Origin of the sequence: Brachybacterium sp. AOP24-D1-21 (assembly GCF_052378665.1) — a bacterium.
Taxonomy (GTDB): domain Bacteria; phylum Actinomycetota; class Actinomycetes; order Actinomycetales; family Dermabacteraceae; genus Brachybacterium.
The window spans coordinates 2,487,500-2,544,125 of the sequence record NZ_JBQSXX010000001.1 but is presented as its reverse complement, the minus strand read 5'-3'; the positions used below and the strand labels follow the sequence as shown (position 1 = coordinate 2,544,125).

Here is a 56,626-nt window from a genome sequence, read left to right as displayed (position 1 = left end):
GTGCCGGAGACGCCGCCTTCGACCGAGTTCTCGATCGGCGCCATCAGCGCATCGATGTCACCGGCGAGCAGATCGGTGGTCGCGGTGGCGACGGCCGAGAAGGGCACCAGCTCCGGCTCGGCTGCGGCGAACTCTTCGGGCGTCTCCGCGAGTGCCTGCAGGAGTGCCTGATGGGTGAAGGTCGTCTCTGGACCAAGGAATCCGTACCGCATGGTGAAATCGTACTCGGCGCACCACGGCGGGCTCGGGCGCGTTCAGGCCCGGGGATGTTCAGGCCCGGGGTCGCGGTCCGTCGCTGAACCAGTAGCGGCGTTTACCGTCGCGGATGTCCTCGAGCTGACCGCCTGCCTTCTCGATGGTCCGACGGGAGCCGTGGTTGTCGTCGTCACAGGTGACCAGCACCGGGTCCATGCCCAGCTCCTGCGCATGGACCAGTGCGAGTTCGAGGGCGGCAGAGGCGATCCCCTGCCGCCTGGCCGCGGGGCGCACCGAGTAGCCGATGTGGCCGCCCTGTTCGAGCAGGTACGGGGTGAGGCGGTGCCGGATGGCGATGAACCCGAGCATCTCGTCCGTCTCGGGGTCGAGGATCCAGCGGCTGGTGCAATGCACCCAGCCGTCGGGAAGCTCGGTGGCCGGGTCCTCCTCCTCGATGCGGGCGGTGACGAATTCGGTGACGTCGCCCGGGGCGATGGGAGGACGCTGGGGATCACGGATGCCTGACCCGTCCATCGAGGTGCCGGCGAAGTCGGTGACGCAGTCGATGTAGGCGGAGTAACGGGTGGTGTCCGGTCGGACGAGGCTGATCGCGCGGGGCATCGGGACATGGTGCCACGGTGGGTGCGACCAATCAGGAGGGTGGGTCGTCAGAAGGGTGGATCGGTGTCCCAGCGTGCGCGCCGTGCGGCGTCCTCATCGTCGTACTCGCCTTCAATGACGGGGTCGACGGGCCCCCATTCCTGGTGGATCCGTGCGTTCTCGCCATTGCGGTCCATCTCTTCCATCATGCAGAGCCACTGGAAGTGCTCCCACGACTCCATCATGGCGGTCGCGAGGCGGGGCGTAGCCAGGTCAGGGCGTGGTGAAACCCTCGTGGTGACCAGGGGTGGCGAACCGACCGTCCAAGTGGTGTCGCCGTCGGGTTCTCGGACGGGATCGACACGTCTCGCAGTCTTGAGGTCGTGATGCCCCCAGTGCAGTCGGTGGAGGTTGTCGATGCTGGTGGGGCCTCCCCGTTCGGGGTGTGCGTGGTCGAACTCTTCGATGTGGTCGTTCTCCGCATCGTCGGTGGTGCTCTTCGTGCATCCGGGCACAGCGCAGCGGGGTGTGGTCAGTCGAAGGTGCTCGACCATCTCGGGGGTGGGGCGGTAGCGCTGGGCAGGGAGCGGGAGGAAGCCTCCGGCGATCGGCTCTGTGAAGACCTTGTGCCATACCGGCTCGGACTCGGCGAGCTTCCGGGCCATCGCGGCGGGCAGCGGGGTCATGCCGCCATAGGTGGCGGGGGTGTCATCCAGGCCCATCAGGGTGAGGACGGGGATGACGATGTTGATGCGGTGCCGGGGCGCGGGCACCTCGACGCCGGCGGTATCGAGCAGGGTGCGGTGGATGATCGCGTAGCGCAGGGCCGCAAGGGTCATGGCGCCGCCGTCGCGGGCGACGTCCCCATCGAGGTCGAAGGGGATTGGGGCGCCCTGCTCGAGCGCATGGCGCTGCGCGGCCTGGACTGCCTTCGCCGAGGCGTCGATCCGGCGGGAGAGGGCGAGGATTTCGGGGATCGGGCCGGTCACGCGGAGGCAGGCGATGCCGTCATCACGCCCGCTGGACTCGACGGTGACATCGCGGGAGTGCTCTGGGCAGTGCCGTGGCTCCTCACGTTCGAACCAGGAGACCAGTTGGCGCAGCTCATCCTGGAACCGATCAGCGGGAATGGAGGCGAGGTCCCAGGCGGAGATATGTTCATCAGCTTGAGAGCGCTGAAAGGGGGTGAGATCCCTGACGGCCTTCAGCATTCTCTGATGCCAATCTTTCGGCATGTCACCTCCGGCGAGGCGTTCGAATGTTCGCGGCATCTCGTGAAGCGCGATACGCGCGTCGCGAATCCGAAAGGCCGCGAGCGCAGTGGTGGTGCGCAGGGCGATGGCGATCGCGAGACTCCGCTCCTCACGGTCATCCGTGAGGTCCGGGTTCTCGTAGTCGATCCAGAACGGAGCGAGCTCGAGAAGGTGCCGCGCGTGACGCCGCGACTCCTCGCGCTCCTCCTCCATCATCCGGGTAATGGCGGCCGCGTCAGCGCTACCGGGCTTGAGACGCCCCCGCACGGCCAGGGAATCCTCCGTGAGCGTCGAACGTGCGCGTACGCGGACCACAGGGGGCCCATCGTCGCCGGATCGACCGGCACGGGACTGGGGCTGGGGCGCGGACTGGGACTGGGACTGGAACTGGAACTCGGGCTGGACTGCCGGCTGGGGCGCGGACTGAGACCCGGCAGGACGCAGGGAGGGGTGCGGCACTTCCATCGTCACGATCTCCACCTCCTCGTCGAGTCATCGCCGGGGCATACCGCCATGGCGAACATTCATACTGGGCACCGATGCCCACAGTAACGTCGCATGACGCATTCGAGACCTCGGACATCAGCATTCTCTAAGACTGCTTCTCTCTGGCCCCTTATTTTACCCCCGAAGAGTTGACGTAGACAAGGGTCGGCACTACTTGGGGATAAACTTGTGGAAAACTCGGAGTGGGGAGGAACGGACGTCCTTATCCACATTTCTAGCCACCGATAATCCCCATTTCCGGGAGGGCCTTGACAACGAACTCGTCGCGACGGCGAGCACGGGACGCCTGCGCATATCGGACGCGACTGCATACCTCCGGATCCGGAGGGGCTTCGTCCGGTTCCCGCCCTGGCCCCTACGCGTGCCCCGACCCCGGTGTCTGCACTTCCGCCTACGCCTGCCCCGCCCCCGCATCCAGATCGAGAATCCAGCGCCGGACATGCCGGGTGCCGTCGGCCGGGTGTCGCAGGAGGTCCTCCTCCGGGTGCGCACCGAGCCGGTGGGCCACCGCGCGCGAGGCAGGGTTGCCGTCGGCGATCAGCAGCACCGCCTGTCGCAGGCGGGAGTCGCGGCGCGCCCGGCTGATCAGGGCCGAGGCGATCTGCGTTCCGACACCGCGGCCCCGCTCGGATTCGAGCACCCAGTAGGTGACGGCCACCTGGCCGCGGGAGAGCTCGGGAGCGAGCCGGTTCAGCCCACCTCCGCCGAGCAGCCGGCCCGAGGCCGCGCCGACCGCTGCGAGCTCCTGGACCGGTCCGTCCTCCCGCCAGCGCGCGCAGCGTTCCAGGAAGGACTCGAGGGAGCTCTCCGTCCAGCGCTCCCCCACGATCTCTGCGGCGAGCGCCGCGTCCTGCCCGGCGAGGATCTCGGGCCCGTGGCGAGGCTCGAGCCTCTCGAGGCGGATCACGCCCCCAGGCGCTTTCCCATCACGACCTTGCCGGGAGCCAGTTCCCCGAGCACGCTCCATCCCCGGGCACGGTAGAGGCGATGACCGCTCCCCTGCGGGTCGGCGTCGGTCTGCAGCAGCGACCGCGCGTGCGGGAGGCCCTCCATCAGAGCATCGTGGAGACGACCGCCCAAGCCGTGTCCCTGATGCGTCGGCCGGACTGCGAGCTCGACGAACTCGAAGTGGCCGCCCACCCACTCCGTTCCGTCGGCCGCCAGTCCGTCGGTCGCCAGTCCACCAGCCCCCAGACCGTCGGCCGCCAGTGCATCCGCCACCCGGTCGGCCCACCATTGCCCGCGCTCGCCCGTGTACCCCCAGCCGAAGCCGTGGAGCTCCTCCCCCATGGAGGCAGTGACCAAGCGGAAGCCGTCGCGCGAGCGGTGCTGCTCCCAGAAGCGGCTGCGCCAGTCCTCCGCATCGTCGACCGGTCCGAAAGCCGTCGTCCACACCTCGAGCACGCGATCCCGGAATGCCGCGGCGGCGTCGGCACGGTGGGTTGCGATGCGCACCTCGACCGGGTCGAGGCCACGCCTCACGCCGCGCCCCCGCCGCTCCCGCCGCTCCCGCCGTTCTCGCCGCTCTCGCCCGCGAGTGCCGCACGTACCGAGGCGAGGATCTCCACATCGCGGGCGCCACGGGCCCGGGCGGCGGCGATCGGTCCGGCGAACAGCGAGACCAGGCCTGCGTCGACCGGACCGCCGGGCTCGCGCTGGGCCGTGGTCGCAAGTTTGCGGGCTTCCATCGCCGCACCGGGGGCGATCGTCGTTCCCGCCCCGCGACGGGTGAGGAGGATCTGCGACTCCTCGAGCAGCTTGTAGGCGCGGGCCACCGTGCCGGGGGCGAGGCCGAGATCGGCGGCGTAGGTGCGGATCGCCGGCAGGCGGTCACCCGGCGTCAGCTCGCCGGTGCGGACCTGCTCGAGGATCTCGCGGCGAACCTGCTCGTACGGAGGCTGTGGAGAAGGCATGGCGACCACGATAGAGCGTGAGAGATAGGTGGAGGGTCTGCAACGGCCGGCCGCGCGGCGCAGGCCTTCCCCGTAGCATCGGGACGTGCCCCAGGAACTGCCCGCCCCCGTGCGTCGAACGCCGCTCGCCGTGCTGCTCGCACTGCTGCTCGGCGCCTTGGTCCTCGCCGGCGCGCCTACTGCTTCCGCCGACGATCCCGACGATCCCGTGCGGCTGGTGATCGCCACCGCGGGGCTCGGCTGGGAGGACATCGATCCGCAGGCCACACCGAATCTTCAGTGCCTCGCCGAGCGCTCCGGCGCGGGTGCCATGAACACCACCTCGACCTCGGTCGTCTCCACGAAGCGGCAGGGCATGGAGACGCTGCACTCCGGATACCGGGGCCTGGCGGAGGAGGCGCCGCGCACCAGCGGCATCCCGACGCCGGCGCAGGATCAGTGGGAGCAGCTCGGAGTCCCAGTCAGCACCTTCGACCTCTCGGGTCCATCGACGATGGAGATCACCGTCGGGGAGGAACGCGGCGACAGAAAGCCGGAGCGCGAGTCCGGGTACACCCAGATCGCCGATGCTCTCGCCGCGGGCGACCTGGTCCAGGTCACGGTCCCCTCGCTGCCCCAGGCCGACGGCCCGGCCCGTGCCCAGGCCCTGGTCTCCCTCGATGCTGTCGTCGGGGCGACGCTCGACGAGCTCGGCGGCTGCCAGAGCGCGGACCTCCCCCGCACCCTGCTGGTCTCCGTCGCGGCCACCGATCCCGAGCATCCGGCGTCGGCCGAGCACCCCGGGCCGGTCGCCTCGCGCACGGCGGGCCTGCAGGTCGCCCTCGACACCGCCTTCTCCGGCCAGGCCCTCACCAGCGGGGCCACCAAGCAGACCGGCGTGGTGGTGCTCACCGATGTGCTCGCCACGATCCTCACCTCCTATGACGCCACCGCCGACGGGCTGATCCCCGGTCAGCCGTTCCGCGGCACCGCGCACGACGACCCGCAGCAGCTGGCCCTGGATCGCTCCGAGGCCGCGGCGCAGGTCGATGCGGCGACCGTGCCCGCGCTCGGCTCCTGGTTCGCGCTCGGCGTGATCGGGATCGTGATCCTGCTGGTCCCGCCGCTGGCACGTCGGCCGCGTCTCGCCGCCGTCGGCCGGGCGCTCGCGGCGATCGCGCCGCTCGCACTGCCGGTGGGGATGTTCGCCTCCCTGGTGCCGTGGTGGCGCGCGGAGCATCCGACGCTGGCCCTGACGGGCGTGGTGTGGGCGGGCTGCGCGCTGCTGTCGGCGCTGGTGCTGGCCGGTCCCTGGCGCCACCATCGCCTGGGCCCCGTCGGGATCTCCGCGGCGCTGGTCGCCCTGCTGATCCTCGGCGAATCGGCCACCGGGTCGCGGTTCCAGCTGGGCTCACCGCTGGGGGCGCAGCCGATCTCCGGCGGGCGCTTCTACGGGCTGTCGAACCATCTGTTCGGGATGGTGCTCGCGGCGGCGCTGATGGCGCTGCTGTGCCTGTTCGCGGTGGTGCGCACCCCGCGTGCACGGGTGGTGTGGACGGTGGCCGTCGGCGCTCTGGTCGCGATCGTCTGCGTGGCCCCGTCGATGGGCGCGGACTTCGGGTCGATGCTGGCCACGATTCCCGCCTTCGGGCTGCTGGCGCTGCTGGTCTCCGGGATCCGGCCGCGGCTGTGGCATCTGCTCGCCCTCGGGGCGGGCGGCGCGGTCGCGGTGCTGGGGGTCTCGTTCCTGGACTGGCTGCGACCCGCCGAGGACCGCACCCACCTGGGACGCTTCATCGACGAGCTCCTCAGCGGCGAGGTGATCTCGGTGGTGGTCCGAAAGCTCGCCCAGAACGTCGCGATGACCACCGGATACCCGTCGCTGGCGGTCGTGATGGTGCTCGCGGTGGTGGCGTCGATCGCGCTGCTGATCCCGGGCCGACTGCGCTGGCGGCGGCTCGTGGCGCTGGATGCCGAGCACCCCGCCTCGTACTGGGTGCGGGTCGCGCTCGTGGTGGGCACCTGGGTCGGCTACGCGGTCAACGACACCGGGCCGGTGCTGGTCGCAGCCATGTTCGGCATCTGGCTGTGCTACCTGCCCGCGGTGCTGCCGGCGCCTCAGGACCTGGGTCAGGAACGGGACTGAGACCAGAACCAGAACGCTGGCTAAAGGTTCTCCGCGTCCACCGCGGCGTGCACCACGAGCGAGGTGTACTCGTCGGGGCTGAGCGGTGTGGGCAGGGACTCCGGGATCGTGGGCTCTCCGACCTCGAGGTGCGAGGCGATGATCACCGCATGCTCCGGGGTGAAGCGGCCCTCGACGGGCGCACCCCGGAGCCGGGTCGCGAGCGTCTCGAGGTCGGTCTCCGCGAGGTAGACGACGTCATCGGGGGCGAAGTCGCCGTCCACCGGCAGGTCACGCAGCAGGGCGTCGAGCTCCGCGGCGTCCACGTCGCCGAGGGCTCGGGTCTCGTCGTCGGAGAACTCCCCGGTGACGGGCAGGTCCGCGAGGGTCAGCCGACGGGCCTCGGCATGCTCTGCACGCTCGGACTCGGTGGCAGGCTCCGGGACGACGGTCCAGGTCTTCTCCTCGTCATGGTCCGTCGGTGCCGACGGGAGTGGCGGCAGCGGTGCGACCTCCAGCGGCTCCGGATCCTCCGGCGACTCGGCCTGCCCTTCCTCCTCGAGGTCGGGGGCCAGGTGGCGCTTGCGGGCGAGCGCCCGCACCACATCGCGCAGCTGCGCGGCACGATGCAGCTGGCCGCGAAGATCCTTGCCGGTGGCGCGGTGATGGAGCTCGGCCGGGATCTCCTTGACCCAGAACCCGCTGCTGAGCGCATCGATCGTCAGCGAGGTCTCCACGCCCCAGCCGGAAGCGAGCGGGAGGCAGGCCTCCCAGGTCTCCCGGGTGATGCAGCGAGTGCCGGACAGCGGCTGGTTCGGCTCCCAACCGGTGGCGCGGTGGATGCCGCGGCGCGCGGTCCGCACCACGATGCCCATCCCGGCGGCGCCCTCCTGCGGGGGCAGCAGGGCGATGGCCATGTCCACGCCCTCGTCGAGCACCGCATCGACCAGCGGCTGCGCGGCCTCGGCGGAGCCGCCCATATCCGCGTCGAGGAACAGCAGGGCGCGCGGCACGGTCTCGGCGGCGTCGATCACCGGCAGCGGGCCGGTGTGGCCGGGCGAACGCGGTTCGGCGTGCAGCTCCTCGGAGAAGCTCGCACCCCCGTCGGCCCGTTCGGCGTCCTCGCGGATCGCGACCATCTGGGCACCGGTCGCCATCGCCGCGGCCTTGCCGCGGTTGGTCTTGTGCCGCACCACCAGGGCATCCGCCCCCATGGCGACGGCGGACGTGGCGTCGGTGGAGCCGTCGTCGACGACCACCACCAGGTCCACGCCCGTGATCCTGCGGGCGGACTCGATGGTCGCCTCGATCCGCTCCGCCTCGTTCTTGGCGGGGATCACGACGGCCACCCGCTCGGGGCGGTGGGCCGTCAGCGGCCCCGCGGTGCTCATCGCAGCGTCACCTGACGGGCGACGATGCCGCCCCGTGCCCGACGCTCGAGGGTGGTGAGCGGCTCGGTCGAGGCGAGCGCCTCCTCGAATCGGGTGCGGAACGCCTCTGCCTCGGCCTCGGCGGCCTCGACGCCGGATCCCTTCGCGAGATCCCACACCGGGATCGACAGGCCCTCGGCGCGGAAGGAGCCGACGTACTTGGCGCCCTCGCAGATCGCGGATTCACGACGGGCGTGGAGGCGGGTGACCGCGTCGATCACCTTCTCCTCATCGGCGTCGAGCACCCAGCGCACGTGCTCCTTCGCGCCGGCGTCGACCCAGTAGGCGTGGGGCAGGCCGGCGACCGCGCGGGTCTGCATGATCGAGTCGTTCGCCTGGGAGATGGCCTGGTCGATCTCACCGGTGCGCTCGGCGCTGGGATCGAGCCAGAACTCGAAGGTGTCCTGGACCTTGATCTCGAAGGCGCCGGTGAGGTCGAGGATGTCCTGCAGGCGCGGGGCGTCCTCGTCGAGGGTGACGGTGGTGATCGGGTTGCCGGGCTCGAGCGCGGCGGCGAGCTTGATCGCCTGGCCGATTCCGCGCGAGAGATCGTTGCCGGGATAGCCGGCCTGAATGCCGACGGTGACGGAGCCGTCGGTGCGGCGCACCGCGGGCCAGGCCATCGGCAAGATGGTCGCGAGCTCGACGTCGAGGGAGCCGTACTCCGCGGTGGTCTTCGCAGCCATGGTCGCGGCCGGGATCAGCTGGCGCATGGCCACCAGGTCCTGTTCGTTCGGCAGGCCCTCGAAGGGGCGGCGGACCAGGTCGTTGCTCGAGGTGGAACTCATGGGACGAGTCTACCGATCCACGGGCGCTTCCTCGCGCAGGGCGGCCTCGAGCACCGCCAGGTCGCCTGGGCGCAGGTCCCGTCCGTGGTCCGGGCGCGGATGCCGGGGGCGGCGGGTGAGGTGGACGGGCACGGTCTCCAGTCCCAGGCGCAGGGCGACGGCGATGCGGTGATTGCCGTCGATCGTCGCGAACTCCTCGTGGAAGGCCAGATCGATCGGGGTGCGCATGCCGTCCCGTGCGATCTGCGCTTCGAGACGGTCCAGGTGCGTCGGGGTTTCGAAGGTCGGGGACCCGACGAGCTCGCGGTCCACCGCCCGGTAGCGCGCGACCAGCTCGGTGGGCAGCTCGACACTCTCCTGCTCCATCGGGGCGGCGCGGCGCTCCATGAACAGCTCGGTGTCGTCGTCAGGGTTTCGGCCGCCGGTCCCGAAGCCGCAGCTCTCATAGAGACGGCGGGCGGGCAGGTTCGTCTCGACGACCGCCAGGAGCAGGCGGGTCTGCGGGTGATGGGCGGCGAGATGCTCGACCGCGGCGGCGACCAGGGCACGGCCGACGCCGCGACCGCGGTGCTCCGGGGCGACCCACACGGAGATCAGCTCGGCGCGGGCCCCCGGGACGTCCCCGTACACGGGATCGTCACCGAACAGGAGCCGACCCATCGCGGCGGGTTGTCCGTCGACCTCCACCACGAAGGGGACCCTCGGCCAGCTGACCCCCTCGCGCCAGTGGGCCTCGGTGTCGCGATGGCGGATCTCGGCGAGCGTGCTCCCGAAGGCCCAGGGAGCATCCTCCAGGGCTCGCAGCCGCAGGTCGCGCCAGAGCCGCCACTCGCCCGGAGCGAGCTGACGTGCCGCGATCACGGGTGCGTGCCCACTTCCATCAGCTCCTGGGCGCACTCCTCGAGATCCCGCGGCACCACGCCGTCGAGCATGTGGAGGGCGAAGTCCTGGCTGAGCCGTTCGAAGAAGTAGGTGCCGCGCACGGAGTTGCCGTGCAGGTCCAGCTGCGGGGCGTAGCTGGCGACGCCGAAGCGGGAGGGCAGAGCAGCGATGATCCCGCCGCCCACCCCGGACTTCGCGGGCAGGCCCACGTCCCCGACCCAGTCCCCCGCGTTGTCGTACATCCCGCAGGTGAGCATCACCGAGAGCACCTGGCGGGCGGCGACCCGGGAGAACACGTTCTGCCCGGTCAGCGGGTTGGTGCCGCCGGAGGCGAGGGTCGCGGCCATCACCGCGAGGTCGGTGACGGTGGTGAGCACCGCACAGCCCTCGATGTAGCCGCCCACCACCTCGGCGGCGTCCTCGCTCATCGATCCGGCCGCGCGCAGCATGTACGCGAGGGCGAGGTTGCGGTCGGCGGTGGTCAGCTCCTCATCCCGGGTCTCCCGGTGCAGCTCGAGGGGGTGGCCGGCGGCGGCGTCCAGCACCTCACGCAGGCGTTGCGTGCGCTCCTCCTGAGTGGGGCCGAGCATTGCATGAGTGCGGATCGCACCGATGTTGACCAGTGGATTCTTGGGCTTCTTGGAGTACGGATCGAGGCTGAGGGCGTTGAACTCCTCCCCCGTCGGCTCCTCGTCGACCACGGAATCCACATACTCCATGCCGTGCAGGTCGATCGCCGCACCGTACGCGAACGCCTTGGAGATCGACTGCATGGGGAAGGCGTGCTCGGTGCCGGCGGAGGTGATCTCCCCGTCGATCGAGCAGACGGCCACGCCGAGGTGGTCATCGCGCGCGCCGGAGAGATACGAGAGCTCGGGGATGTCCCCGACCTCCTCGGCGCTGCCCGAGATGCCCCGATCGGGCAGGATCGCCCCGAGCTCCTCGGAGGTCTCGGGCACCGTCGCCGTGGAGAGGGCGACGGTGAGGCGATTCAGATATGTGGTCAATGCGCTCGTCACGGCACCGACCGTACAGGGCTCCACCTCGCCACATGAGAGACTGCCTCGCCCGCCCCGACCTCGCGAGATACCGTGAGGCATGACCGTTACGCCGCTGCTCGACACCGATGTCATCGCCCGCCACACCCTCGCGCACGACGCCTCCCCTTTCCTGCTGCTGCTGGAGGCGTGACGCGATGAACATTGTGGAATGGCGACATCCGGTGCGTGTGCCCGAGCCGTATCGCAGCCTGTTCGTGATCGCGATCGGGGTGATCCTGGTCCGCACCTTGCTCCCCTATTCGGCGACGTTCACCCTGGTCGTCAGCTTCGTGGGCGGCGCGGTAGGAATCGCGTTCGCCCTGGTGGTGCTCTCCCGCGGCTTCGATCCCGTGGTCCCGCGCTCCTGGTCCGAGAGCGGCTTCATCGTGGCGCTCCTGCTCGCTCTGATGCTGGTGATGTCGGTGTCCGAGGGATTCTCGTGGACCGGACGCTTGATCGGAGTGATCGTCGGCATCGGCATCGCGGTCTGCGCCTTTCATGTGGCGGAGGTACTGCATCAGCGGAGCAGCTCCAAGAGCAGCCCGCGAGGCTGACGAACGCCGTCCGCTGTCATGACCCGCCGGTAGTCTTCCCAGCGGTCCTCCTCCCCCGGTGACGTCCTGCGTCCCACCAGCGGCTCCCCGCCCACTTCCCAGGTGGGACCGCACAGGACGACTCCCGAGGAGGACGATGCCCATGATGGGCGGACATCACGCGATCAGCGGCACCGCCGCCTGGATGGCCCTGGCCGGCTCCACCTCGATGATGGGGCACGTGGCGGGACTGGACCTGTGGGACCTGACCCCTGAGCAGGTGATCGCCGGGGCGGTGGTCTCCACCGGCGCGGCCCTGCTGCCGGATATCGACCATCCCAGTGCCACGATCTCCCGCTCCGGCGGCGGCCTCACCAAGGCGCTCACCCGGATGGTCGGCTCCTTGGCCGGGCACCGCGGGGCGACCCACACCCTCCTCGCCGTCGCCGCCTTCACCACGCTGGCGGCGCTCGTGAACGGGCTCGACTGGCAGGTCCAGGTACCCGTGCTGGGCGAGGTGCAGGCTGGCGCCGCGCTCCTGGTCGCCGTGATGTGCGCCTTCGGCACCCGGGCGCTGAAGGCGGTCAAGGGAAGACTGCTGCCGTGGGTCGTGGGCGCCGGTTCCGGGCTGCTGGTCGGGGTCATCGCGCCGGACACGTCGATCTGGCTGCCGGCCGCCGTGGCGGTGGGGGCGCTGGCCCATCTCGTCGGCGACCTGCTCACCACCGACGGGATCCCCTTCCCCACCTGGCCGCTAACGGTGAAACCGCCGAAGCGACTGGCCTCGCCCTTCTGGCAGCGCAGCGGCGACATCGCCCTGCCGCTGCTGGGCAACGCCGGCAGCGCGCGCGAATGGCTGCTGTGCACGGTGCTGACCGGCTACGCCGCGGTCACGACGATCGCCACCATCGCCGGGGCACCCGAGGTGTTGAGCCTCTGAAACGCGGGTGAACAGAGCCCAGAATCCTGAAAGATCTTGCAGGTTCTACTCTCACCCTTGAGCAGGTGACCTGCACCCCCTACGGTGGAGACGGCAAACACCGCTCGGTCGCGGGTTTCGCCTTGCAGTTCTTGCAGGATCGTCGTCTCCCGTCGGCTCCTGCGCGCCCTCCCCCGTCGGCCCCGGCCGGCGCCCTTGCTCGGACAGAGGAGTCCCCGCATGTCGGTCCCGCGGTCTGCCCATCCCACCCGCATTGCCACCCGCTCCCGCCTGCTCGCGGCGGTCACCTCGCTGCTGATGGCGACGGCCACGATCCTCGGCACCGCGCCGCTGGTGTTCGCCCTCGGCCCCGATCAGCCGGTGCTCGCCGGCTCCCTGCAGGACGAGCTGGGCTGCGAGGCGGACTGGGACCCGACGTGCGAGGCGAGCGCGCTCGCCCCCACCGCTGTGGCCGGGCAGTGGGAGTCGACCTTCGAGGTCCCCGCCGGGCAGTACGAGGTCAAGGCGGCGATCGGCGGCAGCTGGGATACGGCCTACGGGCTGGACGGCGGAGAGGACAACATCCCGCTGGCCGTCGCCGCGCCCACCCGCGTGACCTTCCGCTTCGACGAAGAGACGTCCCGGCTCTCCGTCGCGCTCGCGGAGCAGGGCGGGGAGTACACCGAGCAGGATGCCGAGCTCGCGCACGCCCCCTACCGCCACCCCGGCGGCGGCGAGACCTTCTACTTCGTGCTCACCGACCGCTTCGAGAACGGCGACCCCGCCAACGACACCGGTGGCATCGACGGCGAGCGCCTGGATCACGGCTTCGACCCTACCGACAAGGGCTTCTACCAGGGCGGCGACATCGCCGGGCTCCACTCGCAGCTGGACTACATCGAGGGCCTGGGGATGAGCGCGATCTGGCTGACCCCGTCCTTCACCAACAACCCGGTCCAGGGCGAGGGCGAGGATGCGAGCGCCGGCTATCACGGCTACTGGGTCACCGACTTCACCACCATCGACCCGCACCTGGGCACGAACGAGGAGCTCAAAGCGCTGATCGACGATGCCCACGCGCGCGGCATCAAGGTCTACTTCGACATCATCACCAACCACACCGCCGACCTCATCGACTACGAGGAGGGCGAGTACGGCTACGTCGACCAGGCGACCAGCCCGTACCTCGACGCGGCCGGAAATCCGGTGGACGTCACCGCGCTGGCGCAGTCCGCGGAGTTCCCGGCCATGGATCCGGCGAGCTCGTTCCCCTACACCCCGGTGCGTTCGGCGGAGAACCAGGTGATGGTCCCCGAGGCGCTGAATGACGTGACGATGTACCACAACCGCGGCAACTCGACGTGGGAGGGCGAGTCGGTGACCTTCGGTGATTTCGACGGCCTGGATGACCTGATGACCGAGGATCCGCGGGTGCTGGCCACGATGGAGGACATCTACACCACCTGGATGGACTTCGGGATCGACGGCTTCCGCATCGACACCGCCAAGCACGTCGACTTCCAGTTCTGGCAGGCCTTCACCTCGACCCTCGTCGATCACCAGGGCGCGGCCCCGGCCGGGGAGCAGTTCTTCACCTTCGGCGAGGTGTACGACGCCGACGCCACCAAGCTCTCCCCCTATGTGCGCGAGACCGAGATGGACTCGGTGCTCGACTTCGCCTACCAGTCCACCGCGACGAACTGGGCGAAGGGGTTCACCGCGCAGGGCATGGCCGGCCTGTTCGCCGCGGATGACCACTACACGACGGCAGACTCCTCCGCCGCGGACCTGCCCACCTTCGTGGGCAACCACGACATGGGCCGCATCGGCTACCTGCTGGCCGGCTCCGACCGGCTCGGCGAGCGGACCGCCTTCGCACACGAGACGATGCTGCTGACCCGTGGCCAGCCGGTGATCTACTACGGCGACGAGCAGGGCTTCGCGGGCGACGGCAACGACAAGGACGCCCGCCAGTCGATGTTCGCCAGCCAGGTCCCCTCCTATCTCGACGACACCCTGATCGACGGCAGCCCCTACGGCGACGGCGAGCACTTCTCGACCGACGCCCAGCTGTACCCGCTGATCAGCGAGCTCGCCACGCTGCGCAACTCCACCCCGGCGCTCGCCACCGGCGCACAGATCGAGCTGCACGCGGAGGAGGGCGCCGGCATCTACGCCTTCTCCCGCGTGGACCGCGAGGAGCAGCTCGAGCACCTGGTCGCGCTGAACAACTCCCCCGAGGCGCGCACCGTCACCCTCACCACCCTCACCCCGGGCGCGAGCTTTACCTCGCTGTACGGCGACCACGCCCCGGTGACCGCCGCGGCGGACGGCACCGTCGAGATCACGGTGCCCGCACTCGGCGCCGTGGTGCTGGTCGCCGATGCGCCCGTCGTCGCCGCCGGTGACGCGCAGGCGATCACGCTCGATCTCGCCGACGGCGCGAAGGTCGAGGGTCAGGCACCGATCAGCGCCGACGTCACCGCCGACCGCTGGGCCGAGACCTCCTTCAGCTGGCGCCTCGCCGGCGAAGCGACCTGGACCGCGCTCGGCACCGCGGAGGACGACACCCCGCGTGTGTTCCACGACGTGAGCTCGCTGCCCGTGGGCACCCTGCTCGAGTACCGCGCGGTCTCCACCGACGCGGCCGGGGACCGGGTCGCGGACTCGACCACGGCCGTCGTCGGCGCGGACCTCTCCGCCGCCGGTTCCGAGGAGGGCCCGGGCGCGATCGACGAGCTGTCCGTGACGCTGCCCGGCTCGCATAATGCCGCGATGGGCTGCCCGGGCGACTGGCAGCCGGACTGCACCGCCGCCCAGCTCGCCCTGGATGCCGATTCCGGGAAGTACACCGGCACCTTCGACATCCCGGCCGGCGACTTCGCCTTCAAGGTCGCTGTCGGCGGGAGCTGGGACGAGAACTACGGCGCGGGCGGCGTGCCCGGCGGCGAGGACATCACCTATACCCATGAGGGTGGGCCGCTGACCTTCTGGTACGACCCGGCCACGCACGTCGTGCAGAACAGCGCCCAGGGTCCGTTCATCACCCTGCCCGGCTCCTTCAACGCCGCGCTCGGCTGCCCCGAGGACTGGATGCCCGGATGCATGCGCACCTGGATGCAGGATGTCGACGGCGACGGCGTGCACACGTTCACCACCGACGAGGTCCCCGGCGGGTCCTACGAGGTGAAGGCCGCTCACGGAGGATCCTGGGATGAGAGCTACGGCGTGGGCGGTGAGCCGGGCGGCGGCAATTACACCTTCTCCACCCAGGACGGAGAGATCGTGACCTTCACCTACGATCTGGCCACCCATCAGCTGACCATCGAGGCCGCCGATCCGCTGACCGCCGGCTCCGGCAAGCAGCTCGGCCACTTCGTGGACGCCGGCACCATCGCCTGGCCCACGAACCTGGTCACCGCCGGCGAGGACACCCGCTGGGAGCTGTTCACGGCGCCGACCGGCGGGCTCACCGTCGCAGACGGCGAGGTCACCGGGGGCGAGAGCCTCGGCGAGCTGACCCTGCGGGACGGCGGTCTGGAAGAGGCCGAGCTCGCCGGGCGCGGGCACCTGAAGGACTTCCTCGCGCTCGAGCTGCCGGCGCTGGACCGGGCAGTGCTCGAGGAGGCGCTGCGCGGTGAGCTGGCACTGGCCCAGTACGGCCCGGACGGGATCGAAGTCCTCACCGGGCTGCAGATCCCCGGAGTGCTCGATGATCTCTACGCGGGAGATGCCGCCGAGCAGGAACTCGGCGTGAGCTGGAGCGATGGAGTGCCCACCCTGTCGCTGTGGGCACCGACCGCCCAGAACGTGACGCTGCAGCTGCACGGCCCGGCGGAGGCGGCGGGTGATCCGTCGGCCGCTGATCCGTCGGCCGCTCGTGCCGTCGCCGCAACCGAGATCGCGATGGAGCGCGGAGCCGGCGGCGTGTGGGCCGCGACCGGCGAGGCCGACTGGACCGATCAGGCCTACACCTTCGCCGTGGACGTCTTCGTCCCCTCCCTCGGCGAGGTGGTCACCAACACCGTCACCGACCCGTACTCCGTGGGCCTGACCCTGAACTCGCAGCACTCGGTGCTGCTGGATCTCGCAGATCCACGCTGGGCGCCGGAGGTCTGGACCGACACCTCCGCCCCGGCGGTCGCGCAGTTCGCCGATCAGACCATCTACGAGCTGCACCTGCGGGACTTCTCCGCCGGTGACGAGGCTCTGCCCGAGGAGGTCCGGGGCAGCTATGCCGCCTTCGGGCACCCGGATTCGGCAGGGTCGGCACGGCTCGGTGAGCTCGCCGAGGCGGGCGTGACCACCGTGCATCTGCTGCCCACCTTCGATATCGCCACCATCGAGGAGGACCGCGCCGCGCAGGTCCAGCCGGATCTTCCGGCCGACGCCGGACCCTCCTCGACCGAGCAGCAGGCGGCGGTGACCGCTGTCGCGGACCAGGACCCCTACAACTGGGGCTACGACCCGCTGCACTACATGAGCCCCGAGGGCTCCTATGCGACCACAGGTCACCAGATCGGTGGTGAGCGCACCGCAGAGTTCCGCTCCATGGTGGGCGAGCTGCACGGGATGGGCCTGCAGGTGGTGCTCGATCAGGTCTACAACCACACCGCCGCGCACGGTCAGGCCGACACCTCGGTGCTGGACCGGATCGTTCCCGGCTACTACCAGCGGTTGAATCTCGACGGCGGGGTGGAGAACTCCACCTGCTGCTCGAACATCGCCACCGAGCACGACATGGCGCAGAAGCTCATGGTCGACTCCACCGTGCTCTGGGCCCGCGAGTACCACGTGGACGGATTCCGCTTCGACCTGATGGGCCATCACAGCGCCGACAACATGCTCGCCGTGCGCGAAGCGTTGGACGAGCTGACGCTCGAGGCCGACGGGGTGGACGGGAAGAGCATCTACCTCTATGGCGAGGGCTGGGACTTCGGCGAGATCGCCGGCAACGCCCGCTTCACGCAGGCCACCCAGGGACAGCTGGGCGGCACCTCGATCGGCACCTTCAACGACCGGCTGCGGGATGCCGTTCACGGAGGCAGCCCCTTCGATACCGACAAGCGCACCGTGCAGGGCTTCGGCAACGGCCTGTCCACGATGCCGAACGGGTTCGCGGAGGTGGGCGAGGAGGAGCAGCTGACCGACCTGCGCCACCGCACCGACCTGATCCGGATCGGGATGGCCGGCAACCTCGCCGACTACGAGCTGCTGAGCTCGACCGGGGAGGTGGTGCGCGGTGATCAGCTGGACTACAACGGCGCTCCCGCCGGGTACGCCACCCGTCCCGAGGAGGCGGTCAACTATGTCGACGCGCATGACAACGAGGCGCTGTACGACATGAACGTGTGGAAGCTGCCGCAGGATGCCACCCTGGAGACCAGGCTGCGGATGAACACGCTGTCCCTGGCCACGGTGACCCTGGGCCAGTCCCCCTCGTTCTGGGCGGGCGGCACAGATCTGCTGCGCTCGAAGTCGCTGGACCGCGACAGCTATAACTCCGGCGACCACTTCAACACGATCGACTGGACGAAGCAGACCAACGGGTTCGGCAACGGCCTGCCGCCGGAGGAGAAGAACGGCGAGGCCTGGGATCTGATGGTGCCGATGCTCGAGGATCCGGCGAAGACCCCGACCCCGGAGGACATCGGACTCTCGAGCGAGGTCACCCTGGATCTGCTGCGGATGCGCTCCTCCTCGACCCTGTTCACCCTCGGCGACGCGGAGCTGATCCGGCAGAAGGTCAGCTTCCCCAACGCCGGCGCCGACGCCACCGCCGGTCTGCTGGTGATGCGGGTCGACGACACCGTGGGCGTGGACGCGGATCCGGCGCTCGACGGGCTGGTCACCGTGTTCAACGCGACCGGTGAGCCGATCACCGAGGCGATCGACGGCATGGCCGGACTCGAGTACCAGCTGCACGAGGTGCAGGCCGACGGCGCCGACGAGGTGGTCAAGCAGGCCACCTGGGATGCGGACACCGGCACCGTCACCGTGCCCGCGCAGACCGTCGCGGTGTTCGTGGCCCCGCATGCCGGAAGCGGTGGGGAGGATCCCGGTGACGGCGGCGGAGACAAGCCTGGCGACGGGGAGCAGCCCGGTGGCGGCGACGAGGGCGGGGAGCAGCCTGGCGGGGGCGATGATGGCCAGGCCCCTGGTGACGGCGAGGCGCCCGACGGCGGAGGCGAAGCTCCCGGTGACGGCGACTCCGTCGATGACGACGCTTCCGACTCCGGCACCGGCACCAGCACCGGCACCGGCTCGCAGGATGATCCGGCGGCCGACGGTTCCCGCGGGCCGCTCGCCCGAACCGGCCTCGAGGTCCTGCCCTGGGCGCTCGCGGCGGCGCTCGCACTCGGTATCGGCATCTCACTGACTGCGCGGGCCCGCAGCCGGGGGTGACGGACCCCGTCCCGATCAGGGGATCGCGCGCTCCACGCCCTTTCCGGGCCGCGGAGCGCGCACGCCCAGCGCCCGCCGCTCGCCGCTCGCCGCTCGCCGTCCGAATCTACCGCCACAGGAGTCCTCACGATCCGGGACGAGAACTCCGCGTGTCACGGTGAGGTCGCGGGCGCTGCGCAGTGGACAGATCTGGCTCTTCGCAGGTGAGGGGGTAGCTGCGGGGCGTGAGGTGGGCGCGTCGGTGCCGGGATAGACGTCGAGGTCTCCCGAAGATGGAAGTTCTGACGCTCACCGTCTGGAAGACCTCGACATGCCCAACGCTACCTTCGACAGTCCCGACCTGACGACCTTCGCCCGCCTCGGGGAGCTCGGTCTGGTCGTGGTCGGCCAGAGACTCACACCCGAACGGGCGATGCTGGAGTGCCGGCTCGTCGATGAGGACCCGTGGTGCCGGGCCTGCGGAGCACTCTCGACTTCGCGGGGCTCCATCTCCCGGTCCCTGGCGCATGAGCCGTTCGGCCACTGCCCTACGACTTTGCTGGTGCGGATCCGCCGCTACCGGTGCGACCACTGCGGAACCCACTGGCGCGAAGACACCACCACTGCAGCAGCTGAGCGGGCGAAACTCTCCCGGGGCGGGATCCGCTGGGCGCTGGAGACTCTGGTCATCGATCACCTCTCGATCGCGCGGGTCGCCGCTGGGCTGGGCGTCGCCTGGCACACCGCCAACGACGCCGTCCTGGCCGAGAGGAAACGACTGCTGATCGATGACTCGGCCCGCTTCGACGGGGTCCGCGTGATCGGCGTCGACGAGCACGTCTGGCGCCACACCCGCCGCGGCGACAGGTACGTCACGGTGATCATCGACCTCACCCCCACCAGGGACAAGACCGGGCCGGCTCGGTTGCTGGACATGCTCGAGGGCCGCTCCAAGGCGGCGTTCAAGGCCTGGCTCGAAGCTCGCCCCGAGGCGTGGAAGGACCGCATCGAGGTGGTGGCAATGGATGGGTTCACGGGGTTCAAGAGCGCCACGAGCGAGGTCCTGCCCGGCGCGGTCGCGGTCATGGATCCCTTCCACGTCGTCCGCCTCGCCGGGGGCTCATTGGATGACTGCCGCCGCCGCGTCCAGCAGCAGCTCCACCAGCGTCGGGGCCGCAAAGGCGACCCCCTCTACAAGTCCCGCCGCACCCTCCACACCGGGATCAGCCTTCTGACCAACCGTCAATCCGAGCGCCTCAGCGCCCTGTTCGCGAGCGAGAAGCATGCGGCGGTCGAGGCGACCTGGGAGGTCTACCAGGCGATGATCGCCGACTATCGAGAACCCGCCAGGACCAGAGCCAGAGCGATGATGGAGAAGGTCATCGCGGCCCTCCGGGCGGCGGCCCCGGACGCCCTCGTGGAGTTGGGAAAGCTCGGCCGGACGCTGACCAAGCGCGCGGACGACATCCTGGCGTTCTTCGATCGCCCCGGCACCAGCAACGGCCCCACCGAGGCGATCAACGGCCGACTCGAACACCTCTGCGGTTCAGCCCTCGGCTTCCGGAATCTCACGAACTACATCGCTCGCAGTCTCCTCGAATCAGGAGGCTTCAGAAACCAGCTACACCCTCGCATGCGATGAGTCGGGACTGATGCGCGATCAGGTGTCAGCTGAGGTTAGGCCGCCAGGCTGACGGTCGGGTTCATGATGGCCTCGTACTCGATGGGGGTCAACCGGCCCAGACGGGCCTGTCGACGGCGACGGTGGTACGTCCTCTCGATCCAGGTGACGATTGCGATCCGCAGCTCTTCCCGGGTTCGCCATCGACGTCGGTTCAGGACGTTCTTCTGCAGCAGAGCGAAGAAGGACTCCATCGCTGCGTTGTCCCCGGCCGCACCGACTTTCCCCATCGATCCCACGAGGTGGTGACGGTTCAGAGCGTGCACGAATTTTCGCGACCTGAACTGAGATCCGCGGTCGCTGTTAAACCGAGTTCGGCTTAACAGCGATTATGCCGAGGTTTGTGTTAAGCCGAGGAGCTCGGTGTCTGGCGTGGTTGGAGCGGGGGTCGCTGCTGGTTCCTCGGCTTACCGATGCGGCGCTATCGGAGGTTGTAGAGGGCATTGAGCGTGTCCTCGGTGAGTCTTTCAGCAGCCGGAGTGCTGGTCATCGGAGTGGCGGCGTCAATGGCATCGCGCATCATGTCCAGGGTCGCGAAGGCGTAGAACGCCGAGGTGGTGGAGGCGTTCTCGTGGCCGAGCAGCCGCATGATGATCGGCAGTGGAATGCCTTGTGTGTAGAGGTCCATGGCCTTGGTCTTGCGAAGCATGTGGCAGTGGATGCGCTCCGGCACCGAGGGACAGTCCGCGGTCGCGATCGCGGCGGCCTTTTTCAGAACCGCGGCGACCGTGTCGGAGGAGATACTGGTCGGTTCTCCGCGGTGCAGGCTGTAGAACACCGGCCTGGTTGCGGGCGGCGTGGCCGGGCCGGGGTGGAACTCAGCGAGGTAGACGCGCAGGTGCTCGATCGTTCTCTCGGTGAGCGGCACGATGCGGGTCTTGTGGCGTTTTCCGGTCAGTGTGACGCGTCCGGGCGCGGTCAGGGATAGGTCCTGCAGGGTCAGGTTGGTGATCTCGCCGACGCGGGCAGCGGTGTCATAAAGGAGGATGAGCAGCATCCGGTTCCGGCGCGATTTCGCCGTCTGGCCGGTGAAGGCGGCGAGCACGGCTCGCAGCTCGTCGTCGGTGAGGTATTCGATGGGTGCTCGGGGCGCGGTCGGGGCTTTGAGCGTCTTCGCCTGCTGGTGAAGCGCGACGAGGGTGAGGTCCTCACTCGCGGCGTAGGCCAGGAACGCTTTGATGGCGCTGAGCCGGAGCGTGATGGTCCTCGCCGCATACTGTCGGTCCGCCCGCATCCAGGCCAGCCACGCTTTCAGGTGGGGCCGGTCGAAGTGGTCGAACGTCATATCTGCGCGGTCGAGGTGCTCGTGGTCGGCAAGGAAGGTCAGTAAGCACTCCAGGCTGATCCGGTAAGCCTCGATCGTCTTCGGCGACAGCCCGCGAACGGTGGGCATGTAGGCGTGGAAGAAGTCTCGGGCCAGGACCCAGAAGTCCGGGGCTCCGGTTTTCGGGTCGCGTCTCATTCGAATCCAACCTCCGGCAGCAGCGACTGGCTCTCGCGAGCGATGGTGGCGTAGGCGTCCAGGAAGTCAGGAGAGGTGTGGACGTAGTAGTAGGTCGACTCGAAGGTCGCGTGGCCCATGTAGCGGGAGAGGTAGGGCAGCATCGCGGTCACGTCAGTGCCCTCGCCCATCCAGCGTTCGAGGTTGGCGTAGGCGAAGTGGTGCCGGAAGTCGTAAGGTCGCGGCTGTCTGCCGGCCGTGGGGCGAGGCAGGCCGGCCTGGTCCCAGATGCGACGGAAGATCACACCGACCGCTGCCGCAGTCACCGGGGTCCCGGCGGCCGAAACGAAGAACGTCTGATGCGCCCCGAAGCGGGCTTGGGATCTCTGGTCGCAGACGGCCAGGATTTCGACGATCTGATCGGTCAGGGGCAGACGGCGGCTGCGCCGGGCTTTGGCCCCCACGATGTCGAGGTGCCCGTCGTCGAGGTCTGTGATGTCTCAGGACTTCGGTGACAGTTCTGTATCAGGACATCGGTGACAGTTGATGTCTCAGGACATCGGTGACGGTTCGGGGTTCTTCGGTGGCCGGCCTCGGCGTTTGCCGCTCCGTTGACCCGTGTGCTTGGAGGCGTATCGGATGCCGAGCGGGGGCCAAGCGTGCTCGGCCAGGATCTCGCCGTGAAGGTCGACGAACGTGACGCTGGCCTGTTCGACGAGGACGTGCACTTCCTGCTGGGCATGAGGGTAGGAGACCTGGAACGCGACGCCGTGGAGGGTGATCGTGCCGTTGTTGTTCACCACCCGTGTTCGTTCACCGGTCTGGATGACCCGCTCCCGGGGGAGCTTCCGGGAACGCTTCTTGCTGTCCCCGACGGACTCGATGATCAGGCTGGGCTCCACGACAGGCCGGGGAGACGGTGCCGGCTCAGTCGCGTCCCAGGCTTGGCGTGGTGTGATCCGTCCGGGAAGTCCCTGGTGAGGGCGTTGCTCGTTATAGATGACGTCGAACTCGTCGACCTGTGCTTGGAGCTCTTCGATGCTTCCCGCGATGGGCTGCTTGTCCAGCCAGCGGAACAAGGTCTGGTGGAATCGTTCGTTCTTGCCCTGCGTGGTCGGCTTGTAGGGCTTCCCGGTGATCGCCTCGACTCCCAGCGCGGTCACGTGGATGACGAGCTGGCCCTTCATCCCACGGCGCGTGGGGTTCAGCGCGGCTCCGTTGTCGGTGAGCAGACGCTGTGGAGTTCCGCAACGCGCGGTGCCCTTGTTGAACACCGCGATCGCTGCTTCAGCGGTCTCGCTGCCCGCCACGTGAGAGGCGACCGCGAGGCGCGAATGATCGTCCTGGAGCTGGAAGATCACGCAGGTCCGGCCGTTGGTGAGGACGTACTGGGTCGCATCCAGCTGCCAGCACGCGTTCGGTGCCGGATAGACGAACCGCCGCCAGGACGCGCGAGGCCGCTTCCTCGGCTCCAGTCGAGCCACGCCTCGTTCGCGGAAGATCCGTGCCAGGGCCGCGATCGATGGCGCTTCAAGTCCCATCGCTTTCATCCGGTCGTGGACGCTGATCGGACCGTGATCCAGCCCAGACGCTTCGAGTGCGGCGCGGACCTGAACAGCCTGGTCCTTGACCTCTTCATCGAGCTGGCCCGGGGAGGTATGTGGTCGTTTGGTGCGGGGCTCGAGCACGGCCGCGGGCCCATCGACGCGGGCGCGAGCACGGAGGACGTAGAACGTCTTGCGCGAGATGCCGTGCTCGACGCAGAACGTGCTCACCGACCCACGCGGCGCGTCATCAGGCCACCGCGAGATGGCCAGGCGGACAGTGGGATCGACGGGCTCGTTTCTGCTCACCGCCCATTTTTACCGGCGAAGTGTCACCACCAAGAGCCACGGAAGTGTCACCGATGTCCTGATACAGAACTGTCACCGATGTCCTGCGACATAACACCCGTCGTCGAGGTCGACCTGCGCGGCCAACAGAGCGCGAGCTTCGCCGGTTCGTAGCCCGCAGGAGTGCATCAGCGTGAAGAACGCGATCGCCTGCCACCGCCACGGTGACTGCGCGTCAAGCTGGGCCGCGGCGGTGAAGAAACGCTCGATCTCGTCCCGGTTGAGCAGGTAGGGGGTGACCCGGATGAACGGGGCCTTCCATTGGTCAGAGAGCACGTAGGCGCTCGTGTGCCCCTGGGTCTGGAGCCATCGTCCGACGTCGCGGATGTAGGACATCCACGACCGGTACCGGCCAGAGCGCGCCAGCTGGGCGGTCACCCATCCTTCGACGGTGTCCCGATCGAAGACGCGCAGGTCGTGGCGGGTGCAGTAAGCGTCGAACTGTTTCAGATACCAGATCCGGGAGACGCCGTAGAAGCCCATGCTCTCCTTGAATGCGAGATAAGCCGTCAGATCGGTGGCGAACACGCTGGTGAAACCGTGGGCGTTCATGACCGGGCTCCCGCCGGCACCGGCAACACGCACTGCAGGAGACGCTGGTCATCGACGCTCATATACACGTTGGTCGACTCCTGGCTGGCGTGTCCGAGCACCGCCGAGATCGTCGGCAGCGGCACGGCAGGAGGGTGTTTCATTAGCTGTGTAAGGGTCCGGTCTCGAACCGAGGTGTGACCTGCTGTCCCGCCTCTGAGAAGGACCGATGACATGACCGATACTGCAGATGCCCAGAACCCTCTTGCCGGGGTGCTCAGCGCCGACCAGGTCGATGCCCTCGTCAACGCCGCTGAAGACCTCGGAGAAGGCCGCCACGGGGTCGAGGAGCTCCTCTCGCGGATGACCCAGGCGGTGCTGGAGAGGGCGCTGGAGACCGAGATGAGCGATCACCTGGGCTACGAGGCCGGCGACCCTGCTGGCGCCGGCACGGGCAACTCCCGCAACGGCAAGACCACTAAGTCCGTCCAGACCCTCCAGGGACCGGTCCAGATCACTGTGCCGCGGGACCGCAACGGCTCGTTCGAACCGGTGATCGTGCCCAAGAGGTCCCGCCGGCTCGGGAGGGTCGAGGACATGATCCTGTCGCTGTATGCCCGCGGGATGACCACCCGCGATATCGGCTCCCACCTCGAGGAGATCTACGGCTCCAGGGTCTCCGCCGCCACGATCTCCCGGGTCACCGACGTCGTCGCCGACGAGGTCGCCCAGTGGCAGTCCCGGCCCCTGGAGACGGTCTATCCAATCGTCTATATCGACGCGATCTGGCTGAAGATCCGCGATGGCGGTGTCGTGGCGAACAAGGCCTGCCACGTCGCCGTGGGCGTGGATCTCGAGGGCCGCAAGCAGGTGCTGGGTCTATGGCTGGGCGTCAGCGAGGGCGCGAAGTTCTGGGCGAATGTCCTGACCGAGATCCGTAACCGCGGCACCAAGGACATCTTGATCCTGTGCTGCGACGGGCTGAGTGGGCTGCCGGCCGCTGTGAACAGCATCTACCCCGAGACCGTGGTCCAGACCTGTGTGGTCCACCTGCTGCGCTCGGCGATGAAATACGCCTCCTACACCGACCGCAAGACGATGGCCAAGGACATGCGCCCGATCTACACCGCCGCGACCGTGGAGGCCGCACAGCTGGCGCTGGAGGCCTTCGCCGAGATATGGCAGACCAAGGCGCCGGGAGCCGTGCTGGCCTGGCGGAACGCGTGGGAAGACTTCATCCCATTCCTCGCGTTCACTCCCGAGATCCGCAAGGTCATCTACACCACGAACCAGATCGAATCGATCAACTACCAGCTACGGAAGATCACCAAGACCCGCGGCTCGTTCCCCTCGGACGAGGCAGCGATCAAGCTGGTCTACCTGGGCATCCGGAACATCGAAACCCGCCGCGGCGGAGAGCTCGGCACCGGCACCCAGGGATGGCACCAAGCGCTGAACGCTTTCGCCGTCCAGTTCCCCAACCGACTCCCCCTCTGACCACCCGGCAGAAGGACTGATCGACCGGCCCCTTACACAGAAAACTTGACACCTCCCACGGCAGCACGCAGCATGCGAGAGGCCGCGTTGTGCCGCAGGCGCCGCGTCCCGGCCTTCACTCCGATCACGCCGGCAGTCCGGAACGTTCTGGCCGTCACCTTGTATATCGAGGCGTGATCGACGAACGGGATGAACGGTGCCACCGAGCGGAGAAAAACGTGGTCGTCCTCGCCGGCGGGACGCTCCTCGAGCACGTAGCTTGCCAGCGCTACCGCCAGAAGACCGGGCAGCGGCAGCGTCACCGGGTTCTTCGTCTTCTGCTGGACGATCCCGATCGTCTGGGAGCGCCAGTCGATGTCTGCCAACCGCAGTGCGATGATGTCGCAGGCCCGTAGCCCGGTCAGCAACGCCAGCAATGTGATCGCAGCATCCCGAGCGGAGACCATGCCGGTTGCACACGCCTCGACGACCCGCTGTTCATCGGCGTCCTCGAGGACAGGCAGGATCGTCTGCGAACGTTTCACCCCGGCCAGGTTGACGGCATCGACCAGTTCGCGGCGGCCGGTGAACTTCAGGAACGGGCGGAAGTTCGACACCACCCAGAACAAGGACGACTTCGCCCACCTGGTCAGCAACGATTCGAGGAACGCGAGGATGCTGGCCGCATCAGTCTCCTCGAGGCTGTCGATCCCGCGATCCTCGAGGAACACGAGATAGCTGCGGGCCACCCGGCCGTAGGCAGCGCGCGTGGCCGGTGCCAGCCCACGGTCGGCCATGTCCGCTTCCCAAGCAGCATCCAGTGCTACGAACTCGTCCGAAGCAGGCCACGGCCCACCGCCGCCACGCCGACGGACCGCGAGATCGACCCGACCGGTGCGCAGGTAGGAGTCGAACACGGTAACGATCCGGCCGTAATCGAAGCGGCGCTGTGCGCTGAACCCACCGGTGCGCGGGCTCGTAGTCATCGCTGCGAACTCGGCACCCAACGCGGGCGAGTAGACGCCGCCACGGTCGGCAGCGAACCTGGTCAGCGCGCTGATCGACTTCTGATAGTTCCTGATGGTTGATTCCATGTAGTCGGCCGTGCGCAGCGCTGCAACAGTGACCGCGCCGATCTGTATGACCGTCGTATCCATGACCGCGTCCCTTCCCTAGACGGATGGATACGACGGACACTAGACACTGACTGCAGGAACGTTAAGCCGAGGAACCAACAGCGATCTCCGCTCCAACCACGCCAGACACCGAGCTCCTCGGCTTAACACAAACCTCGGCATAATCCGAATGCACGATGCAACTGGCAGCGTCAGGACGCCTGGATATTGCGTTGTCCAGGGCGTTTACCGCGAGGCGAGCCTTCATCCGGTCGCTGATGGAGTAGCCCACGATCCGGCCGGAGAACACGTCCTTGATCGCGCAGAGGTAGAGCTTGCCCTCGTCGGTCCAGTGCTCGGTGATATCCGTCAGCCAGAGCTCGTTGACGTCGTCAGCGGAGAAGTCCCGCTTCACGAGGTCATCGTGGACCGGCGGGCCGGAGCGCTTGCCGTTCTTCCCACGCTTCTTCCCGAACACGGACCACCACTGGTTGTCTCGGCAGATCCGCCACGCGGTCCGCTCACACATGCGCTGGCCAGCTGCCTCCGCTTCGCCGGCGAGGAAGCGATACCCGAACTCGGGATCATCCCGGTGGGCATCGAACAGCGCGTTGGCACGGTAGGCCTCGACCAGCTCTGACTCGGTGACCTGCTGTTTCCGCCAGCGGTAGTAGGGCTGGCGGGAGAGCCTCAGGACCCGCAAGGACACCGCGACAGGGACACCATCGCCGGCGAGCTCGCTCACGAGCGGGTAAAGGATTTTCCCGGCAGGTTCGCCTGCGAGAGGTAGGCGGCCGCGCGGCGGAGGACCTCGTTCTCCTGCTCAAGCAGCCGGTTACGGCGACGCAGATCCCGCAGCTCGGTGGACTCCTCACGGGTCTTGCCAGGCCGGGAACCGTCCTCGACATCGGCTTGACGCATCCAGTTCGTCAGGCAGGACTCGGAGATCCCGAAGTCCTTCGCGATTATCGAGAGCTTCTGGCCAGGTTCGCGGTTCCTGGCGACGCGGACGACGTCGTCACGGAACTCCTGGGGGTAGGGAGCGGGCATGGTGCACATCCTTCCCTGTGACGCTCCTCAGCGCCACAGATCATGTGACACCTGATCGTGCGGCAGTCCCCTTCCTCGAGGGGACCGGCACGATGGTGCTCGACCATCTCGGTGGCATCGCCTATGCCTGCCGCTCCCGGCGCGTGGACCCAGGCCTGTTCTCAGAGGTCTGCGCCGACCTCGGCGTCGAGCCGGTGCTGTTCCATGCGGCCGATGCCGACGGAGTGCCGGTCTACCCCACGAACGTGCTGATGAGCGTGGGGACCGACGTCGCCATGGTGGGCGCCGAGATGATCCGGAACACGGCCGAACGGGCACGGGTGCTGGGATCGTTGAGGGAGAGCGGCCGCGAGGTCGTGGAGCTCTCCGAGGAGCAGGTCCGAGGCTTCCTCGGCAACTGCCTCGAGGTGACCGGGCGCGAAGGCCAGTGCCTCGTGATGTCCTCGCACGCCGCCGCTCACCTCTCCCCCCGCGCAGCGACGCCGCATCGAGCGTTCCTGCCGAATACTCACCGCACCCGTGCCCACGGTCGAGGCGGCCGGCGGCTCCGTGCGCTGCATGCTCGCCGGTATCCATCTGCCTCAGCGGCAGGCCGACTCCTCGACCGGGATCCCGAACACGCGCACCACGGTGGTCCCCGCCGCGGTGTAGACGTGCACCCCGGCGCCGTCCGCGCGATCGCTGAAGAACCCGTAGGCCGGGGCACCGTTGCGCCGCATCGCGTCGCCGACCTCGTCGAACCCATGCTCTGTCAGCACGGGGTTGATCGCCTCACGACGGGCGTCCCAGGCCGCGGCGTCGTCCTCGGGAAGCGTGATCTCGGTGGTCGCGTCCCCTGGTGACCAACGGCAGATCCCGTCATCGTCGAGACGGACCCGCTCCGAGTCCTCGGCCCAGCTGGCGTCCGCGCCCTGCAGCATCGACTCCTGCAGCGGCGGGAGCATCTCCCGGTACTGCGCGCGGGCCTCGTCCACCGGAACGGGCTCAGGTACCGCGGGCGTGCATCCGGTCAGAGCGATCATCGCCGCCACCCCGACGAGGAGTGAGCGCCGCGAACGGGCACGACGTCCCTCCGGTACTTCATCCACATTCACCCATCCCTCCCCTCAGGCTTCACCACTCGATCTAGCATGATCCGAGTCACAGTCTCGACCATGGAGCGTACTTGATGCTGGGTGCTGACACCGTTGCCCTCTCCGCCTTGGGGACGACCGCCGGACGACGCGCGGGCGACTTGCGCGAGGCCCTGAGCGCAGTCCTCCACGCCGATGACCCGAGCATCTGGGTCGGTGACCACCGGATCGCCTTCGATCGGGAGATGCATGCTCTCCGAGCACGGCTCGACGGCATCGCACAGCGCGTGGACGAGATGGCCGACGAGCTCTCAGAACATGCGCACGAGCAGGACCTCGCCTCGACGCCGGATGGCCCCGCAATGCCGTCATCGATGAGTTCGCTGCGATCCCTGCTCGGACAGGCAGACTCCCCGGGGTATGCCGAAGACCTCCTGCGCCGCCTTTTCGGGGCGTCCGGCGGCTCGACCGAGGATTCATTGGGCGGCTTCGAGGACCCTCGGAACGTCGGCTCGCGCACCATCGGAGTGGACCTCGAGTCGATCGAGGCGTTCGACCCGAGGACCACTGTCCAGGGCGACAGCTTCGGTGACTGCTGGTTCCTCGCGACGCTCGCGTCCGTGGCCGCGCAGAACCCGGAGCTCATCGCAGAGAACATCGAGCTGGTCCATGGCCCCACCCCGGATGAGGACTACTGGATCGTGACGCTGTACGAGAACGGCGAACCGGTCGAGCATGTCGTGACGCAGAACGAACTGGTCAAGGACGGAGTCCGCGGACGCATCGACCACGACAGCGGCTCCTTCTCCGAACGCATCTCCTGGATGAGCATCTACGAGCGGGCGGCCGTCGAACACGTCGGCGGGGACTATGGCGATCTCGAGGCGAATTTCGCCGGGAAGGGGTTCGACATGATCACCGGCGACAGCGGAAGTCTCTCCATCGACGCCGGCTTCGACTCGATCCGGGCGGACCTCGAGGACGGCAAGTCCGTGGTGACCAGCACGCCGCCAGGATGGCTGCTCGGTGGCGCACCGGACGGAGACGTCGTCGACGGCCACGTGTACATCGTCGAAGGTCTTTCGACCAACGAGATGGGCGAAGAGGTGGTGGTCCTCGTCAACCCCTGGGGCACGCCGCAGCCACCGGCGTCGAAGCCTCCCGTCCTCGAGCTGACACAGGAGGAGTACGCGGCGAACTTCGTCTCCCGCAACACCGTCGGCCATGACGCGTGAGCCGCTGGCTCCGCTCGGCCCGCAGCCGTTGCCCTGCCCGCATGCACGCGGTGCGGTCGCCTCAGCTGTGACACGAGCGACGAAGAGGTGGATCGTGAGCGATGCAGACCCTGCCGCCCCGGCCCGGGAAAGCGAGTCCGTGTGACCGCCACCAGCTAGTCACCGACTGATGGCGCGACGGCGGGGCCGATCCATCGCGCATCGACTTCGACTCCGCGCGGAAGCTTCACCGTCTTCGCAACCGTCTCCACGTGTAGGGGCTCAGCGGTGCAGCGAGAGGTTGATCTGCCAGTGAACGCCCTGGGGTTCCGCGTCGCGGTCAGATCGGGTCGTCCTGGCGCCCGTGTTCTGAAGCTCCCCGAGACCTGGGCGGAGGACTCCGATCGTCGTGACCGACTGTCATACTCCGGTGATCGCGACCCTGCTACCAGAGGTGCCAAGATGTCCGCATCCCCGCATCACGCCATCAGCTATATCGAGTTCGGTGTCACGGATCTGATCGCTGCTCGTGCCTTCTATGAGTCGGCTTTCGGGTGGGAGTTCAATGACTACGGCCCGGCGTACAGCGGGATCAGGTCACCCGACGGAAAGGGGGAGGTCGGTGGATTGACCTCTGCCTCGGCGCCCAATAGCGACGGCCCCCTGATACTGCTCTATTCCGAAGACCTGGACGCGACCGTCGAGGCCGTGCGGACTGCAGGCGGAACCATTGCAGCAGGGCCCTATGACTTCCCGGGTGGGCGACGGTTCGAGTTCACGGATCCGAGCGGGAATCGGCTGGGCGTGTACGCCGAGGCCTGATCGCGCTCGGTCGCGAAGTATGCGCCAGCAGACATGAAGGCTCGAGCAGGCCTCTCAGCCTTTCAGCCCGCTCTGGGCGAGGCCCTGGATGAAGTGGCGCTGGGCGAGGATGAACACCAGGAGCACGGGCACCGCGGTGAGCGTGGTCGCGGCGAGCTGGATGTTCCACATCTGGCCGCCGTAGGCGTCGACGTACTGCGTCAGCGCCCTCGGCAGCGTGTAGTTCTCCCGGCTGGAGAGGAACACGACCGGTTCGAGATACATGTTCCAGGACTTCAGGAAGGTGATGATCCCGACCGCGGCAAGGGCAGGGCCCGCCAGGGGCAGGGCGACCTTCCAGAAGAGCCCCCACCGGTTCAAGCCGTCGATGCGCCCCGCCTCCTCGAGCTCATCGGGAAGGGTCACGAAGAACTGCCGCATGATGAAGGTCGCGAGCACACTGGGCGCCCCGAAGATAGGGATGACGATGAGCGGCCAGTGTGTGTCGATCAGTCCCATCGCGGTGACCGCCCGGAACATCGGCACGATCGTCACCTCGATCGGGACCAGCAGCCCCACCAGCACCACGAGGAACAGCAGGTTCTGCCCGCGGAACCGGATGCGCGCGAAGCCGTACCCGGCGAGCGAGGACACCACCATCGTGCCCACGGTGACGACCACGGCGATGTAGACGCTGTTCCAGTACTGCCGGGCGAAGGGCTGCAGCTCGAACACCTGGCGGTAGCTCGAGAAGTCAGGGCTCTTCGGCCAGAGGCTCGGTGGGACCTGCAGGATCTCACTGGTGGTCTTCAAGCTCGAAGTGATCATCCACCACGTGGGAAAGGCGAAGGGGATCGCCAGCACCACCATCACGGCCACCACCAGGAGCGTGGTGCGGCGCCGACCGCGCATCCGTCGCGGCTTCGCCCTCGCACCCGGCCTCGTAGCCGTCTTCGCGCTCCCGCCAGCGGTCCGGCTCGGTGTCAGCTTCAGTGTCGGCTCAGCGCTCATGATGGACCCACCTCCGTCGGGTCTGCCACTGCAGCAGGGTCAGGACCAGCACGATCACGAACAGCAGCATCGCGATCGCGCTCGCGTACCCGAAGTCGTTGAACCGGAAGGCCCGCTGATAGAAGTAGTAGACGAGGACATTCGTGGAGTTGCCGGGACCACCGGCGGTCAGCACGTCGATCAGGGCGAAGGTCTCCAGCGAGCCGACCACGGTGATGATCGAGACCAGCAGCAGCGTGGGGCTGATCATCGGCAGGGTGATCGAGAAGAAGCGGCGCACCGCGCCCGCCCCGTCGATGCGGGCCGCCTCGAGCATCTCCTCGGGCACCCCCTGCAGGGCGGCGAGGAACAGCACCATGTTCAGGCCGACGTTCTTGAAGACCTGCACGACGACGACGGCGAGCAGCGCCGACCAGCCCTCGCGCAGCCAGTTCGGTCCGTCGATCCCGATCACGCCGAAGAAGGCGTTGATGCCGCCGCTGTTCTGCAGCAGGAAACCCCAGACGATCGACCAGGCCACCAGCGACACCACCACCGGGGAGAAGAACAGAACCCGGAAGAAGGTCGAGCCGCGCACCTTCTGGTTCAGCAGCACGGCCAGGAGCAGCGCCAGCGAGATGTTCAGGGCCACCACCCCGCTCGAGAACAGGACCGACGACACCAGCGAGGCGTGCAGTGTCGAGTCCTCGAGCAGGGCGGTGTAGTTCTCCGCTCCGGTGAAGCGGAACTGGCCCGACAGGGCGTTCCAGTCGTGCAGGGAGTACCAGGCCACGGCGCCCAGCGGGAGGATCACCAGCAGCACGGCGCCCAGCACGCTGGGCGCGACGAAGAGGTACCCCAGCAGCGAGTCCCGCTGCTGCCAGGAATGACGACGCCGCGAGCGGGTCCCGGCAGCAGCTGTCATGAGTCCAGCAGCGGCTGAGCGGCGGTGCACACCTCGCCCAGCACGCCGGCGACGTCCGCGCCCTCGGTCCACAGCGGATCCAGCGCACTGCGGATCGTGGTCTGCAGCTCGGCGAAGTTCGCGTGGGCGGGCTTGGTGATCGCGTCGGTGATGCCGTCGATCACGGCCCGCTGCAGCTGATCCTCGCTGAACAGCGGGTTTGCAGCGCCCATAGTCTCCGCGGTGAGCAGCGAGACCCGGGGTGGCGGGAAGTACTGTGCGAGCTTCTCCGCCGCGGCGGGGCTGGTGAAGTGGGCCAGGAACTCTGCCGCGACCTCCGGCGCCTGCCCGTCGGCGAGCACTCCGATGCCCGCTTGTCCCACCACGTTCTGCTGGGTGGCAGGGCCGGCGGGCAGCGGCAGCACGTCCCACTCGAAGGAGTCGTCAAGGTTCGAGGCGCGGGAGATCTGGGTGATCGTCATGGTCGCCTGGCCGGCGAAGAAGTCGATCTCATCGCCCGGTCCGGGCATCGCCTTGGTGGTGAAGGCCGCCTCGTGCAGGAAGGTCATCGCCTCGGTCATCGCCTCGTCGGTGAAGCCGCAGGTGGTGCCGTCCTCGTTCCAGGCCTGCGCGCCGAAGCCGGCGTACACGGTGGCGAGGTTCTCCCAGGTCGCATAGCCGAAGTCCCGCACGATGAGGCCTGCCCCTCCGAGCTGCTCGACCGTGGCCCTGCTGACCTCCATGGCCTGCTCGTAGGTCCAGTCCCCGGCGTCGAAGACGGCGACGAGGTCGTCCTGTCCCGCCTCCTGCAGCCGCGTGGTGTTCAGGAACATGCAGAACGGCGAGTTGGAGAACGGATAGGCGTACAGCCCGTCCTCCCCCTGCCAGAGCGTGAGCGCGGCCGGGTCGATGTCGTCGTACTCGTACCCGTCGGCCGCTTGGAGCGCTTCGCCGACCTCCACCAGCGCACCGGACTGCACGAACTCGGGAGCGTTGCTCTCGAAGATCCAGGCGAGGTCCGGAGCGTTGCCTCCGGAGAGCTGGGTGGTCAGCGCGGTGGTGTAGTCCTCGAAGGGGATGGTCTCAAAGGTGACGGCGGAGACGGTCTCCGCATGCGCCGCGACGTACTCGTCGGCGATCTCCTGGAACAGTGCCAGCTGGCCCTCGTCCGCGGTCCAGACGGTCATGCGAAGCTCGACGGGACCGTCCGGGGTGCCTCCCCCTCCCCCGCCCCCGCAGGCGGTGGCGGTCATTCCGAGGGCGGCGGTGAGTGCGGTTCCCGTGGTGAAACGGCGGCGGGTGATCATGATCTTCTCCTTTGAAGGATCGGTGACGCGGTGAGCGATGAACGGTCAGTAGCCGTGGACGGTGTCTGGCCAGCGCAGTTCGACACCGTCGGCCTCGAGCAGCGCCTGCAGATCGGCGACCTGCTGCGGTGACGCATGTGCGGCATGCGGGGTGGTGCCGGCCTCGAGGCAGTGCACGGCCAGCAGGCCGGCCGCCTCCCCGAGGTTCCACTCGACCGGATGCAGTCGGTAGCACCCGTTGGTGATGTGCGTCGTGGCCACGTTCTTGCAGGCCGCGAGCAGGTTCGTGGTGCGCTGCGGGATGAGCATCCCCAGCGGGATCTCGAAGGGCTCGGCGGGCACGTCGATGTAGTTGTCCCCGCCGGTGGAGGGATGGAGGTCGATCCGGTACATGCCGATGCCGACGGAGTCCGGGTAGCTCCTGGCCCCCTGATCGCCGCGGATCTCCCCGGAGACGTCCTGCTCGCGCACCGTCTCGAGGCCGCGGATGCGGCGGGATTCGCGATGGTAGGGCGCCATGGCGAGGCCGTCCTCGGTGCCCATCACGTCGGCCCGCAGGCGCAGGCCGGGCCAGCCGCGGCCACCGTCGGGGCGTGGGGCCTCGGTCTGCATCCAGTGGAGCATCGAGAGGGAGAGCTGCTTGGCATCGGCCAGGCTCTCGGCGTACTCCTCCTCGGGAACGTCCAGCGTGGTGCGCTCGAAGTAGTCGATGCTCGGCCAGTTGATCAGGCAGATGTCGCTCGCGAAGGTGCCGGGGGTGAAGAGGTCCCGGGCGATGATCCGGCGGAAGGTCCACAGGTTCCCGTCGCCGGGGTCCTTGGACTGGTCGGCGGTGACCGCGAGCGCGTCATCCCCGGGGTTCGGGGAGAAGTGCCGCTCGCCGATCTCGAGGGTGCGCGGGTTCGGCGCGGTCCAGGAGATGAGCGGCGCGCCCCAGAAATCGGGCTGGAGCGAGGTCCAGTGCTCGTAGCGCTCGGGCCTCGGGATCGTGTGGTCCTCCCCCTCGAGGTGGTCCACCGCGAAGCAGTAGGTGAGCGCCTGGACGTTCTCGGGCTGGGCGGTCTCGGGAGCGCTGGGCTCGCCGGTCTCGGCCCGGGACTCGAAGCCGGTGACGTACTCGGTGCCGGTCAGGGGCAGCAGCTCGCCGGTCTCGGTGGCGTCGATGACATAGGCCGCCTCGACGGTGTACTCCTCCCCCGTCTCCAGCGAGCGCAGCGTCACGGAGGTGACGGCGTCCCCATCGGCCCCCGCAGCGACCGGGCGCACCCGCAGGTCGACGGTGAGGCGGCGGGTTGCGGTGTGCGGCGCGATCATCGCCTCGATCACGGCCAGCCCTGCCCGCGGCTCATGGCAGAGCTTCGAGACCCAGCCCGCGCCGGGGTTGAGGTCCTCCCGGGCACGCGCGGCGACGGTGAGGGGATAGTGGCGGCGGTAGTGGTCACGGATCCCGTCGCGCAGCTCCCGATAGGAGGCGGTGCAGCCGAACTCCTCGATCCACGGGTGCTCGTCCGGGGGTACGCCCTGGCTGGTCAGCTGGCCGCCGAGCCAGGCGAACTCCTCGGTGAGATGGACGCGCATACCGTGGCGCGCGGCGGCGAGGGCGGCGGCGACGCCGCCGAGACCACCGCCGACCACGAGGACGTCGACGCGGGGATCGTGAAGGGTCATCGGTGGGTCTCCTTGGAGATCGAGGGAGCGGGTCCGGTGGTGGTACCCGCGGTGACGGTGCAGGGCAGGAGGATCTGGGTCTCGCCGGGCCGCGCGGGATTCTGCAGCAGGCGCAGGAGCATCTGCACCGACCCAGCGCCCATCTCGTGGCGCGGGATCGTGAAGCCGCTCCAGGCCACGGCCGAGCCGTGGGGGCTCTCCGGGTCGCCGAGGCGGGCGATCGAGAGGTCCGCGGGCAGCGAGAGCCCGCGGGAGAGTGCGAGCAGGCGGAGCTTCGAGGCCAGGTCCGGGGTGGCCGCGATCGCTGTGGCCCCGGTGCCGAGCACATCGTCGAGCAGGGAGCCGACATCGAGCGCCTCCCCGTCGAGCCGGAGGGGACTGACCTCGAGCCTGGCCGCCGCCCGCTCGAATCCCTGGCGCCGGTCGATACCGGACTCGTGGTCTGGGAACTCGAGGGCAAACGCGATCCGGCGGTGCCCGAGAGCGGCGAGATGCTCGATGACCTGCTCGGTCGCCGTGCCGTAGTCGGCGCCGACATAGGGCACCTCGGCGCCATCAGCCTCGCGGCGACCGATGAAGACGAAGGGGTAGTCGTGGGCGAGCAGCTCGGACAGGTCCCGGCGGTGGCTGTGGCGGCCGAAGAGCAGGCAGCCGTCGGCCAGATGCAGGCGGCCCCGCCGTGCCCAGTCGCGCAGCCCCTCCCGGCCGCTCGCGGGATCGCCGCCGTGGCTCGAGGTGAACAGCAGCAGGTCGACGCCCTGTCGCAGGGCCTCGGCCTCGATGCCGCGCAGGAACGGGTAGTAGAAGTCGCTGGAGTCGTGCGGGAAGACCGGCTCGTAGGTGAAGACGCCGAAGATGGAGGTGCGGCCGCCGGCGAGATGCTTCGCGGCGAGATTGCCCCAGTAGCCGGTCTCCTCCACTGCGGCAAGGATCCGCAGGCGGGTCTCCTCGGTGAGTCGCCCCTGCACCTCAGCACCCGCATTGAGGGCCATCGACACGGTCGCCTGACTCACGCCGGCCGCACGGGCCACGTCGGCCTGCGTGGGTCTCCTGTGCGCGGTGGTGGCGTGCCGCTCCATCGGTCCTCCCGGGATCATGACGTCGTTGTCCGTGGGCCGAAGCACAACAGGTTATGCGCATAACCACAAGGGATCCCTTCCAGACCGGCCTTTGCTCCGCACCCGAAGGCGCGGTACGGTCGACACAGCTATGACACGAGCGACGACGAGGTGGATCGTGATCAACGCATGCCCGTCCGTTCCGATCTCCCGGAACGAGCTCGGATGACCGCGACCCGCTGGTCACCGACGGATTCTGCCTACCAGGCGCGGCTCCTGCGCGCCCATGAGGATCTGCGCGCGAACGCTGAGGTCCGTCCCGACCGGAATCCGGTGCGGGAGCCGGTGCTCGCCTCCTGGCGCCGCTCACTCGCCGCCCGGCCCGCGGACACCCTCCCCACCGGTGCCGTCCTCGAGGGAGGCGAGCTCGCTGCGGCGCGCCAGGAGCATCTCTTCTCGGCGGTGCTGCCGCTGCTGCGCTCCCGCCTGATCGACCCTGCCGTCGAGGCCGGGCTGATGGTCGCGCTGGGCGATGCCCGGGGCAGGCTGCTGTGGGTCGAGGGGCGGCCGCAGCTGATCTCCCGGGCCGATGACATGGGCTTCGCCGCCGGTGCCGACTGGTCCGAGAGCGCGATGGGCACCTCCGCGCCGGCCCTCGCCCTGACCACCAGCGCCTCGATGCAGGTGGTCGGTGCGGAGCACTTCCATGAGGCCGTGCACCCCTGGAGCTGCAGCGCCGTGCCGGTGCTGCATCCCCATACCGGAAGGACCCTCGGGTTCCTCGATGTCACCGGCACCGCCGAGGCGGTCTCCCCGCTGGTGCTGCCGCTGCTCGAGGCCACCGCCCGTGCGGTCCAGGACGAGCTGCGCGCCCTGCTGCCCGTCGGCCGCGCGGAGGGGGCACCGACCGGCCGCCGGCCGCGGATCCTGCCCCGCTCCCCGCGCTCTGCGGGTCTCAGGCGCGCGAGCGCCAGAGCAGCCAGACGAAGTAGGGCGCTCCGAGCAGGGCGACCATCAGCCCGGCCGGGATCTGCGCGGGGGCGATGAGGGAGCGGCCGAGCGCATCGGCCAGACCTACCAGCACGCCGCCGAGCAGCATCGCGACCGGGAGCGTGCGCAGGTGCCTACCGCCCACCAGCGCCCGCGCCAGGTGCGGGGCGACCAGTCCCACGAAGCCGACCACCCCGACGGCCACCACGCTGATCGAGGCGAGCACCGCCGCGAGCCCCATCACCGCGAAGCGGGTGCGCTCCAGCCGCACGCCGAGCACCCGCGGGGTGTCCTCGTCGATCGCGAGCAGATCCAGCTCGCGGTGCAAGCCCGCCAGCAGCGGGGCGATGACCACGAGCGCGATCAGGACAGGGAGCACATCGCCGAGGCCGCGGCCGTAGGTGGTCCCCGACAGCCAGGTGAGGATCCTCGGGGTGTCCCAGGGATTGGAGCTGAGCAGCAGGAACGTGGTCAGAGCACTCATCCCGTAGCCCGTGCCGATGCCGACCAGCACGAAGCGCTCGGGGGCCAGTCCGCCCCGCCAGGCGAGCAGCGCGATCGCCGCGAACGTGACGACCCCGACCCCGACGGCGCACAGGAGCATCAGCGGCCGCCCGCCGCCGAGCAGGGTCACCACGGCCGCCGCCCCGAGCCCGGCGCCAGCTGTGATGCCCAGCAGCCCGGGCTCCGCGAGCGGATTGCGCACGGTGGACTGCACCACGGTGCCGGCCAGGGCCAGCGCGGCGCCGGCGAGGACGGCAGCGCCCACCCGCGGCAGGCGTTCCCCGAGGGCGCGGCCGACGAGGTCGGGGGCCGCGCCCTGCACCCACAGGGCGATGTCCCCGGTGCGCAGCCACAGGCTGCCGGCGAGCATCCCGAGCACGACGACCGCCGCCAAACCGGCACCGAGCACGGCCAGCACCAGGAGGAACCGCCGCCGCGAGCGCAGACCGGAGCGGGCCTGGGGCGGCTGCGCCGTCGGTCCGGAGTCCCGCAGGCGCCGCGCGAGCACGACGATCATCACCGCACCCAGCAGCGCGGTCGGGATCCCGGTGGGGATCGCGGCGGCGCCCTGCGGGGTCAGCAGGGCACGCAGCCCGGCGTCGGCCAGCAGCACGATCAGCGCACCGAGCAGCCCGGAGACCGGGATCAGCAGGTGATGACGGTGCACGGCGCCGACGAGACCGCCCAGCAGCCGTGCCAGCACCGGCGCTCCGAGGCCGACGAACGCGAGCGGCCCGGCGACGGTGACGGCCACCGCGGTCAGCAGCACGGCGCAGAGCACGGCGATCGCGCGAGTCGGGGCGACCGGCACGCCGAGCGCGCTCGCGGCGTCGTCCCCCAGCCCCAGCACGTCCAGGCGCCGGGCGAGCAGGAGGGCGGCCAGCAGCACGAGCCCGATCACCGGCAGCGCCCGCAGCGAGGCGTCGAGGTTCAGCTGGGACAGGGAGCCGCTGCCCCAGGCGTACAGGCCCGTCGTCTCCGCCTCGAAGAGGATCAGCAGCATCGTGGTGCCGGACTGCAGCGCCATCGCCACCGCGGAGCCAGCCAGGATCAGGCGCGTGGTCGAGGAGCCGGCCCCTCCCGCGAGTGCCAGCACGAGCCCGGCCGCGAGCAGCCCGCCGACGAAGGCGACAGCTCCTGAAGCCCACAGCGGCACGGTGAGGCCGAAGGCGGCCACGGCGCTGATCGCGAAGTAGGAGCCGGCCGTCACCGCGAGCGTGTCCGGGGAGGCCAGGGTGTTGCGGGAGATGGACTGCAGCAGCGCCCCGGCGGCGCCGAGCGCGATGCCGACGGCGATCCCGGCGGCGAGGCGGGGCAGGCGGGAGGCGAGCAGCACCTCGGCCACACTCACCGTCCGCTCGTCGCTCCGGGCACCGGCGAGGTGTCGCACGAGGTCGAGGAGTCCGATGTCGGAGGTGCCCTGGGTGAGGTGCCACAGCCCCACCAGCGCCACGGCGACCGCCAGTGCCGCCACCGTGGCGGTTCCCGCGAGGAGACCCCCGGCGGCCGGCCGGGTCACGGGGCCGAGACGGAGCCGACGTAGGCGTCGATCGCCTGTTCGGCGGAGCGGGGTCCGCCGAAGGTCCAGATGCCCTCGGGGAAGGCATGGGCACGGCCGTCCTCCACCGCAGGCAGGGAGGTCCAGATCTGGTTCTTCTCGAGCTCGCTGACGTAGTCCCCGGCAGGATCGTCGGTCCCGGTGTAGAAGAGGTTCGCCTCCCCCACCTCGATGAGCCCCTCGATATCCGTCTGCCCCAGGCCATAGGCCGGATCGACCTCACCGGTCCAGGCCGGCGTGAGGCCGAGCTCCGCACCGATCGCTGAGAACAGCGCGCCCTCGCCGAAGGGCCGCAGGGAGACGTTGCCGCCCTCGACCCAACCGTCGAAGTACACGAAATCGGTGGTGGGCAGGGCGGCGGCGGTGATCTCCTGCCGCGCCGAGGCGACGTGCGCCTCGAACTCGCCGAGCACCACCTCAGCGCGCTCGGTGCGCCCGGTGGCCTCGGCGATCAGGGTGAAGAGGTCTTTCATGTGGCCGAGCGGATCAGAGGCGTCCGCGCCCAGGGTGGCCAGCACCGGCACGCCCCGCTCCTCGAGCTGCGCGATGATCTCGTCCTCCGGACCGGTCGCCTCGACGATCACCAGATCCGGATCGGCCGCGAGCAGGGCGTCGAGGTTCGGCTCGCCCCGGGTGCCGACGTCCATCGTCCCCTCGGGCAGGGTCTCTGCGGTGACCCAGGTGCCGAAGCCCTCGACGTCCGCCGCTGCGACCGGGGCGATGCACAGGCTCAGCAGGCCCTCGGTCTGCTGCCACTCCAGCACGGCGACCCGCTCGGCGGGCGCCTCGAGCTCGACGGTGCGACCGAGGTGGTCCGTCACGCTGACCGGGCCGGTCGCGGTGGAGGTCTCGTCGGCCGCACAGGATTCGCTGATCGCAGCGGCGTCCGACGGGGCCCCGCTCGCGGTGTCGGGGACCTCGGTCGTGCCGCAGGCGGCGAGTGCGGTGAGGGCCAGTGCGGCGGTGGCCGCGACACGCGCGCGGCGAGGGGTACGGATCATGAGGGGCTCCTGGGGAGGGGGCAGAAAGGGGAGGGGGCAGAACAGGGAATGGAAGGTGTGAGAGGCGGGCAGCGGGAGATGAGGGTCCCCGGAGACAGGGTCCCCGGAGACGGAGAATCCTCAGTTCGTGCCCTCCGGCGGAGGCGCTTCAGCCTCAGGCTGGAGCGGCGGCGGGGAGGCTGCGGCGGCTGCGCGCGTCGATCCGCAGACGGCCGTCGAGGGGGTCCGCGGTGACGTCGATGGGGATGTCGTAGACGTGGCTGAGGTGTGCTGAGGTGAGGACCTCGGCGGCCCGCCCGGCGGCGTGCACGCGCCCCTCGCGCAGGAGCACCACCTGATCGGCGATGCGCGCGGCGTGGCCGAGATCGTGCAGCACGATGCCGATGGCGACCCCGTGACCCTCGGCGAGCTCCCGCACCAGGTCGAGCGTCTCGATCTGATAGCGCAGGTCGAGATGATTGGTGGGTTCGTCCAGCAGCACGATCCCCGTGTCCTGGGCGAGGCAGGAGGCGAGCCAGACCCGCTGCATCTCGCCTCCCGAGAGCTCGCCGACGGCGCGCGGAGCGAAATCGGTGATGCCGGTCAGGCGCATCGCATGATCGATCGCGGCGCGGTCGGCGGCATCGAGTCCGGCGAAGCGGCGCCGGTGGGGATGGCGACCGAAGGCGACGACATCGCGGACCGAGAGCCCCTGTGGGGCGGTGCGGGTCTGGGTGAACAGCGTCAGCGCCCGGGCGAACTCCTTGGTACCGAGCAGATCGACACTGCGCTCGCCCTCCCCGTCGGTCAGACGGATCCCGCCGGAGCGCAGCGGATGGAGGCGGGCCATCGCACGCAGCACCGTGGACTTCCCGCTGCCGTTGGGGCCGAGCAGCGCCGTAACGGCTCCCGACCGCAGCGCGAGCGAGACTTCATGGACGACGGGACTGCCGCCGTAGCTCAGAGTGAGCTGGTCACCGAGGAGAGCCGGGTGCTGAGCGGGGCCGGGAACAGAGGAGGGAACGGAGCCGGCAGCGCGGCTGGGCTCGGGAGGGGCGATTGACACAAGGTAAGCCTACCCTTAGCCATTTCGGCTCGTCCACACTTGCACATATCGTGGACGACGGGAGGGCACGGCGGCTGATCAGCAGGGGCACGGCGGCCGTAAGGATGCCCGGCGGCTCAGCGGCTGCAACGCCGCCCGGCGGCTCTCGAGCCGGAACTCCCGTCACGTCCGTCGTTCCCGGCCTACCCTGGGGGCCAGAGCACTCCTCGACCTTGCGCGATGACGCGCCCCACGACGGGAGATGAGAACGATGCCCCACCTGCTCGATGTGCCCGGCATGAGCCGCTGGATCCAGCGCGACGGCCCCGAGAACGTCCTGACCGGCTTGACCCGAATCCTCGAGGAGGACCTGCGCCGGTGGGACTCCTTCGAGAAGATCCCCCGCCTGGCCAGCCACACCCCGTTCGGCGTGATCGAGCTGATGCCGATCACCGACGGGGAGCTGTACTCGTTCAAGTACGTCAACGGCCACCCGTTGAATCCTGCCCGCGGGCTGCAGACCGTCACCGCCTTCGGGATGCTGGCCGATGTGGACAACGGCTACCCGATCTTCTTCGCGGAGATGACGCTGCTGACCGCGCTGCGCACCGCCGCGACCTCGGCGCTCGCGGCCAGAGAGCTCGCGCGCCCCGGGGCCCGAACCCATGCCCTGATCGGAGCAGGCTCCCAGGCAGAGTTCCAGGCCCTCGCCTTCCGCGCGGTGCTCGGGATCGATCAGCTGCGGGTGGTGGACCTGGACGAGGCCGCGGTGGAAAAGGTGCGCCGCAATCTCGAACCGCTCGGCTTCGAGGTGCACCTGTGCGAATCGGTGGACGAAGCGGTCCAGGGCGCCGACGTGATCACCACCTGCACCGCGGACAAGGCCCGCGCCGCCGTGCTGCACCGCGACCAGGTGCGGCCCGGCACGCACGTCAATGCGATCGGCGGCGACTGCCCCGGCAAGACCGAGCTCGATCCCGCGCTGCTGGAGGCTGCGCGGGTGGTGGTGGAGTACGAGCCGCAGACCCGCATCGAGGGCGAGATCCAGCAGCTGCCACCCGAGTTCGAGGTCGCCGAGCTATGGCAGGTGATCACCGGGGAGGTCGCCGGCCGCACCGACGATGAGGAGATCACGGTGTTCGACTCCGTCGGCTTCGCCCTCGCTGACTTCTCAGCGCTGCGCTACGCGCAGCAGGCGACCGACGGGACCGATCTGTTGGAGTGGATCGATGTGATCGCCGATCCGGATGATCCGAAGGATCTGTTCTCGCTGCTCACCGCGCAGACGCCGGCGGGCTGAGCGGCCGGCCGGAGACCTGCTCGGCGTCCGCCCGCTCGAGGTCCGCGAGGAGCCGCGCCACCAGGCCGTCCTCATCGAGCTCCTCCCCGAGAGCCTGCTCCTCCGTCGCTCCGAGCAGATCCCGCGACCGATACCAGGAGGCGACCTCGACGGGGCCGACGGACACCGCCAGAGGCTTGCCGGCGTGGCGGCGCAGGGTCTCCTCGAGGCTCACGTCGAGGTAGTACACGAGGTTCGGACCCTCGTGCTCGGCCAGCAGGCGCTCGAACATCGCGCCGTAGTACTCGGCCGGGAGGATGCCTTCAAGGATCGTGATCCGCCCAAGTCCAAGGCAGTGCCGCACGATGACCGCAAGCAGGTCGGCGGCCTCGGGGTCTGGGGCGTCGTGCTCGCGAAGCATCTCCCGGCGCACCTGATCCTGCCCGATCACGGCGACCCGCCCTCGCGGGAGCGAGCGCTGCACGCGGCGGGCGATCGTCGACTTGCCGGACGCGGAGTTCCCGCGCAGAATCACGAGCACGGAAGGCACCGGGTCACGCTCCGTGGGAGGGCTCGACCATTTCGGCGGGTGTGGTCTCCGGCTCGGTGCCGGTGATCTGCCCGAGCACGTTCATCAGGTGGTAGATGACCAGTGCTGCCGCGGTGCCGAGCGCGATGCCGGTGAGCTGGATGCCTCCGAAGGTCCAGGTCACGTTCGCGATGCCCACCACCAGGGCGACACCGGCGGTGAACTGGTTCTTCGGGCGGGAGAAGTCGACCTTGCCGTCCACCCACATGCGCACGCCGACGATGCCGATCAGGCCGTAGAGCACGAAGGTCACGCCGCCGAGGACGCCCGGCGGGATGGTGAAGATCATGGCGCCGACCTTCGGGGAGAGCGAGAGCAGGATCGCGACGATGCCGGCCACCCAGTAGGCGGCGGTGGAGTAGACGCGGGTGGCGCTCATGACGCCGATGTTCTCGCCGTAGGTGGTGGTCGGCGAGCCGCCGAAGCCGGCCGAGAGCGCCGTGGCCAAACCGTCGGAGCTGAGGGTGCGGCCCACCATGTGGTCGAGGTTCCGATGGGTCATCAGGCCCACGCTGGTCACGTGGCCCACGTTCTCCGCCAGCAGCACCACCACGACGGGCAGGAACATCGGCAGCAGGCCGAGGTTGAACTCGGGGTGATGGAACTCGGGCAGGCCGAGCCAGGCGGCGTCGGCGACGGGAGAGAAGTCGACCTCGCCGCGCAGCACCGCCACGGCGTAGCCGACCAGCACGCCCAGCAGCACCGAGACCCTCCCCAGCAGGCCCTTGAACAGGGCGGTGCACAGCACCACCGCGAACAGGGTGATGGTGGCGGTGACCGCCGACTCCTTGAAGTTCAGGTACGCCGTCGGAGCGAGGTTGAAGCCGATCAGGGCGACGATCGAGCCCATCACCACCGGCGGCATGAGCGCCCCGATCCAGCGGGTGCCGATCTTCTGGACCAGCAGTCCCAGCAGTGCCAGCAGGATGCCGGTGACCATCACCCCGCCGAGCGCCGCGCCCATCGAATCTGCCTGAGTGGAGGCGGTGATGGGGGCGATGAAGGCGAAGGAGGAGCCGAGATAGCTGGGCACCTTGTTGTGGGTGATGATCAGGAACAGCAGGGTGCCGATGCCGGAGAACAGCAGGGTCGTCGACGGCGGGAAGCCCGTCAGCAGCGGCACCAGGAAGGTGGCGCCGAACATGGCGATGACGTGCTGGGCGCCGATGCCGATGGTCAGCGGCCAGGCCAGCCGCTCCTCGGGCAGGACGATCGCGTCGGGGGCGATGGTGCGGCCATCTCCGTGCAGGCTCCAGCGGAACATGATTCTCCAGGGGGTGAGGAGGGTGAAGGGGTGGGGCGGAGGCAGGCGGCTCGCGGGGAGGAGCGCGCTGCAGCGCGGTCAGGCGCTGGGGAAGTTCTTCCGGCGGGCCGTCTCCTCGGTGACATCCGGGACCCGGTCCAGCAGGGAGACGCGCCCGCCATCACGGGCCCGGAAGTCGGCGAACATCCGGGTGACGTCCGGGGCGCCGAACTCGTCACGCACCGGGGCGGGCACCGTGAGCATCAGCGCTGCGGCGAGTCCGATGAACAGTGCGACTCCGCCGGTGGCGAGCCCTGCCCCGGCGGCCATCGCCAGGGAGTTGACGATCACGTCGAGGAAGCCGACGACCGTCAGCACCAGCGCGGCGACCACGCCGCTGGCCCGGGCGCTCACGGCCGGACGTGAGAGGAGCGAGGTGCGCCCGAACAGCGAGACCACCACGAAGCAGCCGCAGACCACCGCATCGATCAGGTGCAGCGACGAGCTTCCGGGCGCCTTCCCCGTGGTCGCGACGATCGCGGCCAGCAGGTGCCAGATCACCGCCGCGGTGTGCATGATCGCGCTGAGCTCGAAGGCCCGCACCGTGTAGACCAGCCAGTCGGTGCGGCGGAACGAGACCGGCATGGTCCGCACGAAGGACCGGGAGATCATCAGCCCGAAGGCGGCGACCAGGAACGGCAGGTAGACGAAGCCGGAGGCGAAGCTCAGCGGCGCCGCGAACTGCAGCCCGAGGCTGTTGTCGGCGAGCGCAGCGATCACCAGCGCGGCCACCACCGCGGTCGAGGAGACGTACCAGGATCGCTCCCGGCGCAGCGCGGAGGCCAGCACGATCCCCAGCAGCAGGGCGGAGACCAGAGCGTTGGCGAAGGTCATCAGCGAGAACGCCCAGCCGGTGGTGAACACGCGGCCCACGATCATCACGGTCGCGATCAGCAGGGAGAGCGCCGTGGCCACGGCCACGCCCTGGAGCGCGATCCGGGCCGTGCGCCGGGCTCGCGCCTGGGGCAGGTAGCCCTCGTGGACGCGCGGCTCGATGCCCAGGATCGCACCGAGCAGGAGCAGAGAGACCCCGATGCCGATGCCCACCGGTGGCCCGTCGGGAAGGGACGCGAAGAGCTTGGGCAGGGAGAGCACCAGGTCCGCGCCGATCACGGTGATGGAGACGAGCAGTGCCGGCAGCAGGCCGACCAGGCGCAGGATGCGCACGGCGACCAGCGGCGGCTTCTCGGGGACCCAGCGCAGCAGGTGCACGATCAGCAGCGTCGCGAGCCCGGTGCCGATCGCGATCTTCCCGAGCAGATCCAGCAGCGGGCTCTCAGCGAGGGTGAAGGTGGTGGTCAGCGCGGTGGCCAGGCACACCAGGGCGAACACATCGCGCAGGGCGTCGAACACGCCCAGCTCCTTGAAGCGGTTCGGCAGCACGAATCCGTTCAGCGGAATCTCGTCATCCTCGGCGTTCGGGGTGGTGCCCGAGCGCGCATAGGAGACGGTGCCCGGGCGCGACAGCGGGGAGACCAGCTCTCGCTCCGAATGCTCTCGCTCCGACTCCGCTGCATCCGCTGCAGCGGCTGCTGCAGGGGTGCCGGCATCGGCCGCCGGGTCGCGGTCGGCCGGGTAGCGGTCGGCGGGGCCGTCGATGCTGTCAGTGCCGGCTGCATCGTCGGTGTCGTCGGCGCCGTCGGCGGGATCCAGCACCGGGATCGCTCCGGTCACCGCAGCCGGTTCCGCCGCGAGATCCAGGCTGCTGAGGTCGACCGTCTCGTTCTCGCCGACCGGCAGCGAGGGCGAGACTCCCCGACGGGCGAGCAGCGGGGTGGCGTAGCGATCGAAGGCAGCACGATCCGGCAGCCGATCGGTGGGCAGGCTGTGCGGGTCGTCGACCGCGAAGATCCAGTCGGCGTCCTGGTCCCGGTGCTGACTGTCCCGTGGCTCCCTGTCCATCGACCTTCTCTCCTGCCGTGCGACGCCCTGGGGCCGTCCGTGACTGCGCTCCATGCGCGGGTGTGCGTCTTGCATCCTAGGGACGGGAGGGGTGCTCCCCCCGTCGGCGCGCCGTGGGGCGGGTGCGCAGTGCGTCTCAGGTCGTCTCACAGCAGCGCTCGGCGCCCGCGCGTGTGCGGCGGGCTCCCGGACGGCTGTTCACAGGTGCAGGCGTGTGGCGAGCTCGTGGCGCACGGCCCCGCCGCGCACCGTCAGCAGCAGCACCACCGCGACCAGGCTGAGACCGCCGCAGATCGCGGAGGGGATCACCGGGTCCACCCAGCCCAGGGCGAGGAACACGATCGGGGTGAGCCCGAGCAGCACCGTCAGCCCGCTGTAGACGACGTAGTCGCCCACCTCCATCCGGATCACGCGGGCCGTGATCAGCAGCCCGACGATCGAGGCGGCGCAGACGATCGGCACCACGAAGGTCAGGGACCAGCCGTCCCAGCCGGAGAGGTAGTCCCAGTAGACGCATACCCCGCCCGCCGCCACCACCAGGTAGACGATGAACTTGGCGAGGTTGCGGCGCTTGCTCACCGCCATCACGACCACCAGCCAGGTCGTGGCGATGCCGAGCCATACACTGCGCAGCGCGCCGATGCCGTCATCGTCGGGCCCGAACAGCAGCTGGGCGATGAAGGACAGCACGATCACGCCGAGCGAGGTGAGGGCCAGGACCCTCAGCACCCGGCGTCGGGAGAAGCGCAGCGGCACCGCCGGGTAGGGGCCGGGGACGGGCGCGCCCACCAGGGTGGTCCCGCACAGCGGGCAGCGGATCCAGTCGCCCTCGACCTGGACCGTGCAGTCGGGGCAGCGCCTCATGTCCCGAACTCCAGCAGCTCGTCCTCGGAGACGCGGGCTGCGGAGACCGTGACCTCGACTCCCGCCTCGGTGAGCAGTGCGGCGTACTCCCGCACGTGATCGGTCTGCACGAAGGGAGCGGTGAAGCTGAGGGTGAGCAGCCCGGCGTGCGAGATGGCGCAGAACTGCGGGCGCACGGCGGAGACGTGGAACAGCATCCGTCCCACATGAGACGCGGCAGGCTCGGGCAGCGTGACCCGGCCCAGGTTCGAGACCGCGACCGTCAGCCGGCGGTTGTTCGCATGGTTGATCATGCTCAGCAGCCGGTCCTTGACCGGCCTGGGCACGATCCGGGCCAGCGGCAGGCGCTCCACGCGGATCAGCCGCTGCAGCTTCTGCTCGAGCGCCTCGGGGGTGGCCTCCGCGGAGAAGCTCTCCTGGAGTCCGCGGGCCACCGCCCCGGGCGCGTCGTCGCCGTGGCCGTAGGTGTGCTCGACCCGGATGGTCGCGAAGAAGTTCCGGGCGGAGGTCGAGGGGAAGAACTGGCGCAGGTTCACCGGCACCGATGCCGCCATCGTCGGCGCCCCGTGCGCTCCCTCGTCGGCGCGGCGGATCGCCTCGAAGAACAGTGCGGTGAGGTACATCGTCAGCGCCACCCCCTCGGCCTTCGCGAGGCCCAGCACGGGCCGCGCCGGCATCGTCAGCTCGATGATGCGGGTGCGGTGATCCGGGGTGCGGGTGCCGCGCACCCGGTGGATCCGGCGCCGGGCGGGACGGGCAGCGGCGGGCTCGACGGGCGTCTCCTCCGTCGGCGGCTCATCAGCCTCCGGGACCGTGAGCACCGCAGGTGCGGCTTCTCGGCTGAACTCCTCCTGGTGGGCGTCCTCGTCAGCATCGACGGTGCGGCGACGGCGCCGGAAGTAGTGGGCGAAGGAGTCGGTGGTCAGCTCATGCACCTCCTCGGCGGCCAGCGCGCCGGTCCGGGTGCCCACTGCCCCGAGCGGAGGATCCGGGCGCTCCGCAGCCCCCGGACGCGCCTCGGCCGCCGCCACCGAGAGGGGCGGGGCCTCCTCGGGGAAGCGTCGTCGGGTGTATCCGGCCAGCAGGTCGGTGAGGAACCACAGTGCCCCGGTGCCATCGGAGAGCGCATGGAAGATCTCCAGGATGATGCGCCGGCGGTGATGGAGCACCCGGAACAGCAGCGTGCGCCGGTCCGGCTGGTAGATCGCGGCGCAGCTGGGAAGCACCTCCTCCTCCACCACCGGCTGCAGGTCGCTGTCCTGGAGGTAGTACCAGAACACCCCTCGGCGCAGCACCGCGTGATAGAGCGGGAAGCGCTCGAAGGTCTCGTCGAGCGCCTCCTGCAGCAGGGCCGGGTCGACCTCGTGGTCCAGCTCGGCGCTCATCCGGAACACCTTGGGATCCGCGTCGCTGCGGGCCGCCGGGAAGATGTTCGAGGCATTGTCCAGGCGGACCCAGTGCCGGCGGCGCACGGGCCGGTTCATGGGCTCACCTGCACTGGGGGGTCCTGGGCGGTGCTGGGCACGCCTGCCTCCAGGAATTCGTCGATCACCTCGTAGGCCTCCCGCAGCGGGCGGGCGAATCGCGGGAGGGTGATGAAGCCGTGCAGCGCCCGCTGAACCCGGTGGAGGCGCACCCGGTTGCCGGCCGCCTCGAGCGCCCGGGCGTAGGCCTCGCCTTCATCGCACAGCAGGTCCAGCTCGGCGGTGATCATGAGGGTGTCCGGCTGCCCGGAGAGGTCGGTGGCCATCAGCGGGGAGACCAGGCGATTCTTCCTCTGCTCGGGATCGGGGGCGTACATCTCGAAGTAGTCCTGGATCTCGGTGTTGGTCAGCCGGTAGTCCTCGCCGTGATGGCGCACGGAGGGGAACGGCGAGGTCTCCGGATCGTGATCCCAGTGCGTGACGGGGTACAGCAGGATCTGACGCGAGGGCGGGCGGTGGCCGCGCTCACGCAGCAGCAGGGAGACCGCCGCGGCGAGGTTCCCCCCGGCGGAGTCGCCCATCAGCACGATCTGGTCCGCGTCCTCGAGCCCGGCCCGGCGGGGATCCTCGAGCAGCCGGCGCGCGGTGCCGTAGCAGTCCTCGAGCGCGGCCGGGAACGGATGCTCGGGCGCCAGCCGGTAGTCGACCGACGCCACCCGGCAGCCGGTGAGGTCGGCCATGGTGGCGCAGGCAGGGGTGTAGCTCTCGATATCTCCGGTGACCCAGCCGCCGCCATGGAAGAACAGCAGCAGCTCGTCACGCCGCTGCACGCGCGGGGTGAACACGCGCACCGGCACGCGCCTGCCGGTCCCGCTGTCGGAGAAGGTGTCCCAGGTGGGGGTGCGGTAGCGCGCGGCAGGCAGCGCGGCCAGCTGTCGCTGCAGATGCCGCACCCGCTCGTAGTCCTCCCGCACATCGAAGCGGGCGAGGGAGACGAGGCGCAGCGCGAGCCTCAGCAGCGGGTTCACGGGCGGGAGCCCGTGACGGCGGGGAACAGGTCCATGCCTCCAGGATAGTCAGCGCTGAGGGCCGGTCCGCTCGACCTCGTCGCTCAGCACAGATCTGCCCTGTCGGCGGCGAAGCGCACTGCGGGACCGGCCTCGATCCGGCCCTCGCCCATCTCGATCACCGGGCCGATCAGGAGGCGGTGGGTGGCGGCGTCGACCGCCTGCTCGATGCGGATCGCGAAGTGGGCGAGCACGCCGGGCAGGATCGCGTCCCCGTCACCGGTGCGGGTGACCTCGAGACCGTTGAACATCCCCTGCAGCGGGGCGGCCGGGGTGCCGAAGCGGTCCGCGAGATCGTGCTGATCCTCGGCGAGCAGGTTCAGGCAGAAGTGCCCGGCCTCCTCGACCGCCTCCGCCGCCCGCGACATGCCGTACAGCGCGATCAGCATGGTGGGCGGGTCATAGGAGAGGTCGAGATAGGAGTCGACGGTCACGGCGAGATCATGGGAGCCCTGCCGGGTGCTGACCACGGCCAGCCCCACCGCGAGCAGGTCGCTGAGGCGGCGGTACTCGTCCTGGTCCACGGAATTCATCGGCGCGGCTCAGCGGGCCGTCGGGAACATCCGGGCCCGGGCCGAGCTCGAGTCCATGACCTCCTTGCCGAAGGGGAAGCAGGTCACCGGGATCAGCTTGAGATTCGCCCAGGCCAGCGGTATGCCGATGATGGTGACGGCCTGTGCGAGCGCGGTGCCCACGTGCCCGAGGGCCAGCCACCAGCCCGCGATCACGAACCAGATCACGTTGCCCAGGGTGCTCATCGCTCCGCCGCCGCCAGTGTCCACGACCTCACGGCCGAACGGCCAGAGCACGAAGCCGGCGATCCGGAAGGAGGCGATCCCGAAGGGGATCGTGACGATGAAGATGCAGGCGAGGACGCCGGCGACCAGGTAGCCCAGGAACAGAGCCCAGCCAGCGGTCAGCAGCCAGATGAGGTTGAGGATCAGAGTCAGTACGGAGCGCATGGCACCAGCCTAGGGATCTGCTGCGGCGGTGGCCATGGGGATGTCCCCCTCGGCGAGCCTGCGGGCAGCGGCCGGGAGGTCCGTCCAGCATCACGCTCCGCCGCGCAGGATCAGCTCGCCGCGCCGATTACCCTGGAGCCATGCCAGCTCCCGAGATCGCGCTGACCCAGCGTTTCCAGTCCGCCTTCACCGCCGCCTTCGGGCCCGAGTTCGCCGACGCGGATCCGATCATCCGCCCCTCCCAGTTCGCGGACTTCCAGTGCAACGCCGCGATGGGACTCGCGAAGCGCCTGGGGAAGAAGCCCCGCGACATCGCCGCCGAGATCCTCGCCGCGGTCGACCTGGACGACATCGCCGAGACCCCCGAGATCGCCGGGCCCGGCTTCCTGAACATCCGCCTGCGCACCGACTGGATCGCCGCGCAGGCCGCCGAGCTCGCCGCCGATGCGCGCCTCGGCGTCCCCTCCCCCGCCTCCCCCGACACCGTGGTGGTCGACTACTCAGCGCCGAACGTCGCCAAGGAGATGCACGTCGGGCACCTGCGCACCACCGTGGTGGGCGACTCGATCGTGCGCACGCTCGAGAAGCTCGGCCACACCGCGATCCGCCAGAACCACATCGGCGACTGGGGCACCCCCTTCGGCATGCTCATCGAGCACCTCCTCGAGGTGGGCGAGGACAGCGCCGAGGCCGATCTGCTCAAGACCGATCCCAACGCCTTCTACCAGGCAGCGCGCGGCAAGTTCGACGCCGCAGAAGCGGCCCAGGAGGCGGGCGCGGGGACCCCCGGACCCGAGGGCGGCGATTTCGCCTCCCGCGCTCGCCAGCGCGTGTCCACGCTGCAGTCCGGCGACGCCGAGTCGCTGCGGATCTGGACCAACCTCGTGGAGCTGTCCAAGCAGTACTTCCACCGCATCTACGACATGCTCGGCGTCACCCTCACCGACGAGCACCTGGCCGGCGAGTCCAGCTACAACGACCTGCTCGAGGCGGTCTGCACGGATCTCGAGGCCGCCGGGATCGCGCGGATCTCCGACGGCGCGCTGTGCGTCTTCCCCGAGGGCTTCCTGGGCCGGGACGAGCAGCCGCTGCCGCTGATCATCCGCAAGTCCGACGGCGGCTACGGCTACGCCACCACCGATCTCGCCGCGATCCGCCACCGGACCACGACGCTCGGCGCCGACCGCATCGCTTATGTGGTCGGCACCGCCCAGGAACTCCACTTCCAGATGGTCTTCAGCGTCGCCCGCGAGGCCGGCTGGCTGCCGGAGGACGTCCAGGCGCAGCACGTGAAGATCGGCTCGGTGCTCGGCGAGGACGGCAAGATCCTGCGCACCCGCTCCGGCTCCTCCCTGCGGCTGATGGCGCTGCTCGAGGAGGCCGTGGCCACCGCCCGCACCGTCATCGAGGAACTGCGACCGGACCTGCCCGAGGCGGAGCGGGAGCAGATCGCCCACGACATCGGCATCGGCGGTGTGAAGTACGCCGACCTCTCCACCGCGCACGACTCGGACTACACCTTCGACCTGGACCGGATGCTGGCCCTGACCGGCAACACCGCCCCGTACCTGCAGTACGCGGTGGCCCGGATCCGCTCGATCAGCCGCAAGGCCGCCGCCCAGGGGATCACGGCGGCCGCCGCCCCGCAGGTCGAGAACGATGCGGAGCGGGCGCTCGCGCTGGCGCTGCTGGAGTTCGGGCCGACGCTCGCCGCGGTCGGCGCCGAGTTCGAACCGCACCGGCTGTGCGCCTACCTGTTCTCGCTCGCGCAGGCATTCACCTCGTTCTACGAGGCCTCCCCGATCCTCAAGGAGTCCGACGAGGGGATCCGGGCCGGCCGACTCGCCCTCGCCCAGCTGACCGAGCAGGTGCTGGTCGACGGTCTCGACGCCCTCGGGGTGAACGCGCCTCAGCAGATGTGAGCTCCGGATGTGAGCTCTGGGCCCCGCCGGAGTGACGCCTCCGGCGGGCAACCCGCGGCAATTCATACAGCTGTCGGCCGTCGTGACCGAAACGTGGCCCGACGTTATCCAAACGTGCCCGATCCGAGCGGCTCATGCCCTGGTCCGGACGGGAAGCGGTTCCTACGCTTGAGCAGTGCCGCCGATCCGCTCCGTCCACCACCTGCTCTGGGCGCTCTACGCCCTCACGGTGATCGTGCACATCGGTGCCGTGATGATGGACGCGGACGTCGCCCAGCGGCTGACCCAGCCCCTGTTCGCACCGCTGTTGATGGCGGTGCTGCTCACCGCCGCGCCGCAGCGCTCCCGCACCACGACCCTGTTGCTCGGCGGGCTGCTGTGCGCCTGGGCCGGAGACACGCTGGGCCAGCTGCTGCCCGCTGCCGTCCAGCTCCTCACGGTGTTCGGCTTCCTGGGGGCGCTGGTCTTCTACTCGGCGGCGCTGGCCCCGATCTGGGCGCGCAGCCGCGATGCGATGCGCATCGCCCTGGCCATCCCCTATGCAGGGGTGGTGATCGGGCTGTTCGTGGCCTGCGCCGACGGCGCCGGTCCCCTGCTGCCGGTGGTCGCGGCCTATGCGGTGGCGCTGGCCACGATGGCTTTCCTCTCGGCCGGCGGCAACGGGCTGACCTGGACCGGGGGCACCCTGTTCCTGATGTCCAGCTCGCTGCTGGCGATGGACTGGTTCCTGCCGGGCGCTTCGATCGCCTACAGCACCGAGCTGGTGATGCTCACGTACACCGTGGGCCACGCCCTCCTGATCGCCGGCATGGTCCAGGCGCTGCCGCGCCGCCGCTGGACCGCCTGCGCGCCGACCGCAGCCCTCGTGATCGTCGAGAACTGAGGCCAGCCTGGGCTCTGCCGGTCAGAACCGCGGCGAGGGTGCCAGCACCCGCTCCAACAGCTCCGCCTGCTCGCGGTGGAGCCGCTCGATGTCCTCGCCCTTGCGGGCGATCAGCTGCAGGCCCAGGCGGCCGCTGACCTCGCGATAGGACAGGTCCGCCCCGTTCTCCTCGAGCTGCAGCTTCGCGACCCGCACATCGGAGAGGAACAGGTCCCGCATCCCGACGCTGAGGTGGATGGGCGGCAGCTCGTCGAGCCGGGCGTTGATCGGGGAGAGATCCGCATCGTCCAGCGCGGTGCGCCCCGCGTAGCGGCGCGCCGCGTCCCGCAGCAGGCGCCGCTCATGCACCGGATCGGTCTGATCCGTCTCGGTGATCCCGGCGTTGGACAGCTCGAGGTCCAGCCAGGGGGACATCGCGATCAGCGCGACGGGGGCGGGGATGTCACTCTGCTCCCCCAGCCGCCGCGCGATGACGAAGGCCAGGCCGCCGCCGGAGTGCTGACCGGCCAGCACCCAGGGACGGTCCGTGAGGCGGCCGTCGGCGGCGAGGGCGGCGAGCGCCGATTCCACGTCATCCCTGCCCACGGGGTGCTGGTGGTCGGGGGCGTTGCGGTAGTCGAGCATCAGCCCGGCGCAGCCTCTGGCCTCGGCCTGGCGCGAGAGCCAGGCCCAGTCGCTCGAGAACGGGCCGGAGACGTAGGCGCCGCCGTGGAGGTAGACGATGACGCCGTTCTCGGCGCGATGCTCGTCCAGCCAGACTGCGCGGGTGCGACCGATCATCTCGGGCTCGATCGCGTGGGACTTCAGCACGTGGCTGGGCGGATTGGGGCGGCGGGCCTCGCTCAGCGCCTGATGGGACAGGGTCGCGGGGATCGGGATCCGCCGTACAGCACGTGCCCCCGTCACCATGGCGTCTCGGATGCGTCCCATCAGTGCCTCCTGTCCGCGACCTCGAGGGCCGCCTCGCTGGCGTATGCACCCAGCCTAACGAATCGAGCTGGGACCGAGCCTCCGCCGCGCCCCGGTACCCTTCCCCCATGCCTCGCTCGCCTCTGCCTCCGTCGTCGTCGCCCCGCACTCTCCCCGGACCCCTGCTGGTCTTTGTCGCGATGCCCGAGGAGGCATCGCCGCTGGTCGCACGGCTCGAGGGCGCCGCTGTGCTCGAGACCCCCTTCACCGAGGGCGTCGCCGCGGTGCGCGGCGCCCTGCGGGGCATCGACACCGTGGTGGTCACCACCGGGATCGGGATCGCCGCCGCCTCAGCGGCCGCCACCTGGGGCATCCTCAGCACTGCTCCGGCCCTGGTCGTCGCCGCCGGTTCCTGCGGCGGTCTCGCGGCCGACGTCGAGGTGGGCACGCTGGTCGTCGGTGAGACCTTCACCTACTCGATCGCCGATGCCACCGCTTTCGGCTACGCCCCGGGGCAGGTCCCCGGCGGTCCCGAGCGCTTCGCGGCTGCCCCGGACTGTGTGGACCTCGCCGAGCAGGCGGCACTGCGAGCCGACGCGCACGGAGCACAGGACACCCCCGGAGCGCAGGGAGCGGGCCGGGGGGTGCGGCGCGGCCTGATGCTCTCCGGGGATGCCTTCGTCACCGCCGAGCTCGCCGAGCCGATGCGCGCCCGGTTCCCCTCTGCGCTCAGCGCCGACATGGAGACCACGGCGAGCGCCCGCACCGCGGCGGCGCTGGGGGTTCCCTTCGTGGCGCTGCGCGCGATCTCGGACCTGTGCGGGCCTGCGGCCGGTCAGCAGTTCCATCTCGAGCTGGACCTGGTCGCGGAGATCTCGGCCCGCGCGGTCGAAGAGCTCGCACGGGCGCTGTCCCTGAGCACTCCCGTCGAGTTCTGAGCCGTATGTCTAAGATTCTCAGGTGACTCGCCGCCCTGTCCCCCGTTCCCGACCCGTCACCTGGCAAGTGATCGCGCTCGTGATCACGGTCGTGGCCTCGCTGGTCCTGGTGTCGATGGTGGTCAAGGTGCGACCTCCGTCCCGGTCGCTGCCGATCACTCTGGTCAGCTCGGACTGGGAGCCCTACCTCTCCCCCGACCTGCCGGAGAACGGCCCGCTCGCCCAGATCACCACGCAGACCCTGCAGGGTGCCGGCTATCAGCCCGAGTACACCTTCACCAGCTGGACCCTCGCGCAGCAGGCGGTGGAGAACGGCGGCGCGCTGGGCGTGGTGGCGATGGTGCAGTCGGGGCAGCGGGACGGGCGGTTCCTCTACTCGGACCCGATCGTCGAGCTGCGGTACACGCTGTTCGGCCTCAGCGACGACGACCTCGCAGCGATCTCCGAGCGTGATGACCTGGGAGGACTGCGGGTAGCCCGGATCGACGGCTATGACTATTGGGCCGAGCTGGACAGCTCCGGGGCCGAGTTCTCGACCTATCCCACCGCGGAGGTCGCCTTCGCCGCCCTCGAGGACGGCGAGGTGGATCTGGTCGCCGAGGATGCGTTGGCGGGCCGCGCCGCCCTGGACGGGCCCGGCTATGCCCGCGACGGCGCCTCGATCACCGAGGTGCAGCCGATCACCCCGCTGACCTCCTCGACGCAGGGCCTGCACATGCTGATCCGGGACAGTGCCGAGGGGCGTCGCCTGCAGGAGG

The 56,626-nt window shown here is 69.6% G+C and carries 50 protein-coding genes and 2 pseudogenes (2 of these 52 cut by a window edge); 15 read left to right on the top strand and 37 right to left on the bottom strand.

Translation table 11 applies throughout. The annotated features are described in order from the left end of the window. The 6 genes from pheA to ACT3UF_RS11325 all read right to left on the bottom strand — a co-directional run. A protein-coding gene (gene pheA / locus ACT3UF_RS11350; protein WP_441443918.1) for a prephenate dehydratase crosses the window boundary here: on the bottom strand, positions 1–212 show its 5' end (the start). It extends 766 nt beyond the left edge of the window; the window shows 212 of its 978 coding nt (coding positions 1–212); it begins with the start codon at positions 210–212; its stop codon lies off the left edge, out of view. Positions 213–270: 58 nt separating this feature from the next. Next, positions 271–816, bottom strand: a complete 546-nt coding sequence (locus ACT3UF_RS11345; protein WP_441443919.1) for a GNAT family N-acetyltransferase — start codon at positions 814–816, stop codon at positions 271–273. Between the two features lie 47 nt (positions 817–863). Then, on the bottom strand, positions 864–2,513 hold the full coding sequence (locus tag ACT3UF_RS11340; protein ID WP_441443924.1) for a DUF222 domain-containing protein: 1,650 nt from the start codon (positions 2,511–2,513) through the stop codon (positions 864–866). A gap of 433 nt (positions 2,514–2,946) precedes the next feature. Then, positions 2,947–3,462, bottom strand: a complete 516-nt coding sequence (locus tag ACT3UF_RS11335) for a GNAT family N-acetyltransferase (protein WP_442331834.1) — start codon at positions 3,460–3,462, stop codon at positions 2,947–2,949. Next, on the bottom strand, positions 3,459–4,010 hold the full coding sequence (locus tag ACT3UF_RS11330) for a GNAT family N-acetyltransferase (RefSeq protein ID WP_441446094.1): 552 nt from the start codon (positions 4,008–4,010) through the stop codon (positions 3,459–3,461). Before ACT3UF_RS11330 ends, ACT3UF_RS11335 begins: the two co-directional genes overlap by 4 nt. A 23-nt stretch (positions 4,011–4,033) precedes the next feature. Further along, positions 4,034–4,468 carry a GntR family transcriptional regulator gene (locus ACT3UF_RS11325; RefSeq protein WP_442331835.1) on the bottom strand — a complete coding sequence of 145 codons (435 nt, stop codon included), beginning with the start codon at positions 4,466–4,468 and terminating at the stop codon, positions 4,034–4,036. Positions 4,469–4,553: 85 nt separating this feature from the next. Here ACT3UF_RS11325 and ACT3UF_RS11320 point away from each other — a divergent pair, with 85 nt between their 5' ends. Next, positions 4,554–6,593: a hypothetical protein gene (locus ACT3UF_RS11320; protein ID WP_441446092.1), complete on the top strand. Its 2,040-nt coding sequence runs from the start codon at positions 4,554–4,556 to the stop codon at positions 6,591–6,593. A gap of 20 nt (positions 6,594–6,613) precedes the next feature. Here ACT3UF_RS11320 and ACT3UF_RS11315 read toward each other — a convergent pair whose 3' ends face one another. From ACT3UF_RS11315 to glsA, 4 genes are read right to left on the bottom strand one after another with little or no spacing between them, the layout of a single operon-like run. Continuing rightward, positions 6,614–7,963 carry a glycosyltransferase family 2 protein gene (locus tag ACT3UF_RS11315; RefSeq protein WP_442331837.1) on the bottom strand — a complete coding sequence of 450 codons (1,350 nt, stop codon included), beginning with the start codon at positions 7,961–7,963 and terminating at the stop codon, positions 6,614–6,616. Continuing rightward, complete coding sequence (locus ACT3UF_RS11310) at positions 7,960–8,790, bottom strand: DUF5926 family protein (RefSeq protein ID WP_441446090.1); 831 nt, start codon at positions 8,788–8,790, stop codon at positions 7,960–7,962. The genes ACT3UF_RS11315 and ACT3UF_RS11310 overlap by 4 nt, the downstream gene beginning before the upstream one ends. A gap of 9 nt (positions 8,791–8,799) precedes the next feature. Next, entirely contained in the window at positions 8,800–9,651 is an 852-nt protein-coding gene (locus tag ACT3UF_RS11305; protein WP_441446089.1) for a GNAT family N-acetyltransferase, read from the bottom strand. After that, positions 9,648–10,691: a glutaminase A gene (gene glsA / locus ACT3UF_RS11300; protein ID WP_444501806.1), complete on the bottom strand. Its 1,044-nt coding sequence runs from the start codon at positions 10,689–10,691 to the stop codon at positions 9,648–9,650. The genes ACT3UF_RS11305 and glsA overlap by 4 nt, the downstream gene beginning before the upstream one ends. A gap of 176 nt (positions 10,692–10,867) precedes the next feature. Between glsA and ACT3UF_RS11295 the strand changes: the two genes are divergently transcribed. The 4 genes from ACT3UF_RS11295 (at position 10,868) to ACT3UF_RS11280 (ending at position 20,190) form a co-directional block, all read left to right on the top strand. Continuing rightward, positions 10,868–11,266, top strand: coding sequence for a hypothetical protein (locus ACT3UF_RS11295; protein WP_262425657.1), 399 nt, complete (start codon positions 10,868–10,870; stop codon positions 11,264–11,266). 136 nt (positions 11,267–11,402) lie between these two features. After that, the gene (locus ACT3UF_RS11290; protein ID WP_441446087.1) at positions 11,403–12,185 is read left to right on the top strand and encodes a metal-dependent hydrolase; all 783 of its coding nucleotides are present in this window, start codon (positions 11,403–11,405) and stop codon (positions 12,183–12,185) included. 219 nt (positions 12,186–12,404) lie between these two features. Next, complete coding sequence (gene pulA / locus ACT3UF_RS11285; RefSeq protein ID WP_444608335.1) at positions 12,405–18,569, top strand: pullulanase-type alpha-1,6-glucosidase; 6,165 nt, start codon at positions 12,405–12,407, stop codon at positions 18,567–18,569. A gap of 310 nt (positions 18,570–18,879) precedes the next feature. Beyond that, a complete protein-coding gene (locus ACT3UF_RS11280; protein WP_444501808.1) occupies positions 18,880–20,190 on the top strand; it encodes an ISL3 family transposase in 1,311 nt (436 codons plus the stop codon). Between the two features lie 35 nt (positions 20,191–20,225). On the opposite strand, the pseudogene ACT3UF_RS11275 reads toward ACT3UF_RS11280, so the two are convergent. The 6 genes and pseudogenes from ACT3UF_RS11275 to ACT3UF_RS11250 all read right to left on the bottom strand — a co-directional run. Continuing rightward, positions 20,226–20,543 (bottom strand): annotated as a pseudogene (locus ACT3UF_RS11275) (IS3 family transposase); the annotation flags it as partial. A gap of 107 nt (positions 20,544–20,650) precedes the next feature. Beyond that, on the bottom strand, positions 20,651–21,691 hold the full coding sequence (locus ACT3UF_RS11270) for a tyrosine-type recombinase/integrase (protein WP_441458544.1): 1,041 nt from the start codon (positions 21,689–21,691) through the stop codon (positions 20,651–20,653). Continuing rightward, positions 21,688–22,167, bottom strand: a complete 480-nt coding sequence (locus ACT3UF_RS11265) for a tyrosine-type recombinase/integrase (RefSeq protein WP_444608415.1) — start codon at positions 22,165–22,167, stop codon at positions 21,688–21,690. The genes ACT3UF_RS11270 and ACT3UF_RS11265 overlap by 4 nt, the downstream gene beginning before the upstream one ends. 54 nt (positions 22,168–22,221) lie before the next feature. Continuing rightward, on the bottom strand, positions 22,222–23,523 hold the full coding sequence (locus ACT3UF_RS11260) for an integrase core domain-containing protein (RefSeq protein WP_158541900.1): 1,302 nt from the start codon (positions 23,521–23,523) through the stop codon (positions 22,222–22,224). A 72-nt stretch (positions 23,524–23,595) separates the two neighbouring features. Continuing rightward, positions 23,596–24,114, bottom strand: coding sequence for a hypothetical protein (locus ACT3UF_RS11255; protein ID WP_444608334.1), 519 nt, complete (start codon positions 24,112–24,114; stop codon positions 23,596–23,598). After that, on the bottom strand, positions 24,111–24,257 hold the full coding sequence (locus ACT3UF_RS11250) for a hypothetical protein (protein WP_444608333.1): 147 nt from the start codon (positions 24,255–24,257) through the stop codon (positions 24,111–24,113). The genes ACT3UF_RS11255 and ACT3UF_RS11250 overlap by 4 nt, the downstream gene beginning before the upstream one ends. 70 nt (positions 24,258–24,327) lie before the next feature. Here ACT3UF_RS11250 and ACT3UF_RS11245 point away from each other — a divergent pair, with 70 nt between their 5' ends. Then, positions 24,328–25,590, top strand: a complete 1,263-nt coding sequence (locus ACT3UF_RS11245; protein ID WP_343926305.1) for an IS256 family transposase — start codon at positions 24,328–24,330, stop codon at positions 25,588–25,590. A gap of 32 nt (positions 25,591–25,622) precedes the next feature. On the opposite strand, the gene ACT3UF_RS11240 is transcribed toward ACT3UF_RS11245, so the two are convergent. The 3 genes from ACT3UF_RS11240 to ACT3UF_RS11230 form a co-directional block, all read right to left on the bottom strand. Then, a complete protein-coding gene (locus tag ACT3UF_RS11240) occupies positions 25,623–26,726 on the bottom strand; it encodes a tyrosine-type recombinase/integrase (protein ID WP_444608332.1) in 1,104 nt (367 codons plus the stop codon). A 61-nt stretch (positions 26,727–26,787) separates the two neighbouring features. Further along, a complete protein-coding gene (locus ACT3UF_RS11235; protein ID WP_444608331.1) occupies positions 26,788–27,429 on the bottom strand; it encodes a DDE-type integrase/transposase/recombinase in 642 nt (213 codons plus the stop codon). Then, positions 27,426–27,734 carry a transposase gene (locus ACT3UF_RS11230; protein ID WP_444502500.1) on the bottom strand — a complete coding sequence of 103 codons (309 nt, stop codon included), beginning with the start codon at positions 27,732–27,734 and terminating at the stop codon, positions 27,426–27,428. Before ACT3UF_RS11230 ends, ACT3UF_RS11235 begins: the two co-directional genes overlap by 4 nt. Positions 27,735–27,826: 92 nt before the next feature. Here ACT3UF_RS11230 and ACT3UF_RS11225 point away from each other — a divergent pair. Continuing rightward, positions 27,827–28,144: pseudogene (locus ACT3UF_RS11225) on the top strand (arginine deiminase-related protein); the annotation flags it as partial. Between the two features lie 171 nt (positions 28,145–28,315). Here the strand turns inward: ACT3UF_RS11225 and ACT3UF_RS11220 are convergent. Beyond that, positions 28,316–28,756, bottom strand: a complete 441-nt coding sequence (locus tag ACT3UF_RS11220; RefSeq protein WP_444502499.1) for a hypothetical protein — start codon at positions 28,754–28,756, stop codon at positions 28,316–28,318. Between the two features lie 146 nt (positions 28,757–28,902). On the opposite strand from ACT3UF_RS11220, the gene ACT3UF_RS11215 reads away from it, so the two are divergent. Both ACT3UF_RS11215 and ACT3UF_RS11210 read left to right on the top strand, forming a co-directional pair. Then, entirely contained in the window at positions 28,903–30,042 is a 1,140-nt protein-coding gene (locus ACT3UF_RS11215) for a C2 family cysteine protease (protein WP_444502498.1), read from the top strand. Between the two features lie 441 nt (positions 30,043–30,483). Beyond that, a complete protein-coding gene (locus ACT3UF_RS11210) occupies positions 30,484–30,843 on the top strand; it encodes a VOC family protein (RefSeq protein ID WP_442332687.1) in 360 nt (119 codons plus the stop codon). A gap of 54 nt (positions 30,844–30,897) precedes the next feature. Here the strand turns inward: ACT3UF_RS11210 and ACT3UF_RS11205 are convergent, their stop codons facing one another. The 5 genes from ACT3UF_RS11205 to ACT3UF_RS11185 form a co-directional block, all read right to left on the bottom strand. After that, positions 30,898–31,734 carry a carbohydrate ABC transporter permease gene (locus tag ACT3UF_RS11205; protein ID WP_442332688.1) on the bottom strand — a complete coding sequence of 279 codons (837 nt, stop codon included), beginning with the start codon at positions 31,732–31,734 and terminating at the stop codon, positions 30,898–30,900. A gap of 88 nt (positions 31,735–31,822) precedes the next feature. After that, positions 31,823–32,737, bottom strand: coding sequence for a carbohydrate ABC transporter permease (locus tag ACT3UF_RS11200; RefSeq protein WP_442332689.1), 915 nt, complete (start codon positions 32,735–32,737; stop codon positions 31,823–31,825). Continuing rightward, a complete protein-coding gene (locus ACT3UF_RS11195; protein ID WP_442332690.1) occupies positions 32,734–34,023 on the bottom strand; it encodes an ABC transporter substrate-binding protein in 1,290 nt (429 codons plus the stop codon). Before ACT3UF_RS11195 ends, ACT3UF_RS11200 begins: the two co-directional genes overlap by 4 nt. A 45-nt stretch (positions 34,024–34,068) precedes the next feature. Then, a complete protein-coding gene (locus tag ACT3UF_RS11190) occupies positions 34,069–35,691 on the bottom strand; it encodes an FAD-dependent oxidoreductase (protein WP_442332691.1) in 1,623 nt (540 codons plus the stop codon). Then, positions 35,688–36,788 carry a LacI family DNA-binding transcriptional regulator gene (locus ACT3UF_RS11185; RefSeq protein ID WP_444502497.1) on the bottom strand — a complete coding sequence of 367 codons (1,101 nt, stop codon included), beginning with the start codon at positions 36,786–36,788 and terminating at the stop codon, positions 35,688–35,690. The genes ACT3UF_RS11190 and ACT3UF_RS11185 overlap by 4 nt, the downstream gene beginning before the upstream one ends. Before the next feature lie 186 nt (positions 36,789–36,974). Here ACT3UF_RS11185 and ACT3UF_RS11180 point away from each other — a divergent pair, with 186 nt between their 5' ends. After that, positions 36,975–37,796 carry a GAF domain-containing protein gene (locus tag ACT3UF_RS11180; RefSeq protein WP_444502496.1) on the top strand — a complete coding sequence of 274 codons (822 nt, stop codon included), beginning with the start codon at positions 36,975–36,977 and terminating at the stop codon, positions 37,794–37,796. On the opposite strand, the gene ACT3UF_RS11175 is transcribed toward ACT3UF_RS11180, so the two are convergent. The 3 genes from ACT3UF_RS11175 to ACT3UF_RS11165 form a co-directional block, all read right to left on the bottom strand. Next, positions 37,705–39,762, bottom strand: coding sequence for an iron ABC transporter permease (locus ACT3UF_RS11175; protein WP_444502495.1), 2,058 nt, complete (start codon positions 39,760–39,762; stop codon positions 37,705–37,707). The genes ACT3UF_RS11180 and ACT3UF_RS11175 overlap by 92 nt on opposite strands. Further along, positions 39,759–40,802 (bottom strand): iron-siderophore ABC transporter substrate-binding protein, encoded by a 1,044-nt coding sequence (locus tag ACT3UF_RS11170; RefSeq protein WP_444502494.1) that lies wholly within the window; start codon positions 40,800–40,802, stop codon positions 39,759–39,761. Before ACT3UF_RS11170 ends, ACT3UF_RS11175 begins: the two co-directional genes overlap by 4 nt. Positions 40,803–40,956: 154 nt before the next feature. Beyond that, positions 40,957–41,847: an ABC transporter ATP-binding protein gene (locus tag ACT3UF_RS11165; RefSeq protein WP_444502493.1), complete on the bottom strand. Its 891-nt coding sequence runs from the start codon at positions 41,845–41,847 to the stop codon at positions 40,957–40,959. 250 nt (positions 41,848–42,097) lie between these two features. Between ACT3UF_RS11165 and ACT3UF_RS11160 the strand changes: the two genes are divergently transcribed. Then, positions 42,098–43,126, top strand: coding sequence for an ornithine cyclodeaminase (locus tag ACT3UF_RS11160; RefSeq protein ID WP_441446118.1), 1,029 nt, complete (start codon positions 42,098–42,100; stop codon positions 43,124–43,126). On the opposite strand, the gene ACT3UF_RS11155 is transcribed toward ACT3UF_RS11160, so the two are convergent. The 8 genes from ACT3UF_RS11155 to ACT3UF_RS11120 form a co-directional block, all read right to left on the bottom strand. After that, positions 43,101–43,655, bottom strand: a complete 555-nt coding sequence (locus ACT3UF_RS11155) for an AAA family ATPase (protein WP_441446119.1) — start codon at positions 43,653–43,655, stop codon at positions 43,101–43,103. The two genes, ACT3UF_RS11160 and ACT3UF_RS11155, sit on opposite strands and share 26 nt — an antisense overlap. 4 nt (positions 43,656–43,659) lie before the next feature. After that, on the bottom strand, positions 43,660–44,958 hold the full coding sequence (locus ACT3UF_RS11150) for a uracil-xanthine permease family protein (protein WP_442332444.1): 1,299 nt from the start codon (positions 44,956–44,958) through the stop codon (positions 43,660–43,662). A 78-nt stretch (positions 44,959–45,036) separates the two neighbouring features. Next, positions 45,037–46,899, bottom strand: a complete 1,863-nt coding sequence (locus tag ACT3UF_RS11145) for a DUF7937 domain-containing protein (RefSeq protein WP_441445291.1) — start codon at positions 46,897–46,899, stop codon at positions 45,037–45,039. Between the two features lie 198 nt (positions 46,900–47,097). Then, the gene (locus ACT3UF_RS11140; protein WP_441445290.1) at positions 47,098–47,763 is read right to left on the bottom strand and encodes a DUF6320 domain-containing protein; all 666 of its coding nucleotides are present in this window, start codon (positions 47,761–47,763) and stop codon (positions 47,098–47,100) included. Then, positions 47,760–49,247 (bottom strand): alcohol acetyltransferase, encoded by a 1,488-nt coding sequence (locus ACT3UF_RS11135; protein WP_441445289.1) that lies wholly within the window; start codon positions 49,245–49,247, stop codon positions 47,760–47,762. The genes ACT3UF_RS11140 and ACT3UF_RS11135 overlap by 4 nt, the downstream gene beginning before the upstream one ends. After that, a complete protein-coding gene (locus ACT3UF_RS11130) occupies positions 49,244–50,215 on the bottom strand; it encodes an alpha/beta hydrolase (protein ID WP_441445288.1) in 972 nt (323 codons plus the stop codon). Before ACT3UF_RS11130 ends, ACT3UF_RS11135 begins: the two co-directional genes overlap by 4 nt. An 83-nt stretch (positions 50,216–50,298) precedes the next feature. Continuing rightward, on the bottom strand, positions 50,299–50,787 hold the full coding sequence (locus tag ACT3UF_RS11125) for a flavin reductase family protein (RefSeq protein WP_441445287.1): 489 nt from the start codon (positions 50,785–50,787) through the stop codon (positions 50,299–50,301). 9 nt (positions 50,788–50,796) lie between these two features. Further along, a complete protein-coding gene (locus ACT3UF_RS11120; RefSeq protein ID WP_441445286.1) occupies positions 50,797–51,216 on the bottom strand; it encodes a YccF domain-containing protein in 420 nt (139 codons plus the stop codon). Positions 51,217–51,356: 140 nt separating this feature from the next. On the opposite strand from ACT3UF_RS11120, the gene argS reads away from it, so the two are divergent. After that, the gene (argS, locus tag ACT3UF_RS11115; RefSeq protein ID WP_444502492.1) at positions 51,357–53,138 is read left to right on the top strand and encodes an arginine--tRNA ligase; all 1,782 of its coding nucleotides are present in this window, start codon (positions 51,357–51,359) and stop codon (positions 53,136–53,138) included. Between the two features lie 175 nt (positions 53,139–53,313). Further along, entirely contained in the window at positions 53,314–54,021 is a 708-nt protein-coding gene (locus ACT3UF_RS11110; protein ID WP_441445283.1) for a lysoplasmalogenase family protein, read from the top strand. Between the two features lie 21 nt (positions 54,022–54,042). Here ACT3UF_RS11110 and ACT3UF_RS11105 read toward each other — a convergent pair whose 3' ends face one another. Beyond that, positions 54,043–54,951 carry an alpha/beta hydrolase fold domain-containing protein gene (locus ACT3UF_RS11105; protein ID WP_444502491.1) on the bottom strand — a complete coding sequence of 303 codons (909 nt, stop codon included), beginning with the start codon at positions 54,949–54,951 and terminating at the stop codon, positions 54,043–54,045. Between the two features lie 107 nt (positions 54,952–55,058). Between ACT3UF_RS11105 and mtnN the strand changes: the two genes are divergently transcribed. Beyond that, entirely contained in the window at positions 55,059–55,868 is an 810-nt protein-coding gene (gene mtnN, locus ACT3UF_RS11100; RefSeq protein WP_444502490.1) for a 5'-methylthioadenosine/S-adenosylhomocysteine nucleosidase, read from the top strand. Between the two features lie 22 nt (positions 55,869–55,890). Beyond that, positions 55,891–56,626 carry the 5' portion of a substrate-binding periplasmic protein gene (locus tag ACT3UF_RS11095; protein WP_442332664.1) on the top strand. 305 nt of this gene lie beyond the right edge of the window, so only the first 736 of its 1,041 coding nucleotides appear in the window; the start codon lies at positions 55,891–55,893; its stop codon lies off the right edge, out of view.

Coding starts and splice junctions, on each gene's coding strand:
- ACT3UF_RS11345 (WP_441443919.1), bottom strand. CDS start 816: ATGCCCCGCGCGATCAGCCTCGTCCGACCGGACACCACCCGTTACTCC.
- ACT3UF_RS11340 (WP_441443924.1), bottom strand. CDS start 2,513: ATGGAAGTGCCGCACCCCTCCCTGCGTCCTGCCGGGTCTCAGTCCGCG.
- ACT3UF_RS11325 (WP_442331835.1), bottom strand. CDS start 4,468: ATGCCTTCTCCACAGCCTCCGTACGAGCAGGTTCGCCGCGAGATCCTC.
- ACT3UF_RS11315 (WP_442331837.1), bottom strand. CDS start 7,963: ATGAGCACCGCGGGGCCGCTGACGGCCCACCGCCCCGAGCGGGTGGCC.
- ACT3UF_RS11310 (WP_441446090.1), bottom strand. CDS start 8,790: ATGAGTTCCACCTCGAGCAACGACCTGGTCCGCCGCCCCTTCGAGGGC.
- ACT3UF_RS11295 (WP_262425657.1), top strand. CDS start 10,868: ATGAACATTGTGGAATGGCGACATCCGGTGCGTGTGCCCGAGCCGTAT.
- ACT3UF_RS11290 (WP_441446087.1), top strand. CDS start 11,403: ATGCCCATGATGGGCGGACATCACGCGATCAGCGGCACCGCCGCCTGG.
- pulA (WP_444608335.1), top strand. CDS start 12,405: ATGTCGGTCCCGCGGTCTGCCCATCCCACCCGCATTGCCACCCGCTCC.
- ACT3UF_RS11280 (WP_444501808.1), top strand. CDS start 18,880: ATGCCCAACGCTACCTTCGACAGTCCCGACCTGACGACCTTCGCCCGC.
- ACT3UF_RS11270 (WP_441458544.1), bottom strand. CDS start 21,691: ATGAGACGCGACCCGAAAACCGGAGCCCCGGACTTCTGGGTCCTGGCC.
- ACT3UF_RS11255 (WP_444608334.1), bottom strand. CDS start 24,114: ATGAACGCCCACGGTTTCACCAGCGTGTTCGCCACCGATCTGACGGCT.
- ACT3UF_RS11250 (WP_444608333.1), bottom strand. CDS start 24,257: ATGAAACACCCTCCTGCCGTGCCGCTGCCGACGATCTCGGCGGTGCTC.
- ACT3UF_RS11245 (WP_343926305.1), top strand. CDS start 24,328: ATGACCGATACTGCAGATGCCCAGAACCCTCTTGCCGGGGTGCTCAGC.
- ACT3UF_RS11240 (WP_444608332.1), bottom strand. CDS start 26,726: ATGGATACGACGGTCATACAGATCGGCGCGGTCACTGTTGCAGCGCTG.
- ACT3UF_RS11230 (WP_444502500.1), bottom strand. CDS start 27,734: ATGCCCGCTCCCTACCCCCAGGAGTTCCGTGACGACGTCGTCCGCGTC.
- ACT3UF_RS11220 (WP_444502499.1), bottom strand. CDS start 28,756: ATGATCGCTCTGACCGGATGCACGCCCGCGGTACCTGAGCCCGTTCCG.
- ACT3UF_RS11215 (WP_444502498.1), top strand. CDS start 28,903: ATGCTGGGTGCTGACACCGTTGCCCTCTCCGCCTTGGGGACGACCGCC.
- ACT3UF_RS11210 (WP_442332687.1), top strand. CDS start 30,484: ATGTCCGCATCCCCGCATCACGCCATCAGCTATATCGAGTTCGGTGTC.
- ACT3UF_RS11205 (WP_442332688.1), bottom strand. CDS start 31,734: ATGCGCGGTCGGCGCCGCACCACGCTCCTGGTGGTGGCCGTGATGGTG.
- ACT3UF_RS11200 (WP_442332689.1), bottom strand. CDS start 32,737: ATGACAGCTGCTGCCGGGACCCGCTCGCGGCGTCGTCATTCCTGGCAG.
- ACT3UF_RS11195 (WP_442332690.1), bottom strand. CDS start 34,023: ATGATCACCCGCCGCCGTTTCACCACGGGAACCGCACTCACCGCCGCC.
- ACT3UF_RS11190 (WP_442332691.1), bottom strand. CDS start 35,691: ATGACCCTTCACGATCCCCGCGTCGACGTCCTCGTGGTCGGCGGTGGT.
- ACT3UF_RS11185 (WP_444502497.1), bottom strand. CDS start 36,788: ATGATCCCGGGAGGACCGATGGAGCGGCACGCCACCACCGCGCACAGG.
- ACT3UF_RS11180 (WP_444502496.1), top strand. CDS start 36,975: ATGACCGCGACCCGCTGGTCACCGACGGATTCTGCCTACCAGGCGCGG.
- ACT3UF_RS11170 (WP_444502494.1), bottom strand. CDS start 40,802: ATGATCCGTACCCCTCGCCGCGCGCGTGTCGCGGCCACCGCCGCACTG.
- ACT3UF_RS11160 (WP_441446118.1), top strand. CDS start 42,098: ATGCCCCACCTGCTCGATGTGCCCGGCATGAGCCGCTGGATCCAGCGC.
- ACT3UF_RS11150 (WP_442332444.1), bottom strand. CDS start 44,958: ATGTTCCGCTGGAGCCTGCACGGAGATGGCCGCACCATCGCCCCCGAC.
- ACT3UF_RS11145 (WP_441445291.1), bottom strand. CDS start 46,899: ATGGACAGGGAGCCACGGGACAGTCAGCACCGGGACCAGGACGCCGAC.
- ACT3UF_RS11140 (WP_441445290.1), bottom strand. CDS start 47,763: ATGAGGCGCTGCCCCGACTGCACGGTCCAGGTCGAGGGCGACTGGATC.
- ACT3UF_RS11135 (WP_441445289.1), bottom strand. CDS start 49,247: ATGAACCGGCCCGTGCGCCGCCGGCACTGGGTCCGCCTGGACAATGCC.
- ACT3UF_RS11125 (WP_441445287.1), bottom strand. CDS start 50,787: ATGAATTCCGTGGACCAGGACGAGTACCGCCGCCTCAGCGACCTGCTC.
- ACT3UF_RS11120 (WP_441445286.1), bottom strand. CDS start 51,216: ATGCGCTCCGTACTGACTCTGATCCTCAACCTCATCTGGCTGCTGACC.
- argS (WP_444502492.1), top strand. CDS start 51,357: ATGCCAGCTCCCGAGATCGCGCTGACCCAGCGTTTCCAGTCCGCCTTC.
- ACT3UF_RS11105 (WP_444502491.1), bottom strand. CDS start 54,951: ATGGGACGCATCCGAGACGCCATGGTGACGGGGGCACGTGCTGTACGG.
- mtnN (WP_444502490.1), top strand. CDS start 55,059: ATGCCTCGCTCGCCTCTGCCTCCGTCGTCGTCGCCCCGCACTCTCCCC.